Annotated in this window: 50 protein-coding genes, 2 tRNA genes and 1 riboswitch (1 of these 53 running past the window's edge); of the genes, 30 read left to right on the forward strand and 22 right to left on the reverse strand. The window is 60.8% G+C overall.

From position 1 onward, the window contains the following. Both B384_RS0104960 and pknB read left to right on the forward strand, forming a co-directional pair. Positions 1 to 687: PASTA domain-containing protein (locus tag B384_RS0104960; protein WP_019482034.1), on the forward strand; the 687-nt coding region annotated here is incomplete at its 5' end. Positions 688 to 729: 42 nt separating this feature from the next. Then, complete coding sequence (pknB, locus tag B384_RS0104965; protein WP_019482035.1) at positions 730 to 2598, forward strand: Stk1 family PASTA domain-containing Ser/Thr kinase; 1869 nt, start codon at positions 730 to 732, stop codon at positions 2596 to 2598. 58 nt (positions 2599 to 2656) lie between these two features. Here the strand turns inward: pknB and B384_RS0104970 are convergent, their stop codons facing one another. Beyond that, on the reverse strand, positions 2657 to 3301 hold the full coding sequence (locus B384_RS0104970) for an aminodeoxychorismate/anthranilate synthase component II (protein WP_019482036.1): 645 nt from the start codon (positions 3299 to 3301) through the stop codon (positions 2657 to 2659). A gap of 283 nt (positions 3302 to 3584) precedes the next feature. On the opposite strand from B384_RS0104970, the gene B384_RS0104975 reads away from it, so the two are divergent. Continuing rightward, positions 3585 to 3836, forward strand: a complete 252-nt coding sequence (locus tag B384_RS0104975; RefSeq protein WP_019482037.1) for a cell division protein CrgA — start codon at positions 3585 to 3587, stop codon at positions 3834 to 3836. A gap of 268 nt (positions 3837 to 4104) precedes the next feature. Here the strand turns inward: B384_RS0104975 and B384_RS0104980 are convergent, their stop codons facing one another. After that, complete coding sequence (locus B384_RS0104980) at positions 4105 to 4764, reverse strand: rhomboid family intramembrane serine protease (RefSeq protein WP_019482038.1); 660 nt, start codon at positions 4762 to 4764, stop codon at positions 4105 to 4107. 217 nt (positions 4765 to 4981) lie between these two features. Next, positions 4982 to 5524 (reverse strand): peptidylprolyl isomerase, encoded by a 543-nt coding sequence (locus B384_RS0104985; RefSeq protein WP_019482039.1) that lies wholly within the window; start codon positions 5522 to 5524, stop codon positions 4982 to 4984. Between the two features lie 171 nt (positions 5525 to 5695). Here B384_RS0104985 and B384_RS17800 point away from each other — a divergent pair, with 171 nt between their 5' ends. Further along, positions 5696 to 6544: a hypothetical protein gene (locus tag B384_RS17800; RefSeq protein ID WP_019482040.1), complete on the forward strand. Its 849-nt coding sequence runs from the start codon at positions 5696 to 5698 to the stop codon at positions 6542 to 6544. A 99-nt stretch (positions 6545 to 6643) separates the two neighbouring features. After that, positions 6644 to 7513 (forward strand): glycosyltransferase, encoded by an 870-nt coding sequence (locus tag B384_RS17805; protein WP_019482041.1) that lies wholly within the window; start codon positions 6644 to 6646, stop codon positions 7511 to 7513. Here B384_RS17805 and B384_RS0105000 read toward each other — a convergent pair. The 12 genes from B384_RS0105000 to dnaA form a co-directional block, all read right to left on the reverse strand. Continuing rightward, complete coding sequence (locus B384_RS0105000) at positions 7510 to 8421, reverse strand: DMT family transporter (RefSeq protein ID WP_019482042.1); 912 nt, start codon at positions 8419 to 8421, stop codon at positions 7510 to 7512. The two genes, B384_RS17805 and B384_RS0105000, sit on opposite strands and share 4 nt — an antisense overlap. A 78-nt stretch (positions 8422 to 8499) precedes the next feature. Continuing rightward, positions 8500 to 8572, reverse strand: a tRNA-Ala gene (locus B384_RS0105005). A 36-nt stretch (positions 8573 to 8608) separates the two neighbouring features. Then, positions 8609 to 8725, reverse strand: coding sequence for a DLW-39 family protein (locus B384_RS21000; protein ID WP_237715235.1), 117 nt, complete (start codon positions 8723 to 8725; stop codon positions 8609 to 8611). Between the two features lie 41 nt (positions 8726 to 8766). Further along, positions 8767 to 8840: transfer RNA gene (locus tag B384_RS0105010), tRNA-Ile, on the reverse strand. An 86-nt stretch (positions 8841 to 8926) separates the two neighbouring features. Continuing rightward, positions 8927 to 9463 (reverse strand): DUF3566 domain-containing protein, encoded by a 537-nt coding sequence (locus tag B384_RS0105015; RefSeq protein WP_019482043.1) that lies wholly within the window; start codon positions 9461 to 9463, stop codon positions 8927 to 8929. Continuing rightward, positions 9460 to 12081: a DNA gyrase subunit A gene (gene gyrA, locus B384_RS0105020; RefSeq protein WP_019482044.1), complete on the reverse strand. Its 2622-nt coding sequence runs from the start codon at positions 12079 to 12081 to the stop codon at positions 9460 to 9462. Before gyrA ends, B384_RS0105015 begins: the two co-directional genes overlap by 4 nt. A gap of 70 nt (positions 12082 to 12151) precedes the next feature. After that, on the reverse strand, positions 12152 to 14221 hold the full coding sequence (gene gyrB, locus B384_RS0105025) for a DNA topoisomerase (ATP-hydrolyzing) subunit B (protein ID WP_019482045.1): 2070 nt from the start codon (positions 14219 to 14221) through the stop codon (positions 12152 to 12154). A 294-nt stretch (positions 14222 to 14515) separates the two neighbouring features. Then, positions 14516 to 15055, reverse strand: coding sequence for a DUF721 domain-containing protein (locus tag B384_RS0105030; RefSeq protein WP_024475661.1), 540 nt, complete (start codon positions 15053 to 15055; stop codon positions 14516 to 14518). Between the two features lie 22 nt (positions 15056 to 15077). Beyond that, complete coding sequence (recF, locus tag B384_RS0105035) at positions 15078 to 16253, reverse strand: DNA replication/repair protein RecF (protein WP_019482047.1); 1176 nt, start codon at positions 16251 to 16253, stop codon at positions 15078 to 15080. Between the two features lie 10 nt (positions 16254 to 16263). Continuing rightward, entirely contained in the window at positions 16264 to 17229 is a 966-nt protein-coding gene (gene gnd, locus B384_RS0105040; RefSeq protein WP_337459689.1) for a phosphogluconate dehydrogenase (NAD(+)-dependent, decarboxylating), read from the reverse strand. After that, positions 17225 to 18346, reverse strand: coding sequence for a DNA polymerase III subunit beta (gene dnaN, locus B384_RS0105045; RefSeq protein ID WP_026040980.1), 1122 nt, complete (start codon positions 18344 to 18346; stop codon positions 17225 to 17227). Before dnaN ends, gnd begins: the two co-directional genes overlap by 5 nt. A 454-nt stretch (positions 18347 to 18800) precedes the next feature. Next, positions 18801 to 20246: a chromosomal replication initiator protein DnaA gene (gene dnaA / locus B384_RS0105050; protein ID WP_050994850.1), complete on the reverse strand. Its 1446-nt coding sequence runs from the start codon at positions 20244 to 20246 to the stop codon at positions 18801 to 18803. Positions 20247 to 20640: 394 nt separating this feature from the next. Between dnaA and rpmH the strand changes: the two genes are divergently transcribed. From rpmH to B384_RS0105080, 8 genes are all read left to right on the forward strand, one after another. After that, complete coding sequence (gene rpmH, locus B384_RS19975) at positions 20641 to 20778, forward strand: 50S ribosomal protein L34 (protein ID WP_022892375.1); 138 nt, start codon at positions 20641 to 20643, stop codon at positions 20776 to 20778. 82 nt (positions 20779 to 20860) lie between these two features. After that, on the forward strand, positions 20861 to 21214 hold the full coding sequence (gene rnpA / locus B384_RS19980) for a ribonuclease P protein component (protein ID WP_083850837.1): 354 nt from the start codon (positions 20861 to 20863) through the stop codon (positions 21212 to 21214). Next, entirely contained in the window at positions 21211 to 21558 is a 348-nt protein-coding gene (gene yidD, locus B384_RS0105055; protein WP_019482051.1) for a membrane protein insertion efficiency factor YidD, read from the forward strand. The genes rnpA and yidD overlap by 4 nt, the downstream gene beginning before the upstream one ends. Before the next feature lie 13 nt (positions 21559 to 21571). Then, positions 21572 to 22534 carry a membrane protein insertase YidC gene (yidC, locus tag B384_RS0105060; protein WP_019482052.1) on the forward strand — a complete coding sequence of 321 codons (963 nt, stop codon included), beginning with the start codon at positions 21572 to 21574 and terminating at the stop codon, positions 22532 to 22534. Continuing rightward, on the forward strand, positions 22531 to 23088 hold the full coding sequence (locus B384_RS0105065) for a Jag family protein (RefSeq protein WP_019482053.1): 558 nt from the start codon (positions 22531 to 22533) through the stop codon (positions 23086 to 23088). Before yidC ends, B384_RS0105065 begins: the two co-directional genes overlap by 4 nt. Positions 23089 to 23113: 25 nt before the next feature. Beyond that, positions 23114 to 23746 (forward strand): 16S rRNA (guanine(527)-N(7))-methyltransferase RsmG, encoded by a 633-nt coding sequence (gene rsmG / locus B384_RS0105070; protein WP_019482054.1) that lies wholly within the window; start codon positions 23114 to 23116, stop codon positions 23744 to 23746. 260 nt (positions 23747 to 24006) lie between these two features. Beyond that, positions 24007 to 24966: a ParA family protein gene (locus B384_RS0105075; RefSeq protein ID WP_192813065.1), complete on the forward strand. Its 960-nt coding sequence runs from the start codon at positions 24007 to 24009 to the stop codon at positions 24964 to 24966. A gap of 348 nt (positions 24967 to 25314) precedes the next feature. Beyond that, on the forward strand, positions 25315 to 26424 hold the full coding sequence (locus B384_RS0105080; protein WP_019482056.1) for a ParB/RepB/Spo0J family partition protein: 1110 nt from the start codon (positions 25315 to 25317) through the stop codon (positions 26422 to 26424). Positions 26425 to 28474: 2050 nt separating this feature from the next. Here B384_RS0105080 and trxA read toward each other — a convergent pair. The 5 genes from trxA to B384_RS0105105 form a co-directional block, all read right to left on the reverse strand. Continuing rightward, complete coding sequence (gene trxA, locus B384_RS0105085; RefSeq protein ID WP_019482057.1) at positions 28475 to 28798, reverse strand: thioredoxin; 324 nt, start codon at positions 28796 to 28798, stop codon at positions 28475 to 28477. Positions 28799 to 28800: 2 nt separating this feature from the next. Beyond that, entirely contained in the window at positions 28801 to 29865 is a 1065-nt protein-coding gene (trxB, locus tag B384_RS17810) for a thioredoxin-disulfide reductase (protein WP_019482058.1), read from the reverse strand. Between the two features lie 132 nt (positions 29866 to 29997). Beyond that, a complete protein-coding gene (locus B384_RS0105095) occupies positions 29998 to 31473 on the reverse strand; it encodes a hypothetical protein (RefSeq protein ID WP_035766502.1) in 1476 nt (491 codons plus the stop codon). A gap of 145 nt (positions 31474 to 31618) precedes the next feature. Further along, positions 31619 to 33397: a murein biosynthesis integral membrane protein MurJ gene (gene murJ, locus B384_RS0105100; protein WP_019482060.1), complete on the reverse strand. Its 1779-nt coding sequence runs from the start codon at positions 33395 to 33397 to the stop codon at positions 31619 to 31621. 45 nt (positions 33398 to 33442) lie between these two features. Then, positions 33443 to 33973, reverse strand: coding sequence for an NUDIX hydrolase (locus B384_RS0105105; protein ID WP_024475650.1), 531 nt, complete (start codon positions 33971 to 33973; stop codon positions 33443 to 33445). A gap of 149 nt (positions 33974 to 34122) precedes the next feature. Here B384_RS0105105 and B384_RS0105110 point away from each other — a divergent pair, with 149 nt between their 5' ends. After that, positions 34123 to 35562 carry a CCA tRNA nucleotidyltransferase gene (locus B384_RS0105110; RefSeq protein WP_019482062.1) on the forward strand — a complete coding sequence of 480 codons (1440 nt, stop codon included), beginning with the start codon at positions 34123 to 34125 and terminating at the stop codon, positions 35560 to 35562. Continuing rightward, positions 35559 to 36206: a histidine phosphatase family protein gene (locus B384_RS0105115; RefSeq protein ID WP_050994851.1), complete on the forward strand. Its 648-nt coding sequence runs from the start codon at positions 35559 to 35561 to the stop codon at positions 36204 to 36206. The genes B384_RS0105110 and B384_RS0105115 overlap by 4 nt, the downstream gene beginning before the upstream one ends. Before the next feature lie 33 nt (positions 36207 to 36239). Here the strand turns inward: B384_RS0105115 and B384_RS0105120 are convergent, their stop codons facing one another. Further along, entirely contained in the window at positions 36240 to 37394 is a 1155-nt protein-coding gene (locus B384_RS0105120; protein ID WP_162148010.1) for a DUF418 domain-containing protein, read from the reverse strand. A 495-nt stretch (positions 37395 to 37889) separates the two neighbouring features. Between B384_RS0105120 and B384_RS0105125 the strand changes: the two genes are divergently transcribed. The 4 genes from B384_RS0105125 (at position 37890) to B384_RS0105140 (ending at position 42323) form a co-directional block, all read left to right on the forward strand. Further along, positions 37890 to 38201 (forward strand): hypothetical protein, encoded by a 312-nt coding sequence (locus B384_RS0105125; protein ID WP_019482065.1) that lies wholly within the window; start codon positions 37890 to 37892, stop codon positions 38199 to 38201. A 271-nt stretch (positions 38202 to 38472) separates the two neighbouring features. Beyond that, positions 38473 to 39720, forward strand: coding sequence for a D-inositol-3-phosphate glycosyltransferase (gene mshA / locus B384_RS0105130; RefSeq protein ID WP_024475647.1), 1248 nt, complete (start codon positions 38473 to 38475; stop codon positions 39718 to 39720). Between the two features lie 48 nt (positions 39721 to 39768). After that, on the forward strand, positions 39769 to 40533 hold the full coding sequence (locus B384_RS0105135) for a phosphatase (RefSeq protein ID WP_019482067.1): 765 nt from the start codon (positions 39769 to 39771) through the stop codon (positions 40531 to 40533). A gap of 98 nt (positions 40534 to 40631) precedes the next feature. Beyond that, positions 40632 to 42323, forward strand: a complete 1692-nt coding sequence (locus B384_RS0105140) for a formate--tetrahydrofolate ligase (protein WP_019482068.1) — start codon at positions 40632 to 40634, stop codon at positions 42321 to 42323. A 158-nt stretch (positions 42324 to 42481) separates the two neighbouring features. Here the strand turns inward: B384_RS0105140 and B384_RS0105145 are convergent, their stop codons facing one another. Then, positions 42482 to 43567: an inositol-3-phosphate synthase gene (locus tag B384_RS0105145; RefSeq protein WP_024475646.1), complete on the reverse strand. Its 1086-nt coding sequence runs from the start codon at positions 43565 to 43567 to the stop codon at positions 42482 to 42484. Positions 43568 to 43744: 177 nt separating this feature from the next. Between B384_RS0105145 and B384_RS0105150 the strand changes: the two genes are divergently transcribed. The 11 genes from B384_RS0105150 to B384_RS17815 all read left to right on the forward strand — a co-directional run. Then, positions 43745 to 45190 (forward strand): glycosyltransferase family 87 protein, encoded by a 1446-nt coding sequence (locus tag B384_RS0105150; RefSeq protein WP_019482070.1) that lies wholly within the window; start codon positions 43745 to 43747, stop codon positions 45188 to 45190. After that, positions 45187 to 46275: a lipid II:glycine glycyltransferase FemX gene (locus B384_RS0105155; protein WP_019482071.1), complete on the forward strand. Its 1089-nt coding sequence runs from the start codon at positions 45187 to 45189 to the stop codon at positions 46273 to 46275. The genes B384_RS0105150 and B384_RS0105155 overlap by 4 nt, the downstream gene beginning before the upstream one ends. Then, entirely contained in the window at positions 46268 to 47734 is a 1467-nt protein-coding gene (locus B384_RS0105160; protein WP_019482072.1) for a phytoene desaturase family protein, read from the forward strand. The genes B384_RS0105155 and B384_RS0105160 overlap by 8 nt, the downstream gene beginning before the upstream one ends. Before the next feature lie 89 nt (positions 47735 to 47823). Continuing rightward, positions 47824 to 48003 (forward strand): CsbD family protein, encoded by a 180-nt coding sequence (locus B384_RS0105165; protein ID WP_019482073.1) that lies wholly within the window; start codon positions 47824 to 47826, stop codon positions 48001 to 48003. Between the two features lie 165 nt (positions 48004 to 48168). Further along, a riboswitch (glycine riboswitch) is annotated at positions 48169 to 48271 on the forward strand. Positions 48272 to 48430: 159 nt separating this feature from the next. Beyond that, positions 48431 to 51268: an aminomethyl-transferring glycine dehydrogenase gene (gcvP, locus tag B384_RS0105170; RefSeq protein WP_019482074.1), complete on the forward strand. Its 2838-nt coding sequence runs from the start codon at positions 48431 to 48433 to the stop codon at positions 51266 to 51268. Positions 51269 to 51332: 64 nt separating this feature from the next. Continuing rightward, positions 51333 to 52439: a glycine cleavage system aminomethyltransferase GcvT gene (gene gcvT, locus B384_RS0105175; protein WP_019482075.1), complete on the forward strand. Its 1107-nt coding sequence runs from the start codon at positions 51333 to 51335 to the stop codon at positions 52437 to 52439. Positions 52440 to 52474: 35 nt separating this feature from the next. Beyond that, on the forward strand, positions 52475 to 52858 hold the full coding sequence (gcvH, locus tag B384_RS0105180; protein ID WP_019482076.1) for a glycine cleavage system protein GcvH: 384 nt from the start codon (positions 52475 to 52477) through the stop codon (positions 52856 to 52858). Continuing rightward, positions 52855 to 54183, forward strand: a complete 1329-nt coding sequence (gene glyA, locus B384_RS0105185; protein ID WP_019482077.1) for a serine hydroxymethyltransferase — start codon at positions 52855 to 52857, stop codon at positions 54181 to 54183. The genes gcvH and glyA overlap by 4 nt, the downstream gene beginning before the upstream one ends. A gap of 8 nt (positions 54184 to 54191) precedes the next feature. After that, positions 54192 to 55565 carry an L-serine ammonia-lyase gene (locus B384_RS0105190; RefSeq protein ID WP_019482078.1) on the forward strand — a complete coding sequence of 458 codons (1374 nt, stop codon included), beginning with the start codon at positions 54192 to 54194 and terminating at the stop codon, positions 55563 to 55565. Between the two features lie 3 nt (positions 55566 to 55568). Beyond that, positions 55569 to 56381: a methylenetetrahydrofolate reductase gene (locus B384_RS0105195; protein WP_019482079.1), complete on the forward strand. Its 813-nt coding sequence runs from the start codon at positions 55569 to 55571 to the stop codon at positions 56379 to 56381. A 187-nt stretch (positions 56382 to 56568) separates the two neighbouring features. Continuing rightward, on the forward strand, positions 56569 to 57671 hold the 5' portion of the coding sequence (locus B384_RS17815; protein ID WP_024475644.1) for a glucoamylase family protein. Its footprint extends 541 nt past the window's final position; only the first 1103 of its 1644 coding nucleotides appear in the window; its start codon is at positions 56569 to 56571; the stop codon falls past the right edge of the window.

Below are 57671 nucleotides of genomic sequence, written 5' to 3' on the forward strand. Positions count from 1 at the left end.
GGCGGGAGCCCCTGGCTGATTCCGTTGATTCTCCTGTTTTTGTTGGTAGGACTTGGCGTCGGGCTGTTTTTCCTCTGGCCCGTTCTGACCGGGGCTGACGACGACCCCAGTACCCCCCCGGCCACCACTACGACCACAACCTCGCCTAGCGCGACACCGTCCGAGACGGAATCGGAAACCCCCTCCGAACCGCCCACAACCGAACCCGTTGAGACCGCAGAGCCTGAAATTGTCATTAGTGCCGCTCAGTTCGAAGGCCGCCCGGTCGATGAAGTGGTTGCCGAACTCGGTGCCCTCGGCCTGGCGGTCTCGACCGAGCAGGAAGAATCCGACATAGCAGAAGGCCTCGTCCTCAGTGTCAGCCCGGTGGGAACCCTTGCGCGTGGTGCAGCAGTGACGGTCACCTCCTCCTCTGGACCTGCGCCGGTTGAGGTGCCATCAGGTCTGGTGGGCTCCACTGAACAGGAAGTCCAGCAAGCCCTGCTCAATGCGGGCCTGCAACCAGCCAATGCTGGACAAGAGGAATCCGAGGAGCCTGCCGGAACTGTGCTGAGTGTGGACCCCAGCGAAGGTTCGGAAGTTGAACCCGGCAGCGCCGTCAACTACGTGGTGTCTTCCGGACCTCCGCAGACCACCCCGCCACCCGAAGAAACCACCAGCCCCCCACCCACCACCGAAGCGCCCTAACGCGCTTCCCTCACTATTCAGATGCAGGCGGAAGGCGGACAAGTGACCACTGACAGGGTCCTGAACGGGCGTTACGAAGTAGGTGAGCTCATTGGCCGTGGAGGGATGGCCGATGTGCACCTCGGTCGTGACATCCGGCTGGGCCGGTCCGTGGCAATCAAACTGTTGCGTCAGGACCTGGCCCGGGACCCTCTGTTCCAGTCCCGTTTCCGACGGGAAGCACAGGCAGTCGCCGCATTGAACCACCCCACCATCGTGTCCGTCTATGACACCGGCGAAGAAGAAATCGCCGGGCGTTCAGTAGACGACGTGAAGGTCCCGTTCATCGTGATGGAGTACGTTGCGGGACGGACACTTCGCGATCTCATTCGCGCGGGGGAGCTGACCCTCGACCAGTCAGCCGAGCACATGGTGGGCGTGCTGTCGGCACTGGAGTACAGCCACAAGGCGGGTATTGTGCATCGCGATATCAAACCCGCGAACGTGATGATCACGCCGGAGGGAAACGTCAAGGTGATGGACTTCGGTATTGCCCGGGCCATCGCCGACTCCGCTGCCACCATGACCCAAACCCAGGCCGTCATCGGCACCGCCCAGTATCTCTCGCCTGAACAGGCCAGGGGCGAGACCGTTGACGCGCGCAGTGACCTGTACTCGGCTGGATGCCTGATGTACGAACTGTTCACCGCTCGTCCGCCGTTCATCGGCGACAGCCCGGTTTCAGTGGCGTACCAGCACGTCCGGGAAGTACCCAAACCGGCCAGTCAGTTCAACCCCGAAGTCTCACCGGCACTCGATGCGGTATTGCACCGGGCCCTTGAAAAAGACCGTCAGGACCGTTACCAGGACGCTGTGGCCTTCCGGGTTGCATTGCAGCAGGCCCGCAAGGGTGTTGTTCCTACTACCCAGCCCCAGGAACGCGCCACCGAGGCACTATCGACCCTACCCGCGGCTGCCGTTTCGGCCGCCGGGGCTGAGGGCCCGCAGACCCGCGCCATGGCGAAGGTGCTGGCCGGCGGGTCGATGAGTTCGGGTCCCCTCACGGAAGATCAGCCTCCACTGTCGATTTCTCGGACGTTTAACGCCGACCGCGATGCCGACGAAGACCGCCGTCGTGCGGCCCGGCGGGCGTGGACCACAACATTTTTTATCATCGTGGCACTGGTTCTCGCCGGTGGGACGTTTGTGTTGTTGAACCTCCTTAACTCCGAGCCAGAGGGTCCGGTGCTGCAGGCGGTACCGACCGTCGAGGGCATGACTCAGGATGAGGCAGCCAATGCCATCTTCGCTGCCGACCTGCGCCCACAGTTTGACGAGGATTTCAGCGACTCCGTCGATCCCGGTTTGGTAATCGATTCGGACCCGGGGGCGGGGGAAGAGGTGGAACCCGGCTCAACAGTTAACGTCACCATTTCCGAGGGCCCCTCCGAGGCGATCATTCCCGAGAACATCATTGGCATGACCGAGTCGTCAGCCAGGGATGCGTTATCCTCAGCCGGCCTCAGCGGCGGCGCGGTGACCCAGGAGAACAGCGCAACGGTTCCGGCCGACCGTGTGATCTCCACCAGCCCCGGGGCAGGAGAGTCAGTGCCGATCGGATCCGATATCGACCTGGTGTTATCTACCGGGTTGGTCGAAGTGCCGCGTTTGATCGAATTGACTACGGAAGAAGCGATAGCGCAGTTGGAGGATCCGGCGAAGGGTTTGACCTACCGCATTGAAGAAGTAGAAAACGCCGTTGTGGACCCCGACACTGTCACCAAGCAGAGTGCAGAACCCGGTTCGGTGGTCGCGCCGGGCACGCAAATAGTGATTACCGTAGCCGTTGCTCCCGAACCCGAGGACGACCCGTCAGTAGACCCTGAGCCGACTCCTGCCCCGACGCCGCCGGAAGAGACTGCAGAGCCCTAGCTCAGGACTGTCAACCTTGGCTCTGGACTGCAAAGCCTAGCTTTCCGGGTCGCTGGACCTATTTGGAAATCAGCGGGCTCAGGGTTGACGACTTCTCAGCGGCCCCGACCAGACCCAGTGACTCAAGCCAGTTGCCGAGCATGCGATATCCGCCCTCGGTCAACACGGACTCTGGGTGAAACTGCACCCCACACAGCGGAGCAGTTCGGTGCTCCAACCCCATGATGATGCCGCTTGCCGTGCGCGCTGTGACCACCAGATCTGGTGGAACCACATCACTGACCGCGGCAAGCGAGTGGTAGCGGGTCGCGGTAAACGGCGACGGCAGCCCCGTAAAGATGCTCCCTGCCTCGTGTTCCACCAGGGATGTCTTGCCGTGCATCAGCTCTGGCGCATGGGTGACGGTGCCACCGAAGGCCTCCGCCAACGCCTGATGCCCCAGACAGACCCCGAGCATCGGTGTTGAACTGGTACCGCACCACTTGATCATCTCGACGCATATCCCGGCATCGGCGGGTGTCCCTGGGCCCGGCGAAATCAGCACACCGTCACGCACCTCCGCGAGAGCTATCGCCTCAGCCAGGGTGACGTCGTCGTTCCTCACCACAGTGGTTTCGGCGCCCAACTCCTGCAGGTAGCCGACCAGGGTATAAACAAAGCTGTCGTAGTTGTCGATGACCAGAATGCGGGTGGTTTTGCTCATAGCGCTCGTGAAATGCCCGTCGTTGAACTCTTGCGGCCTGTTGTACCTTGATCACCAGCAACGTGCTCCACTGGTATGTCCCGCACTGCGCGCAGGCTGCCAGTACCCCACCTGGGTGGGGTACTGCGCCCCAGCACCGGTTCAGTGGTTAGAATTGTGCGGAACCGTGCTGATGACATTGATCCTTTTTTCAGGATAGCTTGCGTCATCGCCGACTGCCGAGCCCTTGTGAGGGTAAACACTAAGGCGTTGCCACTGTGGCTTCGCCTCTCTAGGAGGACCAGTGCCCGAGTCGAAGTCCCGCAAGAACAGGAAACCGAGTCAGTCCAGCACCGCTGCCTCCGCCGAGCGGAAGCCCAATCCGGTCTGGTACAAACCCGTCATGTTCGGGTTGATGATTCTGGGGTTGCTGTGGATCATCGTCTACTACGTATCTGAGGCACGCTTCCCTATTCCCTCAATCGACTCGTGGAATATCATGATCGGATTCGGCCTGGCGATCATCGGGTTTCTGATGACGACGAAGTGGCACTGACCCACGCTTCCCCACAACCACTTCCCTGACGCGTCCGCACTGGTAGTGGGACAGAGCCAATTTCGGTCCCTGTCCCTTAGTTACTGCGGACGCGTTTGCCGTTAAGGCGGACTCGTACACACGTTGTGCACTAAGTTATCCACAGCTGTGGGTAACTTTGCTGGGATGAGGTCTGAAGGTGGACGTTTTCGGCCCCATGCTTATCCACAGCTGTGGAATTACATGTGTGTAAGTTATCCCCGCTGTTGATAAACCTTGTGGACAACTTCTAACCCAGCGGTAGTTGTACGAGTGCCGAGCCGAGAATCGTCAAGGCTACGAGCAGCACAGCCAGACCCGCCAGACCTCCCCAGTGGATCAGGGACCGGTTCTTCCCCTTGGGGGCGTAGGCGATGATTGCGGCGGCTGCGGTTCCGGTGAGTAGCCCACCAAGATGCGCCTGCCAGGAGATCCCAGGAACCACGAAGCCCAATACGCCGTTGATGGCGATCAGGACCACGAGTTGACGCACGTCGCCACCTCTGCGGCGCTGGACTATCAACATCGCGCCAAACAAGCCGAAGACGGCGCCTGATGCTCCCACCACGGATTGCAGGGGGTTGGAGAGCAGGAGTACTGCCACGGATCCGCCAAACGCGGACAACAGGTAGAGAGCGAGGAAACGGGTACGCCCCAGCAACGGTTCCAGTGCTTGCCCCATGATCCAGAGCGCGTACATGTTGAAAGCGATGTGGAGCAGGAACCCGGTGGAGTGCAGGAACGCGGCCGTCAGCATTCGCCAAGGTTCAGGTGACAGGTATTCGGAGGTATAGAGGGGGGCATAGGCCAGTGCTCCGGTCAGCCCGGGGATGACCATTTGCAGCAGGAAGAGCACCGCGCAGATGCCGATGATTGAAAAGGTGAGAATAGGCTTCCCTTGCCTGGCCACACCGCCGAATATGGTTCGCTGGGTGGGAACGTTCCGCGCACTTTCCCTCACACAGTCAACACACTGAATCCCGACGGCAGCCGGTCGGTGGCACTCCGGGCACGCAGGTCTGCCACACCGCTGGCAGCGGACGTAGCTGACACGGTCTGTGTGTCGGGGGCACACGGGGACTTCCTGCTGCGGCTGGTCCGCCGGGATTCCGTATGTCATTGGTGTTTTAGAGCTGTTCTACCGTGATCGAGTTGATGACAACATCTTCCAGTGGCTTGTCCCGTGCATCGGTGGGAATCGCGTTCAGCTGCTCGACGATGGTGCGCGAAGCTTCGTCGGTGACGTCACCGAAGATGGTGTGCTTCCCCTGGAGCCAGGTGGTTGGGACCGAGGTGATGAAGAACTGTGAACCGTTGGTACCGCGGCCACCCTGGATTCCTGCGTTCGCCATGGCCAGCTTGTAGGGCGCAGTGAAATCCAGATCTGGGTTGATCTCATCATCGAACTGGTAACCCGGTCCGCCGATACCCTGACCTAGTGGGTCTCCACCCTGAATCATGAAATCCTTGATGACCCGATGAAAAATCGTCCCGTCGTACAACGGCTTGGTGGATTCCTCGCCGCTCTGCGGGTGGGTCCAGGCCTTTTCACCCGTGGCGAGGCCCGTGAAGTTCTGCACGGTTTTCGGCGCGTGGTTCCCAAAGAGGTTCACCTTGATGTCGCCGAGGTTGGTGTGGATAGTTGCTTGTGCTGTTGCAATAGCTGTCATACCTCCATTCTTTCATGCGCCCTCTGGTAAACCACTGAGATTGAGCTGTTCCGCGCACAGTGAAAAATCGTCGGGGACACCGCGAACGAATAGCACGTCATTGCGATACCCCGTAGGCTGACAGTCAACAGTCACTATTCCCGGGAGGCAGATGTGAAGAAGAACAAACGTATGACCCGCGACCTCGAGAAGAGCGTCGTAACGAGTGCCGAAGCCGCACGGGACTGGGCAGCTCCACGCGTGGATGCCGCCTACAACTGGGTTGCACCACGGATCGAAAAGGGTTACGGATCTGCGTCGCCGATGATCCAGCACGGAGTACAGCGTGCCGCACACGGCATTTCCGACGGTATCTCCACCGTCACCCCACGTATTCAGGACGGCCTGGATAAGGTTGCTCCGCGTATTTCACAGGTGGTTGATACCACCACCCCGCACATCCAGAAGACCCTCGACCGCGCAGCTCCAGCGATCACCGGTGCTCGTGACAAGGTAGTTGGCGATTATTTGCCGACCCTGTCCCACAAACTGGGAGACGCCGCTGACAGCGTGTCCCGTTCCCTGTCCGGCGCAACGATCCCTGAACCGGTGAATCGGGCGGTTACCAAGGTCACCGGAGACAAGAAGACGGTGAAAAAGGCCCAGAAGGCTGCAGCAGCCGCCGCCATGAAAGCCTCGCGCGATCTTAAGAAGCGGCAGAAGAGCGGCAGCAAGGGCTGGCTGATCTTCGGTATCATCGCCGCAGCGATTACCGCTGGCGTTGCCGTCTGGCGGGCTTCCAAGCCGGTCGAGGACCCCTGGAAAACCCCCGTCAAGGTGGATACCAAGCCCGCAGGTGAGGCTGAGCGCGCTGAGGAGGCGAAGAAGGTTGTCGCTGACATCAAGGAGGCCGCCGATCGGGCGGCAGCCAAGGCTGGCAACGCTGCCGACGAGACGTCAGATGCAGCGAAGTCCGCTGGTACAGCAACGACCGGCAAGGTCGCTGATGCAGCAGAAGACGCGAAGGATGCGACCAAATAGTCATTTGGCCTAGCTTGAAAGGAAAGGCGGTTCTTCGGAGCCGCCTTTCCTTTTTTCATTCATGCCGTAACCGGGACCCACGGTGGTAGATTGACGGCCGTGCACCCTCTCCAGAACGCCGTCTCTATCGTCATTCCGGCGTATAACGAGGAAAGTGTCATCAGGCAGTGTTTGATCGCGGCCATCTACCAATCGGTACCAGCCGACGAAATCCTAGTGATCGACAACCGCTCCACCGATGGCACCTGCCGAATTGTGCGGCAGATGCAGTTGGAGTATCCCGAAAGCCCGATCAAGCTTCTTCAGCATTCAGCCGAACAGGGGTTGATACCAACCCGCAATTTCGGATTTGATAGCGCGTCTGGCAACATCATCGGGCGAATTGACGCTGACTCCGTGTTGGAGCCCGACTGGGTGGAGAAGGTCCTTGCGGGCTTCGCTGACTCCGATGTTGCCGCCGCGACTGGCCCAGTGGTCTATTACGACATGCCGATGCGGCGCTGGGGTTTGCTTGCCGATGACAAGATCCGCCAACTAATCCTCAAGTTGGCCCGTAATCAATACCACTTCCTCTTCGGCTCCAACATGGCTATCCGCCGGACAGCCTGGGAACAGATTCGTGAGTCCACCTGCCGGGACGAGGCGGACGAAATGCACGAGGATATCGACCTTTCGCTCCACCTGGCCGAACACGATCTGGTAATTCGCTACCTGCCGACCATGGTCAGCGGCATGTCGGCGCGTCGACTTGAGGATTCGCCGAAGGATTACCGCTACTACGTGACCCGATTCGATCGCACGTACAAGGCTCACCGCATCAACAAACGAATCCTCAAGGTACCCCCGCTGATTTTCATGTCTATCTACTATCCAGCGAAAATGATCCGTGCTGTTCACTCTGTGCGCGGCCCCAGCCTCCACCGGGGTGGAGCTCCCCAGGCCGCTGGTGAGGGCCCGCAGAGGGGCTAGGTGCCACCCAGCGCGGGCGGTGGAGAGGCCGCGGTTTCCAATGTAGTTCTCTGCCGCGGATTCATTTGCCCGCGGACTACGATAGCCAGGCCCACCAGGATCAGCAGTAACCCGCCATAGGTACCGGCCGGCAGTTGCTCCCCCAGAAAGATTGCCGCAAGCAAGGCTGCCCCAGGGATTTCAAGCAGGATGATCATCGAAACCACCAGCGGGCTCATTACCGCCAGCAAATGATTGAATACCGTGTGACCCATCAGTTGGGCGACCAGCGTGACGGCGAGGATCCCCACCCATGCTGCCGGTGAGAATCCCACTAGTGGCTGCCTGAAGATCAGGCACATAACGAGCAGGATGAGTGCGCACCCTCCGTAACACAGGGTGGTGTAGGTGCCCGTGGACATGGTCTTCCGGGCGCTCGCCCCGGCCATCTGATAAATACCAGCCAGGGCCCCGCCAGCCAGGGCCAAAAGGTCACCGATGATCGCATCCTGGGAGAGGGTCAGATCAAAACCAGTGATGACGACGACGCCGAGCAGCGCCACACTCAGACCCACAACCACCTTGGTAGCCGGCTTCGAACCCTGGATCGCGTTAAAGAGCGCGATCCAGGCCACTTGAAGGCAGACCAGCGCGGTGGCAGCCGCTACGGAGGTCAGTTTCAACGCGGTAATAAAGCAGGCAAAGTGGAGGGCCAAAGCGGTGGCGGCGATCGCGAGCCGCACGAAGTCGGATCGTCGCAGGGCCTTGAACTCATGCCGCTTGGAAAGTGCCGCGGGTCCGCCCATCACCAGCGCACCGATCGCGTTGCGCCAGAAGGCTATCGCCAGTGCCGGGGCCACCGTCGCCGCCATAATAGGTCCGGACGCCGCAACGCCCAACACACCCAGAATGGAGAGGAAGATAATCACCCAGTAACACTAATCCACCCGGTGCAGTTCAGTTAAAAAGAAAGGGTTCCGGCCACTGGCCGGAACCCTTTCCCTCGGTGGAGGCACGGGGACTCGAACCCCGAACCCCCTGCTTGCAAAGCAGGTGCGCTACCAATTGCGCCATGCCCCCGATCGGTTGCCTTGACGGCAACCTCACCAGTATAGCCTAGTCAACCGTGTCGGTTGCCTTACTCCATACCGCTCTGTCCCTTTCGGATTCCTGCCACCTTTTATAGGCGAACGCACTTGCTACAGCTGCTGCAATTACCAACAACTTCTTCACAGTGCTTCTCCTATCGCAGTTACCTGCGGGTGATAGGTCCGTGGGCGTACCAGGACTTGAACCTGGGACCTCTTCGTTATCAGCGAAGCGCTCTAACCGCCTGAGCTATACGCCCCGAAGCCTGTTCGGGCCGAAATACGACTTTACAGGAGTATCTCGGCAATCATCAAATCGTCCGGAAACAGGCGTCCCCCGGCAGGGTTAATCGTCGGTGAGGGTAACACCAATTCCGCCAACCAGGGTTGATGAAATGTTGTAAAGGACCGCCGAAAGCATCGCCAGAGCGGTCAAAAGCACCACGTTCACCACCGCGATGATTGTTGCGAAAGAGACCACTTGGCCCAGGGAGGCGAACTGGCGAAGGTCAAAACCGCCACTTTCGGTGCCGGCTATTTCGCGAAGCAGATCATTCACGCCATCGAAAATTCCGGTGAGATCCAAAACCGTCCAAATGACAATGGCCGCGACAACCGTGACAATACCCAGGGCTACGGACAGGAGGAATGACATCTTCAGCACAGACCAAGGGTCAACCTTACTGACCAGGAGTCTCGCCTTGCGGGCCTTGGCCTTGGGCGCTGGTTTCACCAGACCTGGCCGGGCGCCAGCCGGTTTGGATCCTGAAGTGGCACCCGCTGGACGCTGGGGTGGCCGTGCGGGAGCATTCACGCGGGGCCCGGTGCCGGTCTGTTTGACCGATCCTCCGGCTGCCCGTGGGTTTGAGTTAGGCGAACTCACTCGGTACCTCCATTATCTGGTGACTGTGCTTCCAGCTCAGCCGTCTCTTCTGAGGTCAACGGTACTTCATCGGTTGTTGCCCCTGCGGATTCGATGCTCTCCCCCGTCACGTCAACACCCCCGTCGTCGACAGTGAGTCCCCGTTCACTGTTGCGGGCGACGGCTATGATTCGATCCTTTTTGTCAGGCTTTGCGAAGATGACACCCATCGTGTCCCGGCCCTTGGCTGGCACCCCAGTCACCGCTGAGCGCACCACCTTGCCACCACCCATCACGACCAGGACTTCGTCTTCTTCCTGGACAATCAGGGCACCCACAAGGTCTCCGCGTTCCTCCGCGAGCTTGGCAACCTTGATCCCCAGGCCGCCACGACCCTGTACCCGATACTCCTCAACCTTGGTGCGCTTCGCGAACCCACCCTCGGTCACAATGAAAACGAAGGATTCGTCAGTGACCACGTTGGCGGCCAGTAGTTCATCTTCTTCGCGGAACTTCATTCCGGTGACACCCGAAGTTGCCCGACCCATGGGCCGCAAAGCGTCGTTCGTCGCGGTAAACCGGAGGGACTGACCCTTCCTGGAAACGAGCATCATATCGTCGCTCTCGGAGACCAGCTGCGCGGAGACCAGTTCGTCGCCGTCGCGCAGGTTGATCGCGATCACTCCGGCCGTCCGGTTGGTGTCGTAATCCTCAAGTCTGGTCTTCTTCGCGAGTCCGCGCTTGGTTGCCAACACCAGATAAGGGGACTGCTGGTAATCCCGGAGATCGAGCACCTGTGCAATCGATTCGTCGGGTTGGAACGCCAGCAGATTCGCGACATGCTGACCCTTCGCGTCGCGCCCAGCCTCAACCAACTCGTAAGCCTTCGCCCGATACACCCGTCCCAGGTTGGTGAAGAAAAGTAGCCAGTGGTGGGTGGTAGTGACGAAGAAGTGCTCGACTACGTCGTCGCCGCGTAGTTGTGCTCCCTTGATGCCCTTCCCGCCGCGGGCTTGCTGGCGGTAGTTGTCACTACGGGTCCGCTTCACATAGCCGCCGCGGGTGATGGTGACGACCATCTCCTCTTCAGGGATCAGATCTTCCATGCTCATATCCGAGTCGAAACCCATGAGGATCTCAGTGCGCCGGTCATCGCCATGCTTGTCGACTATTTCGCGGAGCTCAGTGGAGACAATATCCCGTTGCAGTTGCTTCGACGCGAGAATCTTCTGGTACTCGGTTATCTCGGCTTCGAGTTTGGCATGCTGGTCCTGGATCTTCTGACGTTCCAGGGCCGCCAGGCGACGCAGTTGCATATCCAGAATTGCCTGAGCCTGGATTTCATCGATCTCGAGCAAGCCCATGAGCCCGTTGCGGGCATCTTCGACCGTCGAGGATCGTCGGATCAGGGCGATTACCTCATCAAGTGCGTCGAGAGCCTTCAGCAGACCCCGCAGAATATGGGCCGCCTCTTCGGCCTTCCGCAACCGGTACTGGGTGCGCCGGACAATAACCTCAAGCTGGTGGGTCACCCAGTGACGAATGAAGGCATCCAGGCTCAGCGTGCGTGGCACATCGTCGACAATAGCCAGCATGTTCGCGCTGAAGTTGTCCTGCAGCTGGGTGTGTTTGTACAGGTTATTCAGGACCACCTTCGCGACGGCGTCCCGCTTGAGCACAACCACCAACCGCTGGCCGGTGCGGCCCGATGTCTCGTCACGAAGGTCGGCGATACCGTTGACCTTCCCGTCCTTGACCAGGTCGGCAATCTTGATCGCCAGATTGTCGGGGTTTGCCTGGTAGGGCAATTCGGTGACAACCAAACAGGTGCGACCCTGAATTTCCTCGACGTTGACGACAGCCCGCATGGTGATCGACCCACGGCCCGTGCGGTAGGCATCCTCGATGCCCTTATGGCCCAGGATTTGCGCTCCGGTGGGGAAATCCGGTCCTTTTATTCGCAGCAGAAGTTCTTCAAGGAGTTCTTCCTTGGTTGCCTCTGGGTTTTCGAGGTACCACTGGACGCCTGAGGCGACTTCGCGAAGGTTATGCGGTGGGATGTTGGTTGCCATGCCGACGGCGATACCCGACGATCCGTTGACCAGCAGGTTGGGGAACCGTGCCGGAAGGATGGTCGGTTCCTGGTTCTTGCCGTCATAGTTGTCCTGGAAATCGACGGTCTCCTCGTCAATATCCCGGACCATTTCCATGGCGAGCGGTGCCATCTTGGTTTCGGTGTAACGAGGCGCAGCAGCACCATCATTACCCGGCGAACCAAAGTTTCCCTGACCCAGGGCGAGCGGGTACCGCATGGTCCAGTCCTGGATGAGCCGGACCAACGCATCGTAGATGGCCGTATCACCATGCGGGTGGTACTGCCCCATGACCTCGCCCACCACGCGCGCACACTTGTTGAAGGATCGGTCCGGTCGGTAGCCGCCGTCGAACATCGCGTAGAGAACCCGCCGGTGGACGGGCTTCAGCCCGTCACGGACGTCGGGAAGCGCCCGCCCAACAATCACTGCCATCGCATAATCCAGGTACGACCGCTGCATTTCCGTCTGCAGGTCGACTTGCTCTATTCGATCGGAGAGGACCCGTCCTTCGAGGGGGAGATCGGGTGTTTCTTCGTCGCTCATACGTCAGTTCCGTTCAGTTCTAAGTGCCAAGGCGTTGGAGATGGCGATTACCGTCGATCGCCGAAACTCCCTAAATGTCGAGGAATCTAACGTCCTTCGCGTTCTGCTGGATGAAGTTCCGTCGTGATTCAACGTCTTCACCCATCAGGACCGAGAAAATCTGATCCGCTGCGGCCGCATCGTCGACCGTCACCTGAAGCAGGGTGCGATTGTCGGGGTCCATGGTGGTTTCCCAAAGCTCGGTGTAGTTCATCTCCCCGAGCCCCTTGTACCGCTGTACACCGTTGTCCTTGGGCAATCGCTGGTTGTTGGCCAAGCCCATTTTGATGACTTCATCCCTCTCACGGTCGCTGAACACGTAGGAGTGGGTCGCGTTGGACCATTTGATCCTGTAGAGCGGTGGCTGCGCCAGATAGACGTAGCCGTTCTCGATCAGGGGGCGCATATAGCGGAACAACAAGGTCAACAGCAGCGTGGTGATGTGCTGCCCATCAACGTCGGCGTCGGCCATGAGAACGATCTTGTGATAACGCGCCTTGGCGACGTCGAAATCCTCACCGATCCCGGCACCAAAGGCTGTGATCATGGCCTGGACTTCACTGTTCCCTAGCGCACGATCAAGCCTGGCTCGTTCAACGTTGAGGATCTTGCCGCGCAGCGGCAGGATGGCCTGGGTATCGGGGTTACGTCCACGGACGGCCGAACCGCCTGCAGAGTCGCCCTCGACGATGTAGATTTCAGACTTCGATGGGTCCTTCGATTGGCAGTCCTTGAGCTTTCCGGGCATCCCACCGGATTCGAGCAGACCTTTGCGTCGGGTGGATTCACGAGCCTTGCGCGCTGCGAGCCGTGCCTGCGCCGCTTGAATCGATTTGCGGATGACGTCTCTGGCAGGGCCGGGGTTCCGTTCCAACCAGTCGCCCAGCTGATCGGTGACTACGCGCTGGACAAAGCCTTTGGCTTCGGAATTCCCCAGCTTGGTCTTCGTCTGTCCTTCGAACTGTGGTTCGGAGAGCTTCACCGAGATGACCGCGGTCAGTCCTTCTCGAATATCATCACCGGTCAGGTTTTCGTCTTTTTCCTTGATGATGTTCTTGTCTCGCGCGTACCGGTTGATCAATGAAGTCATGGCCGCGCGGAAACCCTCTTCGTGGGTGCCACCCTCGTGCGTATTGATCGTGTTCGCGTAGGTGTGGACACTTTCCGAATAGGCGCTGGTCCACTGCATTGCTACTTCGACTGCGATCTTGCGGTCGGTGTCTTCGGTCTCGAATCCGATGACGTCCTCATGGATGACGTCCACACGCTTTGCCGAGTTCAGGTGATTGACGTAATCAAGCAGCCCGTTCTCGTACATGTAGTCAACCTGGCGGTGCTTCGGCGTATCCTCGCCGGAGGTCCCTGCATCCGACGTTTCAGCGATCTCCTCGGTTTCCACCTCGTCAACCCGTTCGTCGACCAGGATAATCCGAAGCCCCTTGTTGAGGAACGCCATTTGCTGGAAGCGGGCCCTTAGTGTTTCGAAGTCGAACTCCACCGTCTCAAAAATGGAGGCGTCCGGGTAGAACGTCTGGGTGGTTCCCGTTTCGGTGGTTTCAGCTCCACGGCGGAGCTCTCCTACCGGCTTTCCGCCATCAGCGAAGGACTGGTTCCAGACATACCCCTGACGCTTCACCTCGGTTTCCACCCGGGAGGACAAAGCATTGACTACGGAGATGCCTACCCCATGGAGACCGCCAGACACGGCATACCCACCACCACCGAACTTTCCGCCGGCATGCAGGATGGTCATGACGACCTCGACGGTGGGGCGCCCCTCAGTGGGGTGCATATCAACAGGGATGCCACGGCCGTTATCAACCACCCGGACACCGCCATCAGCCTGTAGCGTCACCCTGATGGTGTCGCAATACCCGGCAAGAGCCTCATCGACAGAGTTGTCGACCACCTCATTCACCAGATGATGGAGGCCTCGGGGGCCGGTCGAACCGATATACATGCCGGGTCGTTTACGAACCGCTTCAAGACCCTCGAGGACGCTGATATCGCTTGCGTCGTATCCGGTGGTCCCATTTTGGGCTCCTGCAGCGGACTGCGGATTGCCCTGGGTTTTGGCGTCCAGCTCGTTGTCATTAGCCACAGGCGCTGTCGGCTCCTCAAAGGTAGGAATCTGGGTCAAAAAAAGCTTCGCTGTTGACACCTGCGGAGCAGGTAACAGATCGAAGGCATCCCCTCAGGAATGCCATTTCCCATCATTCTACCTTGCCGTCGTGGACAATACCTCACTGAACAGGCCTCTAATGGCGAATAAAGCCGCATATAAGCCGTCGGGAGGGCGGCAGCTAAGGCCGGATACCTCCAGCGGGGAGTTCAGGGCCCTACACGGCGTTTACCGAACTGGCAATAGACCCATCCCTCGGAGTCCTACAGGGCCTTATCCATAGGTGTCGCGTGGCCCTCTTCCCTTGACGGACCGGCCACCTTTCCTCCAGTTGGGGGAAGCCGGCCCGAGTACCGAGATGCGGGTGACGACGCCGCTGCCCAACTCGGCATCAAACCTTTGAATTAGCATCGGGCTGATCAATCTGAGCTGTGTAGCCCAGGCAGTAGAGTCACAGCGAACGAGCACGGTACTCCCGTCAAAACTTTCGGGCCTGCAGTGCAATGCGATCTCCGGTCCGACGAGTTCATCCCACCGGGCAAGCACCGAGCCCACCGCCACTGGGGATTTCCACCCGCGTTCACTAAGCAGCCGACTAAAGACATTTCCCAACCCCTCGGGATCACGGCCCGTATAGGTGATGGACCCTGGCGCCCGCCGTTTGGGGCTTGCCACACCACGCCGTCCGGCGGGTAACCGGGTGTTTCCGCGGCTTCGTGAGGCATCGCGGACTCTGTTCAACAATGATTGCGGAGCATCCAGATAGGGTTCCCCGCCCCCAGCCTGATCGTCTTCGGGCGAGTCTTCCGGCACGGTTCCCTCCGGACGAGGGTTCCTAGGTTCCACTACTGACCAGGCCTCCCGGCACCACCTGGAACTGGTGTCCTACTAGGGATTCGGGAATATCATCGCTGACAGCAGCAGTAACCAGGACCTGTTCAGCTCCACCGACGATTGCCGCAAGTTTCTTCCGCCTACTGGCGTCCAACTCAGCGAACACATCGTCGAGAATGAGCACGGGGGTTGCTCCGGGGGTGTGGTCATCCTCAATCAAGAGATAATACGACCCCAGTCTGAGGGCGAGAGCCAGCGACCAGGTTTCACCATGTGAGGCATACCCCTTGGCAACGGTCCCACCGAGCACGAGGTCGACATCATCCCGATGGGGTCCAACGAGCGATATCCCGCGGTCAAGCTCCTTCTTCCGGTGGACCAGAAGCACTGCGATAAATTTCTCGGTCAGTTCTTCCACACTTAATGAACTCAAGGTGTCATCTTCGCTGGCACCCCCGCCGTCGTCGTCGGCTCCCGACAGGGACGACCGGTACGTCGCTACCGCAACCTTGGATCCGTCGGTGAGCTGGTGATATGCCCGCTCCAGATGCGGCTTTAGCTGACCCAGCACGACGAGTCGGGCATGCAATAACCTGGCGCCAGCTTCCGCGAGGTGCTGATCCCATACATCGAGCGTCGCTTCATGGGAGGCAGTGAACTTTCCGCTGGCCCGTGCCGATTTCAGCAATGCATTCCGCTGTTTGAGCACCCGCTCATAGTCGGCGCTGATTCCCGCCCGGTGTGGGAGCAGAGTCACCATCAGATCATCCAGAAATCGCCGCCGGTTGGAAGGATCACCTTTCACCAGTGCAAGGTCTTCCGGCGCAAAAAGTACAGTACGGAGGATGCCAGCCGCGTCGCTCGCCCTGACCGGGTTCGCACGATTTATCCGTGCGCGGTTACTCCGATCAGCGTTGATCTCAACCTCGACGCTGGTGGTTTGGGTTCCGCGAACCAGTCTTCCCCTGACCAGAGCACGCTCCGCGTTGAACGCGATCAGGGGTTTGTCTGAGCTCACCCGGTGCGAGGAAAGAGAAGCGAGATAGCCGATGGCCTCGACGATATTTGTCTTGCCCACGCCGTTGGGACCTACAAAGACTGTTACTCCCGCTTCCAGCGGCACTTCAACCTGGCTGTAGGTGCGGAAGTCCGTCAGGGACAGATGCTGAACGTACATGATGACCCACTCACGCGGATTCCTTGGGGGTGCGTACTGCATGTCCACCAAATTGGTTTCGGAGTGCAGCCACCATCTTCATCGCGGGGGCATCATCCTGGCGGGAGGAAAATCGTGCAAACAGCGCCGCAGTGATGGCGGGAACCGGAATTTCGCTGGCGATAGCTTCCTCTACAGTCCATCGTCCTTCGCCGGAGTCCTCAACATAACCGGCGATCTTACTCAGCTCCGGATCCTCGTCGAGCGCCTTGACCAGCAGGTCAAGCAACCACGATCGGACGACCGTTCCATGTTGCCAGGCCTGGAAGGTGCCATGAACATCCTTGATGATGTCTTTCGCTGCCAACAGTTCATAACCCTCCGCATAAGACTGCATCAGGCCGTATTCGATCCCGTTGTGAACCATTTTTGCGTAGTGCCCAGCGCCTAGGTCACCGACGTGCACAAAGCTTTCTTCCCGGAGGCCATCCGGACGTAAGGCGTCGAAGACAGGGAGAGCCCGCTGCACATCGGCGTCGGCTCCGCCCGCCATCAGCCCATAGCCATTTTCGAGGCCCCAAACGCCACCGGAAACACCACAGTCGACGAAAGCAATATTCTTTTTCGCAAGCAACGCCGCGTTCTCTTGGTCATCGGTGAAGCGTGAGTTGCCGCCATCAATCACCAGGTCCCCAGGTTCCAGCAGCTCGGCGAGATCGCGGATCACAGATTTGGTGATCTCTCCAGCGGGGACCATCACCCAGATCACGCGCGGTGTCTGGACCGCAGATACCAGACCGTCGAGAGAACCGACGTCTGAAAGATCTGGGTTTCTATCGAATCCGGTAACGGTCAGCCCTTTTCGGCGAAGCCTTTCCCGCATGTTGAAACCCATTTTGCCGAGTCCGATGAGGCCAATGTGCATTTCCGCTTCGCTTCCTGAGGTCGGGGACTGGGACCTAACCGACGTTTCTGTGTCGCTGGTGAACTTATCAATTGGCCATTCGGACCGGCATCAGCAGGTATCGGTAGTCCGTACGGTCTTCCCCGGTCGCGTCTTCCTGTGCGGTGATGACCACGGGCTTCGGGGGTGTGGTGAAGGAGAACCGAACAAATTTGCTGTTGAAGGCGCCCAGGCCCTCGCTGAGATAATGCGGGTTGAAAGCGACCGTGATGTCGTCCCCATCCAAGGTGGCCTCGATTGCTTCAGAGGCCTGGGCGTCTTCGCCCGTACCCGCATCGAGGGTCACCTGTCCTGCGCTGAAGGCCATGCGGACAGCGGTATTTCGTTCGGCAACCAGCGAGACCCTGCGAACTGCCTCGACCAGCACACCGGTCTCGACAGTAGCGTGGATGGGTGTGCTTTCCGGGAACAACGCACGAATCTTGGGGTAGTCGCCATCGACCAGGAGCGATGTAGTTCGGCGTCCCCCGCTTTCAAAGCCGATCAATTCCCGGTCGTTTGAAAGGGCAATGCTCAGATCGCCGGCACTTCCAAGGGTTTTCGCTACTTCGTTGAGTGTTTTGGCCTTTACCAGTGCGCTGGTGGAGATTCCGGGCGTTCTGGGTTTCCAGGACACTTCGCGCAGCGCGAGCCGGTATCGGTCTGTCGCAAGGAGGGTAATCAGGTCATCTTCAATTTCCATCCGCACACCCGTGAGGATGGGCAGTGTGTCATCCCGGCTTGCAGCGATGATGACCTGGGAGACGGCTTGTGAGAAAGCGTCTCCGTCGACAACTCCGCTTACTTCTGGCGGGGTCGGAAGTTCGGGATACTCACCCTCCGGCATTGTTGCCAGGTTGAATCGGCTATTGCGGCAAGTCAACGTCACCTTGGTGCCTTCAGTTTCCACCTCGACAGGGGCCGAAGGAAGGCTACGGCAGATGTCAGCCAAGAGACGCCCGGACACCAGAATGGTCCCCTCTTCAGCTACATCAGCTGGGATCTCGAGCCGCGCAGAAATTTCGTAGTCGAAACTGGCAAGGCTAAGTGTTCCACCGGCTGCCTTAATCAAGAGACCCGACAGCACCGGCACAGGCGGACGGGGGGACAAGGAACGCGCCGTCCAGGTTACGGCCTCAGCTAGAACATCCCGCTCGACTCTGAATTTCACTGAAGGGTGCCGCCTTTCTCAACATAATTCTCGGGAAGATTGCTTGGCCAACGGGGGAAAGGACTCAGCCGGAGGGCAAGGAACTACATTACTCACAGAAAGCTTAGCCTGACTGCCGCCGGGCGGTTTTCGGGAGCTCCGGGTTTGTTTGGCCGGGATTGGATCGTGGGTGGGTGAGCGGGAAAATGTTATTTGGAAGAACCCTTGGATTTAAGGTTCGTAGTCGTAGTAACACCTGTTGAAACTGTGGATAACTGCCTCACACTACGCAGGTACAGGCAACAGCCTGTTGAGAAGTTGTGTATAGAGAAGCCTTGGAGGCGCGGGGGGTTGTGGGGAAAATCCTTGAAAGTTAGCGGGTCCACAGGCTCTGGGGGGTTGTCCTCATTAACATCGCTGTTGTTCGACCAGTTATCCACAGTTCTATCCACACCTGTTAATACCACTGGTGTAGTTAGGCGTCTTTCCGGCGATGTTTGATCCTGTTGGTCAGTTCGGTGACCTGATTGAAGATTGCGCGGCGTTCGGCCATGAGCTCACGGATCTTCCGGTCGGCGTGGATCACTGTGGTGTGATCGCGACCTCCCAGCTCCTGGCCAATCTTTGGGAGTGACATGTCGGTGAGCTCCCTGCAGAGATACATTGCGATCTGCCGCGCGGTCACGAGAGTCCGGGTACGGGATTTACTGCAGAGCTCCTCCATGCTGATCTGAAAGTAGTCGGCAGTTTGGGCCATGATCACGGCGGAGGTGATCTCCTGAGCGCCGTCGTCGGTGATGAGATCTTTGAGAACCACCTCAGCGAGTGTCACGTCCACTGGTTGACGATTCAGGCTGGCGAAGGCCGTGACGCGAATAAGCGCCCCCTCAAGTTCCCGGATATTGGTGGAGATTTTTGATGCGATGTACTCGAGCACATCGTCTGGAGCGCTCATTCCCTCACTGATCGCCTTCTTTCGGAGAATGGCGATTCTGGTTTCCAACTCCGGTGGCTGAATGTCGGTCAACAGACCCCACTCAAACCGTGATCTCATCCGTTCCTCGAACCCTGAGAGCTGTTTTGGGGGTAGATCTGAGGTGATGACCACTTGCTTGTTGTGATTGTGGAGGGCATTGAAGGTGTGGAAGAACTCTTCCTGGGTGCGGTCCTTACCGGAGAGGAACTGGATGTCGTCAATAAGGAGGATGTCGACGTTCCGGTAAGTCTGTTTGAAGCTTGTGCCCTCGTCATCGCGGATCGAGTTGATGAAGTCGTTGGTGAACTCCTCCGAATTGACGTAGCGCACCCGAATTCCTGTGTAGAGATGCCGGGCGTAATGACCGATGGCATGCAGGAGATGGGTTTTACCGAGCCCTGAGTCGCCGTAGATGAACAAGGGGTTGTAGGCCTTGGCGGGCGCCTCTGCAACAGCTACCGCTGCTGCATGGGCAAACCGGTTGGACGAACCGATCACGAAGGTATCGAAGACATACTTCGGGTTGAGGCGACCGAACTCGTGAGAGTTGCTCGGCAGGGTTGGCGCGGGCTTAGCCTCTTCCCTGACTGGTTCTGCGGTTTGTACTGGCTCGCTCTCGTCAACCTCGACCGGTGTGAGTTCGGGGTCGATAACGAAAGCGCACTGCAAATCCTCACGGAACACTTCCCGCAGCGCCTCGTCCAGGGCAGCCTTCAGGTGGGTCTGGAGAACCTCACGGGTCAGTTCGTTCGGGACTGCGACCAGGAGGGTAGTCCCGATCAACCCTTGAGCCTGGGCCAATACAACGAATCCTCGCTGTCTGGGCGTGACCCTCTCATCGTGTTCCAGGGTGCGAATGACCTTGCGCCAGGAACTCCCTACATCATTAATCTCGTCCGGGCCCACAAATACCTCTCCACCATGTCCATCGAAAACGGCCCTCATCCACAGAGTTATGCACAGCTGGTGGATAAACGACCCTTGGGCAAGACTAGAGGATGGGTACTGGAGAAGATAGCTGGTCTACGGGGCTGAGCGGGTGTGCTTTAGGGCCCTCGCCGGACCGTGAGATGGGGCCTTAACCAAGGTTGTCCACAGATTTGTGGATTTAGCCCTCGACCTCTCCCTGCCGCTCGGTTTGACTGGCCTGTGTGCAGTCGCCTAACGTTATGTAGTCCTATATGTCTGCATTCTGCATGCCTGCGAATTGATCGACGATCAAACAAAGCCGCTGGCCTCTGCATCAGCCGCAGATATCAAAACGTCGAATCGCCAGTCTGTTCTTCCCCCTTGTAGCAACGGACCGGACGCATCCTAAGATTGTCTTGGAGTAAATACAGTGAGCAAGCGGACCTTTCAGCCGAATAACCGCCGCCGGGCTAAGAAGCACGGTTTTCGCCTTCGGATGCGCACACGCGCCGGCCGAGCCATCCTTTCAGCGCGCCGCGGCAAAGGCCGCACCGAGCTGTCAGCATAAGCAGCCCCAGCTAGCTTGAAGACGTGGGTTCGCCAGGCGACACATAACGCCACGGCAACCCGGCCGGTTCGGACACTTTGACATGTTGACTCGAATCAACAGGGTCCGAACGGCCTCCGACTTCACCTATACCGTACGTTCCGGCTCCCGCTCTGGGCGCCGGAACTTGGTGTTATATGCGGTAACTACCTCTGCAGATGAACCCAGCAGGTTCGGGTTCATCGTCTCAAAGGGCGTGGGGAACGCAGTGACACGAAACCTCGTTAAGAGGAGACTAAGACAAATGGCTGCGTCAGCCTTATCCCGGCATTCCAGTGGATTGGCGGTGGTGGTTCGAGCGCTGCCGCCTGCCGCTGATGCAACCTGGAGTCAGCTCGCTAGTGACTTCGACCGGGCACTTGATTCGGCATCCAGCAGGAAGAGAGGCAGCACATGACCACGGCTGCCTCTGGCGTTTCGCTGCTCCGTGAATTCCCCGGGAACGTGATGATCGCTGTTTTGAAGGCTTATCGGGTGGTTATTTCCCCGCTATATGGCCAGGTCTGTAGATTTTTCCCCTCCTGCTCCGCCTACGCGCTGGAAGCAGTGACGGTCCATGGAGCGGTCAAGGGCGGCAGTCTTGCCGTTCGTCGGATCTGCCGCTGCCATCCCTGGAACGACGGCGGGGTGGATCACGTGCCTGCCGGCGGAAGATCGTTCCCGGACGGAAAAATACCCAAAATTGTTGTGCTGAATCATCCTGTGATTCCCGCTGATGACGAAAGCCGCTCGGCGGCCTGAGGAGCAAATAGCTATGGACTTCTTCAATACGATCCTCTTCCCGTTCCAGTGGTTGGTGTCGTGGATCATGACGTTCTTCCACGACGGCTTCACCTTCCTCGGCATGGACGCGGCGTCTGGCTGGACCTGGACCCTGTCCATCGTGGGTCTCGTGGTGGTGATCCGTGCGGCCCTCATCCCAGTTTTCGTCAAACAGATTAAAGCTCAGCGCGGCATGCAGGCACTCCAGCCTGATCTGAGGAAACTGCAGAAGAAATACAAGGGTAAGACAGACCAGCTGTCGCGGCAGGCGATGACCCAAGAGCAGATGGCGCTGTATAAGAAGCATGGCACCAACCCGTTCGCGGCCTGTCTCCCCATCCTGATCCAGATGCCGTTCTTCTTTGCACTTTTCACGGTGCTCAACGGTGTGTCCAAGGCATCCGAGACTGGGGAGACAATCGGTGCCATGACCACCGAAGAAGTCCGGCAGTTCGATGACGCATCAATATTCGGCGCACCTCTTTCGTCCACGTTCCTGGGCAGCTTTGGGGACAACGCGAACGTCAGCGTGATCATTCTGTCGGTGATCATGATCCTGGCGATGACCGGGTCACAGTTCATAACGCAGAAACAGATCATGGCGAAGAACATGTCTGAAGAGGCAATGCAAAGCCCCTTTATGCGTCAGCAAAAGCTCATGCTGTACATCCTGCCTTTGGTGTTTGGTATTGGCGGTATCAACTTTCCGATTGGCGTGCTTATTTACTGGACCACGACCAACATCTGGACGATGGCTCAGCAGTTCTATGTGATCCGAAAAATGCCCACTCCAGGGTCGCCTGCGGCGAAGGCGCTTGCCGAACGACGTGCGAAGAAGGGGCTTCCGATGACCCCCCTGCTTGGCGAGAAGAACGCCGATCCAGCGTCTGAAGAGGTCATTGAGACCAAGGGTCAGCGCACACAGCCCCAGCGTAAGAACAGGAAGAAAAAATGACAGCTGAGAGTGCACCGGCGGACGGCGTGGAAGAAGTGGTCGACTCAGTTGGCGAGGCCGGTGATTCATCGGCAACTATCAGTCGGCTCGAGGATGAGGGTGATGTTGCAGCGGATTACCTGGAGGAGCTACTGGACATCGCCGATATCGACGGAGATATCGACATTGAGGTTCGGAACGGGCGTACCTACATCTCTATCGTCTCCGAGGATCCAGACGGTGGCGCACTAAGCGGTTTGGTTGGAAAAGATGGTGAGGTGTTGGAGGCTCTGCAGGAACTGGCTCGGCTCTCGGTTCTCACATCGACGGACAACCGGTCACGACTGGTGCTCGATATTGACGGGTTCCGTGAGGTGCGGGGCAAAGAGCTACGCACCATTGCGGTGGATGCGGTGAACAAGGCCAAGGAATCGGGCGAGGAGGTCGCCCTGGAGCCTATGTCTGCATATGAGCGCAAGATCGTTCATGATGTGGTCGCGGAGCTCGGCTCGATCAGCGAGTCGGAAGGTGAAGGGTCCGGGCGGCATATCGTTGTCTCACCGGCGGATTCCTAGGAATCCGGGAGTCGAGGCATACCTGATGGTGGAAATTAGTGAATCAGAACTTGCAGCTGCCCGATCAATCTTCGGTGACCGCCTCGGCTTGGCTGAGCGCTTCGTAGAGCATCTGGCGACGACCGGTATTGAACGTGGTCTGCTGGGACCGCGAGAGGTTCCACGGTTATGGAGCCGCCACGTCTTGAATTGCGCAGTGACTGCCGAACTGTTCCCAGCAGGGGCTGTGGTGGCAGATGTCGGCAGCGGTGCCGGATTGCCTGGCATAGCGTTGGCTATCGCCCGCCCCGACTTGTCCTTCACCCTTATCGAGCCACTCGAGCGTCGTGTCACCTGGCTCAATGAGGTAGTCGCCGATCTAGGTCTTGACAATGTCAAGGTGTTTCGCGGACGCGCGGAGGAGGCTGTAGGGAAGGTCTCGGCAACCGTCGTTACTGCTCGGGCCGTATCCGCGCTGGGGGGCCTTGCGACAATGACGATTCCCATTCTGGCTGGAAGCGGTCAGGTGTTGGCGATCAAGGGACAAAGTGCTGCTGAGGAAGTCAAAAAGGCCGCGAAACTGATCCGGAAGCTTGGTGGCCGGAATACCTCTGTAGTACAGGTCGGTGCCGGAGTATTGGACCAACCAACTACGGTCGTCCGTATCACCATTGGGTAGTCTGCTTACAGCCCCTTCGAATCTTCACCAATAGCGCTTGTCCCGAGGTTCGTTCGAGCCAGTGACCGGTACTCTAGAAGTAGGACCGACCCCGGAATGCTGAAAGCGAGTTATCCTGCGTGACAACAAAAGACGCTGCGAAGCGAAGTCAATCCTTGCTATCAGCAGGGTCGCAGTTAGCTGTCACTCTTGGCGAAATACAACCAGAAGTGTTTGCTGATCCGGCAAATATGGGAATTGTTTCACGTGAAACCACTTTTATGGTGTCCAGTTCCCAGGCGGCACCGGTTCCTGCCCAAACGATTACCCCTAGCGCATCACCAAGGAATGTTATGGACGCGATGGACGACAGCACACCCCTGGCACGGGAGTTGGCCAGCGAGAACCGTCGCAGGGAAAAACTGAGCGGGCGTAGCCTTCCCAAACCTAGTGCTACCCGCACGTTGACGGTGAGCAATCAAAAAGGTGGCGTGGGGAAAACCACGACCACTGTCAACATTGCCGCAGCACTCGCGGCAGCGGGCCTGAATGTGCTGGTCATCGATATCGACCCTCAGGGCAATGCATCCACGGCCCTGGGGATTCCGCACCATGCAGAAGTCGACAGTATCTATGACGTGCTCATCGATGACCTCCCCCTCGGGGAAGTCGTAGTCCCGTGTCCTGATGTTCCGAAGCTCCTTTGTGCTCCTGCAACCATCCATCTTGCCGGCGCGGAGATCGAACTGGTATCGCTGGTGGCCAGGGAGCAGCGCCTGCGGCGGGCCATTGACCTCTACTCTCAGGAGCGCGAAGACCGTGGTGACGAACGGTTGGACTATGTCTTTATTGACTGTCCCCCAAGTCTGGGCCTCCTCACGGTAAACGCCTTTGTGGCCGCGAAGGAGGTTCTGATACCAATCCAGTGCGAATATTATGCATTGGAGGGTCTCAGTCAACTGCTGAAGAATATTGAGATGATCCAAAAGCACCTCAATGCTGAGTTAGTGGTATCTACAATCCTGCTGACAATGTATGACGGTAGGACAAACCTTGCAGCGCAGGTGGCTGCGGAGGTGCGAGAGCACTTTCCCAAGCAGGTTTTGAAGGCCGTCGTACCGCGTTCGGTCAGGATCTCTGAGGCGCCGAGTTACCAACAGACGGTGATTACTTACGACCCGTCCTCGAGCGGTGCTCTGTCCTACCTTGAAGCAGCTTCGGAAATCGCCCTGCGCGGATAGCTAGCCTCAAGCCGTTTCACCACTTCCCGCAGTAGTGTGGGTATCAATAATCACCCGATGCGGATTGCTCTGCACTTTTGAAGGGACCTGGTCATGGCCGAAAAGCGACGCGGATTGGGACGTGGACTGGGAGCTCTCATTCCAAGCGCCCCGTCGAACGAAGAGACCTCGGGGATAGACTCTGTGACGCCACGCAGCGGGCGGCCGGCTGATCTGTTTTTCCCATCAGCACCGCCCAGGGAGGAGGCGGAGGATTCCGTCTCGGGGTCTGCGCGTTCACAGCGACCCGCTTCTGGAATCAACAAGGATGCGCTTACGGCCTCTACCCGGGGCTCCAAACGAACGCCTGTGAAGAAAGCCACGCGGGTTCCCAAAAGGGTTGCCAGCGAAAGCGCAGCCGAGGAATCCGGAGAAGATACAGCGGTTGAGGTGCCCCCCGCGGTCGTCGAGTCTACTCCCACCTCGTCTAATCTCAAGACCGAAAACATTCCCACTGTCGGTGAACCCTCCGGCCCGCTGGAAGATCAGGTGGTGGAGGTGGAGGACGCTAGCCCTTCTGTAGAGGCGGATTCAGACCGCACTCCGGAGAACGTTTCACGTGAAACAGCACCGCAGCCAGCAGACCCGAATTTGGTCGCGGTGCCTGGCGCGACATTTGCCGAGATCCCCGTGAACCTCATCCACGCGAATCGGAAACAGCCTCGAAGTGTCTTTGACGACGACGAGATGGCCGAACTTGTTAACTCAATTCGCGAAATCGGAGTGCTCCAGCCCATTGTTGTCCGCCCTTCGACGGAGGGTGGGGAACAGCCCTACGAGCTCGTCATGGGTGAACGGCGCTGGCGCGCAACCAGAGAAGCTGGCCTTGCAGTGGTGCCGGCAATCGTCCGCTCGACGACCGACGACGATCTCCTCAGGGATGCCCTCCTGGAGAACTTGCACCGTAGTCAACTTAATCCACTTGAGGAAGCCGCAGCATATCAGCAATTGCTGGACGATTTTGGTTGTTCTCATGACGAACTCGCAGAACGCATTGGTCGCTCGCGCCCGCAAATATCGAACACCCTCCGTCTGCTGAAGTTGCCACCGCTAGTTCAGAGGCGCCTTGCTGCTGGCGTTATCTCGGCCGGACATGCTCGGGCCTTGCTTGGATTAGGCGATCAGGTTGAGATGGAAAAGCTGGCTCAGAAGATCGTCGCTGAGGGATTGTCAGTGCGCACCACGGAAGAGCTCGTCTCAATGAACGATGGGCTGCGCCGCCCGGTGAAGCCGAACACGCCACGCGCCGGAGCTCGGCATGAACGGTTGGATTATCTAGCATCCTCCCTCTCAGACCGTCTTGACACCAGCGTCAAGATCACCCTGGGCGCCCGTAAGGGGAAGGTCAGCATCGAATTCGCCAGCGTCGACGACCTCAACCGCATTATGGGAGTTCTCGGTACCTCGGGGGCCTCCTAGGCCTAGATATCCGGGCTAGATATGCGCTGTTTCACGTGAAACATGTCAGCAAGGCGGTAAAGGTTGCCCAAAAGAGTTGGATGTTTCGGGTAGTGCCTGGGGAATTGGGTTAAAAAATCAAGAGATCTCCATCTGGGGGGCAAGACTCTGTGTGTTTCGGTGCCAATTTGCCCCCGGAATGTAGCCAGGACTTTCAGATATCAGGCGCGACAGGCCCCCTTTTGTGCAATGAACCTCATGGACGGGCTGGATACCTAGATCCGCAGGGCGGCAGGTTTCACGTGAAACAGGTCAGATTAGCCATGGTTGCCGTGTGCTGTCCATAACCTTGCCGAATCGGTAGCACTTTGCCCCTATTGTGAGCGCTGTTGTACAACGTTGCTGCTTCGGGGCAGGAATCTTCGGTTTCACGTGAAACAGCCGTCCTTTAGTCACCGATAGGCTGCACATTCGGCAGCCTCTCCCGGACTGAGACACAGAACATGAGGGTGTTCTTGTTGTGATCGAAGCTGCCCTAGTCCAATTCGATCCACAACCAGCCGAAGAGTGGGCAATGGCCGTCATACGACAACTTCACGCCTCATCTCTGGCCGCGTTCGCATTCGCCGACAGTTCTTCCGCCCTGATGCAGCGTCTAGCGTTTCTGAATTGACTCCCGGTCACTTCGCTTTGAGCGCTCTGGAGTACTAAGGCGCCGCACGGTGTCGTTTCACGTGAAACGACCGTCCCCTCCGACGTTTCACGTGGACGGCAGCTAGCGAGAAGTGAGGTCTAGACGAGAAGCCCTAGAGGGTCCTTCCCCAGGGGGGAAACACAACTGCCGTAAGGGTCCCTAATATTGCCCTGCGGTTCTCCCCACACCTGACGGGATTGTTGTACCTACCCGGTGCACTGGGTGCCGCGCAGGCCGAAAGTTGCCTATCAGCGACACCAGGGGTCGCCACGCTAGCGGGAGTTCCACCATGGCTAGGGTTTCTGGCGATTTCTGGCAGCTGGCGCCCCTTTGACTCCTATTTGGCCTGTAGCTGGCAGAGAAGATGTTTCACGTGGAACAAGTGTCTTCCGGCCTGGCATGCGCAGGCTGGGTCACAACTTCGAATACGAACCAACTCAGGGACGACTGGTAGCGAGTTTTCCATGGTCGGAGGTTCCCACCCCGCGTGGGAAGACATACTCGGATCTCATCGGTCCCTTCGTGATCTTTGCAGTCTTAGGAGAGCGGCGAACTCGACTTGAGCGTCCCCGCGTCAGTATCCATCCGTATTCCACCAAAAGACGGTTATTTAGCAATATTCAGTCCACTTGAGGGCGCCGCGCTAGCTATAAAGGTCGATCTACGGGTATCCGGTCGTTTGCTGCACTAGCAACGACGCTTTCCGGCGTCCCGTGTGGGCCCGCCTTTCCGATGCACGGGACCGGACTGGATCCTGGCAGCTGGCATCCACTTAGCCGGCATGACACGGGGCCTTCCACAGAACCGAACGTTTCACGTGGAACATTGTGGACGCCACCAAAGAATCCCGAGCCGTGACTAGTATCTGTGGTGACCTGAGTGAAGCTAGCAGTCAGCTGAAAGGTCACGGAGTCAGGTTGGAGATGTCACCCCGCGGGGCCGGAGATGTTGTGCAGAAGGCGGGGCCTGAGGTGTTTAGTTCCAGTGCCACGCGCGGGTCTAAGAGACCGGTCGATGCTGGCCCTGTTTGTCTCCTCGGGACGCGGAGTGAGATTTCGCGCGACGGCGCAGCACGGATCCGTTGATAGCATCTTTTGGCTACGAGAAGTCATGGGGTGGAAGGGTGCCGGTCTACTTCGCTGCTGCAAGTACATTTCCTACGGGCTGCACCATATTGATTATCACGCAGCGTCCTCCAGTGTCGGCCATGGCAGGCCGACCACGTAACCTGCCTCAGCTGAAAGTCCAGCCAAGATGAGGCTATGGCTCCGGGGTCCAATTCAGTTTCACGTGAAACAGTCAGCAGGCGTAAAAAAGGGCCACCACTTCGTACAGAAGTGATGGCCCCTGGAAAAAGGTGCAGGCTCGAAACGGTTCCTACTTCAGGAAGTCAGCGAATTCCTGCTCCAAAACCTGCTTTGGCTTAGCGCCGATGGATTGTGCTGCAACTACGCCGTCCTTGAACACATAGACGGCCGGGATCGAAGTGATTCCATACTTCGCAGCGGTAGCCGGATTATCATCGACGTTGAGTTTGACGACATCAACCTTTTCCGAATGTTCTCCGGCAATTTCGTCGAGAATAGGCGACAGCTTACGGCACGGTCCGCACCATTCGGCCCAGAAGTCGACGAGCACTGGCTTTGTTGATTTCAATACATCGGCGTCGAAGGACGCGTCGGTGACTTCTCTTGCAGTCATAGCTACTCTCCTTGGGTGGTGCTGGATACGTGGGCATCTTCAGAGACCTGTTCGGCTGGCGGTGTTGGTACTTCCGCCGCCGTCTCAACCGAGTCCCCGAGGTCAGCGAGGTAATGCTCTACGTCAATTGCCGCAACACATCCTGAACCGGAGGCAGTGATGGCTTGGCGGTAGGTAGGGTCGATCACGTCGCCCGCGGCAAATACCCCGGGTATGGAGGTCTTGGATGTGCGGCCCTGGACAGCGATGGTGCCTTCTGTCGTTAGCTCGAGCACTCCCCGTACCAGGTCCACCCTAGGGTCGTTGCCGATAGCAACGAAAACCCCGGTGACCGGGAGATGCTGGGTTGAGTCGTCTACAGTGCTAGCCAGGCGCAAACCCGTTACCTTGGAGTCGCCGTCGATCCCCACAACCTCGGAGTTCCAGATGAAGCGGATCTTCTCGTGGCTCAATGCCCGGTCCTGCATGATCTTGGATGCACGAAGCGAATCTCGCCTGTGGACCACTGTGACGGAGCGAGCAAATTTCGTCAGGAAAAGGGCTTCCTCCATTGCGGAGTCACCCCCGCCAATCACTGCAATGTCCTGGTCCCTGAAGAAGAACCCGTCACAGGTTGCACACCAGCTGACGCCGTGTCCTGAAAGACGCTTCTCGTCCTCAAGCCCGAGTTCACGATACTCGGAACCGGTAGACACAATGATGGATCGCGCGCTGAAAGTCTCACCTGTGCCGATGGTGACCGTCTTGACCGCGCCGGAGAGCTCAAGCGACGTCACATCTTCGAACAGTATCTCTGTGCCGAACCGTACGGCCTGCTTTTCGAACTGCTCCATCAGATCCGGTCCCATGACACCTTCAGGGAAGCCGGGATAGTTTTCCACATCCGTGGTGTTCATCAGTTCACCGCCGGCTTTGACGGAACTGGCAATCATCAGAGGCGCCAGATTCGCCCGGGCGGTGTACACGGCGGCTGTGTATCCGGCCGGTCCTGAGCCCACAATGATCACATCGTGGATCTTCTGTGGATCGGTGCTGCTGGTTCCGGTTGTGCCGGTTTCTATACTCACGGGTTTGGTAGACCTTCCTTTGTTGACACCACTACAGGAGCCTGGGGCCCGGCTGAGCGGTCATTTATAAGAACCGCGTCAGGGTCAAGCTTATTCCGTCCGCGAAGCGCACCGCTCAACAAAAGGTGAAGTTTAGGAGACGCTGATCTCCGCTATCCGGACGCCCCAGGGGAAGATGGCCTGAACGTTGGTCAAACGCGGAAGCTGGGTGAGGTTGACAATGACGTACTGAGCGGTGGCGGGCTCGCCCTCCGCGCCTGGTGGGACAGGGATGTTGATAGTCGGCCCGGTGAAGGAGCTCTGCGCAATCTGATCTGCGCCGTCGAGGGTCGGCTCATCATTGAGGAGGACAGTGAAACTGCCACCGGAGCCGTTGAGTTGCTCGATCTGGATCTGGCTGATTGTCGACTCCTCTTCGAGTTCGACGACAAGAGCCATGCTCTGGGCCAAGCCGCCAAAAGTCTCGTTCGCGAAGACGAGGGAGCCCCAGAAACTGCCAGGATTACCATCGATAATCAGGGGAAGGTCCGCGTCAGTTTCGGCGTTCAACTCTGCATTATCGGGGACGAGGCGTGTCACATTCGCGGGGACTGGCTCAACTGCTTCCACCGTTGGTTCTGGAGTTTCCTCAGGGCCTTCGGCAGGGGTGGTTGCGACGTCGTCGGTCGGTTCCTCTTCCACCTGGGCGGTGGTGGTCTCGGCGCCCGCTAGGGGATCAGGCGAAAAGTAGTTGCTGAGCTGGTTGACGGCCAGGGCAACGACGGTCACCAGGATGATCGCGAGCACCACTCCGACGAGGACCCGGGTGTACTTCGGGTTGTTACCCTCGTCATCGTCCTCAGCTGTGTCGTATTCGTCGTAATCTTCAGGTGCTCCGCCACCGGAGGCGGCTGCAGCAGGAAAGTGTGACGCGGCCCGGCCGGAATCGTCTGTCCGCTTTGGATCGGCGTCGTAGTCGCTTTCTGACCAGAGGGACACCTTGGGCTGGTCGCTGCCACGGGGCGCAGATGCCGGCGGCGGAGGAACCGCTGACGAAGCGGACGCCGGGTTGGCTGAGGCGGGGGTGGCAGCGTCAGCGCCGGAGGCTCCCGCAGTGACACCCGCAGCGCCAGCAGCCGCGGCACCCTTGCCGAACTTCGGCAGCCGGGCCTTCGGCAGGCGGGACTTCTTTTCGGGCTGGTCGTCGTCGTAGTAGTCGTAATCGTCGTCGTCATCGTAAGTCTCGGGTTCGGTGGAGCGGGGCCCGCCGAAGATTTCCGATCCAAGAGTATCGGTGAAAAATGGTTCGACAAACGGTGCATCCTGAGGGACAACGAGATCCAACAAGTCGGCTGGGGAGGCACGGTTGGTGACCAGATAGGTGCTCTCGTCGGTGACGCCCAGATCAAGGACCTGGATATTCCCCGCCCGTTCACCAGTGGCCACTTCACGGGCGGTAGCAGCTATTTGGCTGGCGTTGGAAGCTGAAGCGACCAGGATGCTGACTGGCCGATTCAATACCTGGTCCATACCGTCGAGCACGAGGTCCCGGTCAGCAGAAGCCAGTACGTAGGCGGTGACCTTGTAGCGGCCTCCCAATACTGATCCGACGTCTACTGGTTGTGGCACGTGTTCCTCCCGTGGAATGAATGGATTCTCGGGCGACGAACAGCATCCTGTTCAGCGCGTGAAGTCAATTGCAGATGATTCCCACCAATGCTACCGGTCAGTACCGTGGATCCGCGGGTTTTCGGCTCGCATGCCGGTGCCGAGTTCACTTGGTGCGAGTGAATCGGGACAAGAGGGGAGCCAGGAAGTCATCCAGCTCCCTAATGCGCAGAACCTTGAGCATGAGCAGGTAGACAAGCGCCATCAGCGTGCCACAAACGGCGAGCACGCTGAAGGCGGCCAGGACCGATTGCCAGACAAAGCCTTCGATGCTGTAGCCACCGAAAAGCCAGAGCGCCCCGGTACCAACTGCAGCGGACGCCATCCCGGCGAGGACAAGCCGAACATGGACATCGTAGACGCGGCCCGCACCGTAAGAGCCGATCTTGCGCACCAGGAACGTGTGGCTGACGACGACGGCGATGATGTTGCCCAGCGAGTAGCTGACAGCCAGCAGTGGGACAATGTATTCCGGCGCAAAAGTCCCGGATATCAGTGCCAACGCCACCCCGATTACAGAGAGGATGAGCTGGATGCGTAGCGGAGTCACGGCGTCCTCGGCCGCGTAGAAGACCCGGTTCAGGAAGAAGTTGGCACTGAGGAAAGGTGCCCCGATGGCCAGCAGGGAAATGAGCACGGCGTTGAGTGCTCCGTCCGGTCGGATCCCACCCGAGAACAGCATCCCCAGTGGTACTGCCAGCGCCAGGAGAACTGCCGCACCGAAAACTGTTGCTACCCCCATAATGCGAAGGCCACGTGACAGTGTCTCCTTGATTAAGGCCAAATCGTTGCGACTGTGGGCCGCCGCCAGCTGATTGAACATCACCGTGGCGATAGAGAGGGCGATCACGGAATGGGGCAGGACGTACACCATTGTTCCGATGTCAAGGTTGAAGGGTCCCGCAATCTGCTGCGGCGGCACCCTGGCGAGATAGTCCGGCCGTGCTTCGGCGGCAATTGAGGCAACACGGATGTTGACCAGGTACAAGCCGTTGCCTACCAGCATGGTGATGATGGTGATGGAAGCCAGTTTGCCGGTGCGACCCAATCCCACCCCCCGCCACCCGAATGTTGGCTTGAGGCCCAGCCCGAGCCTCTTCAGCGGCCAGAAGAGAACCAATGCCTGAATGATGATCCCGAGAGTGGTACCTCCCGCGAGCAGCAGTGTCTGGGACGAGGTCCACGAGTCCGGTGTGTGCGAGCTGTCGAGTTGCGAGCCCATCAAAACAATGAAAGACACCAGCGCAGCAATTGACACGATATTGTTTGCGACCGGCGCCCACATATAGGGGCCAAAGGAGCCATTGGCGTTGAGGACCTGACCGATAATCGCGTAGAGGCCATAGAAAAAAATCTGTGGGAGGCACCAATACGCAAAAATGGTGGCTAGCGCCAGACGCTCACCCGAAAAGTCGGTGACCAGGGTCATGATCAGGGGTGCGGCGAGAGTGACCAAAGCAGTCAGGACCAGGAGGACTATGACAGCGAGGGTAATGAGGCGACTGATGAAGTCGGCTCCCCGATCAGGGTTTTGCGTAGCTTTAATAATCTGCGGCACCAGGACGGCGTTGAACACCCCGCCGGCAACCATGAGATAGATGAAATTCGGCAGGCTATTGGCTATGGAGAATGCATCCACCACCCCGCCGGAGGCGCCGAGCGCCGTCGCAAGGAGGGCCACCCGGACCAGTCCGAGCACTCGGGACACAAGGGTTCCCGCCGCCATGATGGCGCTTGAGCGCGCTGTTGTATCCGGGGCTTCAGTGGAAGAGTGCGCGCCGTCGTCGGCTGAGGTGGCAGCAGTGTCGCCAGATTGAATTGCGCGGCGGCTGGGCAGTACCCCAGCGTCCTGCACGGGGAGGGAGGCTGTGTTTGAGTCCGACATCGTTGTCTATCGTCTCACCACTGGCCCCGTGGCGATAACGCGGACTTACAGGTAGTCCGGGAGGACTTCCCGGGCCAGGTCAGCGATGCGGCGCTCATTGGGGAAGGACAGCTTCTTTCCCAGCTCAGCCAGGGGAACCCACGCCACATCGACTGCTTCGTGGTCCGGGTCATTCTCGATGGTGAGCCGGCCACCAGTGGAGATCAGGAGATAGTGGTGAACTGTTTTATGAACGCGGTGCCCACTGACGGTGAACCAGTAATCGATACTGCCCAAGGCAGTAAGAATGCGGCCCTTGATGCCGGTTTCTTCCTCGATTTCCCGCACCGCAGCTTCGGAATTGTTTTCTCTACCTTCGGGATGACCTTTCGGAAGGCACCACTCGAGTCGGCCGCCACGGTTCAGCCGGGCAATGATCGCTACGTTGAGCTGGTCATCGGAGGTATCGACCACTATGCCGCCTGCTGACACTTCCTCGACGGTCGGCAGCGACTGGTGGACCTGGGGCGCGCCAGCACTGCCCATTGACACTGTCAACGGGGTCCGCTTGGGTGCGCTTGGAACAGGACGGTCCATGCAGTCCACTCTAACGATCTTTCGCTTCGGTTGATGACGATCCATAAGCTCCGCCGTCCTGCTGGGCCGGTACCCGCGTGTCGGCCGTCCCCGGCCCCGGCCGCCCCCATAGTGGAATTTGCCGTGGCATCTGGCACCCTTTAAGCACTATGGTGCACCTGTTAGACAACTCAACCCTTACCGCTCCGCTCCCCCCGGTTGTTACCGAATTGGGACGGCTCTTCGTTGCCGCCGGACATGAACTGTCGCTGGTGGGCGGGCCTGTCCGCGACCTCTTCCTGCACCGCACCTCCCCGGATCTCGACTTCACCAGTAACGCCACACCGGACCAGACCCTGAATGTCATCCGCGGGTGGGCCGATTCCTACTGGGAGATCGGCAGAGATTTCGGCACTATCGGACTCCGTAAGGGCGGCTTCATGATCGAGGTGACCACCTATCGGGCGGAGGCTTACGACCCCGCGTCCCGTAAACCGGTTGTCGCTTTCGGGGACACTCTGGAGGATGATCTGCTGCGCCGTGACTTCACCATCAACTCCATGGCGCTCCGGCTTCCATCGATGGAGCTGGTGGATCCCTATGGGGGCCTCCGGGACCTGAAGGCGGGGGTGCTGCGGACCCCCGGGGCAGCGTCGTCGTCGTTCTCGGATGACCCCCTGCGCATGATGCGGGCCGCACGCTTCGCCTCCCAACTGGGGGTCGAGGTGGCCCCTGAAGTGTCCGAGGCGATGGCTTCCATGGCCCAACGCATCACCATCATCTCCGCCGAGCGGGTCCGCGACGAACTGGTGAAACTGGTCCTGGGGGACGCACCTCAACGGGGCATTGACCTGATGGTGGAAAGCGGGTTGGCCGACTACGTGCTTCCCGAGGTGGCGGCGTTGCGTCTGGAAATCGATGAGCATCACCGTCACAAGGATGTCTACCAGCACTCGTTGACTGTGCTCGAGCAAGCCTGCCGCCTGGAGACGGGCGCCGACGGGGCCGTCCCCGGGCCTGACTTCGTGCTGCGGTTTGCTGCGTTGATGCACGACGTCGGCAAACCCGCCACCCGTAAATTTGAGCCCTCCGGGGCGGTCAGCTTCCGGCACCATGACATGGTGGGATCCAAGCTCACCGCAAAACGGATGAAAGCCCTGCGTTTCGACAACGACTCGATCAAGGCTGTGTCGCGGCTGGTGGAGCTGCACATGCGGTTCTACGGCTACGGGGAGGCCGGTTGGTCCGACTCCGCGGTGCGCCGGTACGTCAACGATGCGGGGAGTCTGCTGGAACGGCTGCACCGGCTGACGCGTTCGGACGTCACCACCCGGAATCAGCGTAAGGCAGAGCGGTTGGCCTTCGCCTACGACGACCTGGAAGCGCGAATCGAGGCGCTGGCCGAACAGGAGGAACTGGAATCCATTCGCCCGGACCTCGACGGAGCGCAGATCATGGGACTACTGAACATCAAACCCGGCCCGGTGGTTGGCCGGGCGTACCGATTCCTGTTGGAGGAACGAATGGAACATGGACCTCAGTCGGCCGAAGAAGCCGAGGCGTTGCTCCGCACCTGGTGGGCGTCACAACCAGAGTCGGCGACACCATGAGCCTCTCCGGCGCAGCCTCACCAGACCTGACACCAGCAGGAACTCCACTACCGCACCTCTGGCTGATGCGGCACGGGGAAACCGAGTGGTCCCGGGACGGCAACTACACGGGCCTCACCGACCTTCCCTTGACCGCCAGCGGGGAAAAGCAGGCGGTCGACGCTGCACGGCACCTCAAAGGGATCACGTTCGACGCTGTTTTGTCCTCACCGTTGCAGCGCGCGGTCCGGACCGCGCATTTGGCGGGCTTTCCTGATCCGGAGATTCTTCCGCATGCGCACGAGTGGGATTACGGCGACAACGAAGGACGCAACAGCGCCACGGTTCGCGCGGAGAATCCCGGGTACCTGATCTGGAATGACGGAGTGCCGAACGGTGAAACCCTCGCCCAGGTTGCTGGGCGCGCTGACCGGATCATCTCAACGGTCCAGGCCGGCTGCGGCACCCCAGCAGACCAGGATCCTTCCGCGCACCCGGCCCGTAACGTTTTGCTTGTCGCGCACGGGCACTTCCTGCGGGTGGTCGCCGCGCGGTGGCTGGAGATGGATCCCGGCCAGGGCCGACGGTTCGTCCTCGGTACTGCGGCGGTGTGCGCACTGGGATGGGATAAGCGGACACCCGCCATTGTGCACTGGAATCTCTGACACCCGACTCAAGCCGTCCGGTGGGTGAACCTGTCAGGCTGGAGGGTGCCGTTCCTGCGGCGAATAGGTAACGCGTCTCAGCAGCGCCTCCATTGGGCCGATGCCAAACCGCGATAACCAAAGTCGGCTCAGCACCACCTGGGCACCAAACAGGACGACGACGACCATCATCACCCAGGCGGGCGGCAAGACATTGGTCAGCCCCAGCCCAACACCGGTGAACACGATCACGAGCACCAGCGACTGGCCCAGATAGTTGGTCAACGCCATTCGTCCCGCCGGAGCCAGCGCGCCCAGGACGTTTTGTCCTGGCGGGGAACGAAAAGCCAACAACAACAAACACACGTACCCGGCCGTCTGGAGGGGCGCGGTCAACGTGGTGATGCCGGTCGATACAAGAGAAAAGCGGTCGTGGTCGGCGTAATACAGCAAGGCGGACTGGGCCCCAGCGGCGAGCAGCCCAATCGGCAGACAGACGATGGCAATCCGGCGCAGCGTTGAACTGCTCAGGGGTCGCTCAAGTATCCCTTTCCGGGCGGCGGCGAGACCCAGAAGGAACATCGCCAGGGACAGGGGCCCCTGGAAAAGCATCACTGAGGGAAGGGCGATGAGATAGTTTTCCACATTCGCTGCCAGGGCTGATCCCGGACTTTCCGTGAGGGCCGCAACGCTCGGGGCGGGGATCACGCCGTCGTCGACTGGATTGTTGACAGTAGCGACGAAGGCTCCCACCAGGGTCAACAGCAGTGACATGCCCACGGTAATACCGGCCGCGATCAGGACGGACATCCGCGCTCGGATGGTCCGCAAACTGAACAGCACCACCCCCATCACTGCATAGGTCAACAGGATGTCGCCGAAAAACAGCAGGAAGCCATGAGCCAGCCCGAGCATCGCGAGCCCCGCCAAACGGCGCAGCATGCGAGGCCCCAATGGCACTCCCGCCCGGGCGGCGGCCCGCTCCTGCAGGGCGAAGCCGTACCCGAAGAGAAACGCGAACAGTATGTAGAACTTGCCTTCAAACAGCATCGTCACGAGGAACCGGACTGCAATGTCCGCCGGCGACGAATGGTCGGGGCTGATGTCTCCGGCGAACGCCCAGGGGTCGGCGAAGAACCAGATATTCACTGTCAGTATGCCGAAAAGCGCGAAGGCACGCAGACCGTCGAGCTCTCGGAGCCTATCCACGACTGCCCCCATCTCACTGGTCAGGACCTGCAGTCGCAGGATGCTGTCAGCCTAGCCCGGGACGCGCCCACCGGGCTGAAGACGGGGCTGGCTCCCTGAAAGTTCCGGGGTGGGCAAAACATTTGAGAATTGTCAGTCAAAAGCCTAGGCGATCACCGTCCCGTGCGGTACTTTTGATTTGTGCCATTGGGAGTTCTCAATCGAGTGATCGCTTGATGAATTTCGGCACTGTCTCTATTGGCGCACTAGATGAAAGGGAGGTGGGAACTGTGAATACAAAGCTACGCCGATCGTTTACCGCGTACACCAGTCCGGCCTCCGTTGCTGCGCATTAGCTAGCTGCTGATTCGGTCGCCCTCCCACCTGGCGGGAGGCGACCCATTTTCGGTATCCCTTTTGATGCTCAGGCGGTTTCCGCCGCCCTGCTGCGTGCGCTGTTTGCCCGCCCTCCTCGATTGAGGATTCCCTTTGCACCATCAAATTCAGGAGACCCCTGTGTCCACTTTGCTGACCAGTTCCACTTCCCCTGCCGTCTCACCAGTTACCCCCGGCAACCCCATCCGGGCGCATGGCGAATTCATCATGGCTGGCAATTTCACCGCCACCGGGGATCCGGAAACTGGTATACCCGATTCGCCAATCACAGTCATGCCCAACTATGCCTCTCGAGAGGAGGTGCAAATCATGTTGAAGAAGCTCAGGGACAGTGTGTCCCTGTGGAAACGAATACCCGAGCCACCCCCGCCTGTCGCGAGGGACACGGTTGACCGTCTTGTCCTGCCGCAGCACACCATGTACGTCAAGTAGCTGGTTCATCCACGCTGCGAATGGCCCGGTTCTGACCTTGTTGACCACCCGCGAAGGAGGATCTGATGCAAGTCATTAGTCCCACCAATCGAGAAGCCCGCGCTTCCCAGCGCGGGCTTCCGCCTTTAACGCGCGCGAATATTCGGCACTCTGCAGCATGACACGGAATGTGCAGCCTGCACGGCACGTTATATGGTCAGTAGCGGCGGCAAAACGTCAGACAATTCAAGCGCTCGACAAGTTCGAGAGCAATCAGGGGAGAGGAGATCTTATGCCTCCGGTAAAGCGTGTGGCGATGCTCTCCCTGCACACCTCCCCGCTGGATCAGCCGGGGGCTGGCGACGCCGGTGGAATGAATGTTTATGTGCGTTCCCTGGCCCTGGAATTGGCTCGTGTCGGAATTGACGTCGAAATCTTCACCCGTGCAGCCTCCGAAGGGCAACCGCACTCCGAGGAATTCGCGCCGGGGGTCATCGTCAGACACCTTCGGGCGGGACCGCAGCGTAAGGTTCCCAAGGAACAACTGCCGGGCCTGTCCGAATCGTTCACCGATGCTATCGCCGAGGTGACCGACCTCCTGGCGGATGGCCACTTCGACGTCATCCACTCCCACTACTGGGTTTCCGGAAGTGTCGGTCTTACCGTCGGGGCCAGTCTCAACCTTCCCCTGGTGCACTCGATGCACACCATGGCACGCGTCAAGAACATTCGCCTGCACGCTGGTGGTACACCGGAGCCGGATGTCCGGGTTGCCGGGGAACAGGCAATTGTCGATGGCGCCTCCCGCCTGATCGCCAACACTTCCACCGAGGCAGCCGAGCTGGAATCCCTGTACGGTGCTGCACCCGAAAGAGTGGACATCGTGGCGCCCGGCGTTGATCTTGAGACGTTCAACCCCGAGTCACGCACCGAATCCCGGGCATCCCTCAATTTCGCGCCTGACGCTTTTCACGTGGTATTCGCGGGACGAATCCAGAAACTGAAGGGACCGCAGGTGCTGGTCGCGGCCGCCGCCGACCTCGCGGCACGTCGCCCGGACATCCCGTTGCAGCTCAGCATTCTGGGCTCGGGCAGCGGCGCGGAGGCACTGCGGTTGCAGCCCCTCATTGACGACGTCGGGCTCCAGGACAGGGTGAGACTCTACCCGCCAGTCCAGGCGAACCAGCTGGCCCATTGGTTCCGAGCGGCGGACCTCGTGGCGATGCCCTCCTTCACTGAATCATTCGGGCTGGTGGCGCTCGAGGCGCAGGCGTGCGGCACCCCGGTGCTAGCCGCCAATGTGGGAGGCCTGCCGCAGGCCATCAGCGACGGCCGGACCGGCACCCTGGTCAACGGTCACACCCCTGAGCTGTGGTCAGCTGCACTTGAAACCATGTACGACGACGCCGCGACCCGCGCGTCACTTGGCAGGGGCGCCGCTATTCACGCCCTTGCTTTCGGGTGGCAGCGTACCGCGCTCCTGACAGCGCAAAGCTACCGCACCGCCGTCGAGCGGTTCGAAGAAGCCGCAGCGCGCTGATAGTCCCGGCGGCGTTCGCCCGCAAACGAGTTCACCTAGGATGGTTCTGTGAACTCCACCGAACTTGCTGCCTACCTTGACTCTGTCCAAATCACTGGAGCGGTAGCCACCCCGCGTGAAGACAATCTGCGGCACATGCAGCTATTCCTCGAGGGCAGCGAACACCTCGAGTTTGGTGTCCGCACCACCCGCCCATGGAACTTCGATGAGGTTTTCGACCTGATGAGTGACCGGGTAGGGATCAGCCCGAACCGTAACCACGTGACGGGGCAGGACACCATCGACTCGGCCCGGTGCGTGGCCGCGCTGGACCGGTTTGGGTCCGTTTTCGGAGCCGCTGTGGCGGCCAGGCATCGCATCCTCTTCGCAACCGGGCACCCTGCAGGCCTGCTCCCGGTGCATGCGGCCCTGGCCGCTGCGGCCCGCCGGGCCGGGGCAACGGTGGTCGAGGTACCCGAGGGGCAACAGTTCAGGCAGGGTGACATCCGGCAACTTTTCGGGGTCCTGGTCTGGCATCAGCACGGCGGGCTGGCGCACACTCACTCGCCGGAACCAATGCAGCTTAGCCTCGAACTGCTCGCGGAACTCGGCGAGCCAACCCCTGACCTGGTGGTGGCCGACCACGGCTGGGCTGGGTTCGCCGCCAGCGCAGGAATCCCAGCGGTGGGGTTCGCCGACTGCAACGACCCGGGATTGTTCGTCTCCGAGGCAGAGGGGCAACTCAAGGTAGCGGTTCCCCTTGACGACAACGTGTCCCCAGGGCTCTACGAACCCATGATCGCCTACCTGTTGCGGCGGTCCGGGCTCAGCTGAATCGCGGATGCCGCTGGTAGATTTGACGCTGTGCCCAGACCCGCGGCACCTTATGGGACTCACTCCCGACGCGCCACAAGCCCAGAGGACTGTTGACAATGAAGTCTTTGCCCACCCCAACGAGCGACCTGGAAGTCGCCCGTAACGCAGCCATCCAACCCATAGACGACATTGCTGCCAAAGCTGGCATACCGGCCGCAGCACTCGAACACTACGGTCGGTACAAGGCCAAGATCGATACGGCAAAGCTGCTTCCAAACCCCGGGAAGCCCGCCGGCAAAGTGGTTCTGGTGACCGCAATGAGCCCCACGCCCGCCGGTGAAGGAAAGTCGACCTGCACGGTTGGCCTGGCGGACTCTTTGGCACGAAGCGGACGTAATGTCATGATCGCTTTGCGGGAACCATCCCTCGGGCCGATCCTGGGCATGAAGGGCGGCGCCACCGGGGGCGGCTATTCGCAGGTCCTACCGATGGAGGACATCAACCTGCACTTCACTGGTGACTTCCACGCGGTCACCAGCGCCAACAACGCATTGATGGCGCTGGTGGACAACCATATTTACCAGGGCAACCAGCTGAACATCGACCCGCGACGGATCACCTTCAAGCGGGTCCTGGACATGAATGACAGGGCCCTGCGCGAGGTGGTGATTGGATTGGGTGGGCCAACACAGGGCACCCCCCGACAGGACGGCTTCGACATCACGGTTGCGTCAGAGATTATGGCGGTGTTCTGTCTCGCCTCGGATCTGCAGGACCTCAAGCACCGGCTGGCGAAAATCACGTTCGGTTACACCTTCGACCGTAAACCAGTGACGGTGGGGGATCTGGGCGTGGAGGGCGCGTTGACCCTGCTCCTGCGGGATGCGATTAAACCGAACCTCGTCCAGAGCATTGCCGGTACGCCCGCCCTCGTCCACGGTGGCCCGTTCGCCAACATCGCACACGGCTGCAACTCGGTCATCGCCACGAGCACTGCCCGCCAACTTGCCGACATCGTGGTCACTGAGGCTGGGTTTGGAGCCGATCTGGGTGCCGAGAAGTTCATGGACATCAAGGCGCGGTACGCGGACGTGGCGCCGGCCGCCGTCGTCATCGTCGCCACCATCCGTGCCCTGAAGATGCACGGCGGTGTGGCCAAGACCGATCTGCGGAAGCCTGATCCGGCCGCACTGGAGTCGGGGGTCGCCAACCTGCGCCGCCATGTCCACAACGTGGAGAAGTTCGGTATTACCCCGGTGGTGGCAATCAACCGGTTCGCAACCGACCCCGAAGAAGAGTTGGACTGGCTACTCGAGTGGTGCGCTGCTGAAGGAATCGAAGCCGCTGTGGCTGATGTCTGGGGACAGGGCGGCGGTGGATCCGGCGGGGACGAACTCGCGGCGAAGGTGCTGACCGCTTTGGCAGGGCCGCAGAGCTTCCGTCACCTGTACCCGCTTGAGCTTTCGGTGGAGGAAAAAATCAGGACCATCGTGCAGGAAATCTATGGGGCTGACGGCGTCGACTTCTCAGTGCCGGCGCTGCGGAGGCTGGCAGAGATCGAAGCCAACGGTTGGGGTGGGCTGCCGGTCTGCATGGCGAAGACCCAGTACTCCTTCTCCGATGATCCTGCGATGCTCGGAGCCCCGAAGGGATTCACGGTGCACGTCCGCGATCTGATCACCAAGACCGGTGCCGGATTCATTGTGGCGCTGACCGGCACGGTCATGACGATGCCGGGGCTGCCGAAGGAACCGGCCGCGATGCGCATGGACGTCGACGACGACGGCGGCGCGGTCGGCCTGTTCTAGGTCACGGGCCCTCGCGGCGCCCATCTTGTGGTGTGCCCTGGCGGCGCGCAGCCACCGGACGCCCGTGGGCGCGGTGGGCATGGGGCGGAAAATTACCACCCCACAGGTCCACCGCGCCCACGCAGGCGGTCGAAGGCTGCGGTAGCTAGACCCGCAGGCTAGCGGTCAAGCTCTCCACGGATGAAGGCTTCAACCTTCTCGTGGGCGATATCGTCGGCGTACTGTTCCGGTGGCGACTTCATGAAGTAGCTCGACGCCGAAAGCAGTGGACCACCAATCCCGCGATCGAGGGCGATCTTCGCCGCACGGATGGCGTCGATGATCACACCGGCAGAGTTCGGCGAATCCCATACCTCGAGCTTGTACTCCAGGGAGACGGGCGCGTCGCCAAAGTTGCGTCCTTCGAGACGGACGAACGCCCATTTGCGGTCATCCAGCCAGGCTACGTAGTCGGACGGACCGATGTGGACGTTCCGCTCGCCCAGATCAGCCTGCACATTGGACGTGACAGCCTGTGTCTTGGAAACTTTCTTGGACTCCAACCGGTCGCGTTCCAGCATGTTCTTGAAGTCCATGTTGCCGCCGACATTGAGCTGGTACGTGCGGTCCAGGGTGACGCCCCGGTCCTCGAAGAGCTTTGCCATCACACGGTGGGTGATCGTTGCACCGATCTGGCTCTTGATGTCGTCGCCAACGATGGGAACACCGGCGGCAGTGAACTTGTCAGCCCACTCCTTGGTGCCGGCAATGAAGACGGGCAGCGCGTTGACAAAGGCCACCTTCGCGTCGATGGCGCACTGTGCGTAGAACCGTGCCGCGTCTTCGGACCCGACGGGCAGGTAGCAAACCATGACGTCGACCTTGTTGGCCTTGAGCTCGGCGACGATGTCGACTGGCTCCGCGTCGGATTCCACGATGGTCTCGCGGTAGTACTTGCCCAGACCATCGAGGGTGTGGCCCCGCTGTACCTTGATGCCGGTCGTCGGTACATCGGCGATCTTGATGGTGTTGTTCTCGCTGGCACCGATGGCGTCGGCGAGGTCCAGCCCCACCTTCTTGCCATCGACGTCGAATGCGGCAACGAACTCAACGTCATTGACGTGGTACTTACCGAATTCGACGTGCATCAGGCCTGGTATCGACGCCGTAGCGTCCGCATCCTGGTAATAACGTACGCCCTGCACCAGTGACGCCGCGCAGTTGCCGACACCAACGATTGCCACCCTAATGGGGTTAGTTCCCACTGTTCTCCTCTTGAATCACTTCTTATGCCGACCCGCCGGATTTCTCCCGTAACAGATCGAACAGCTAATCCAGTCTACTTCTTATTCCTAACACCCGATCTTCCCGAAGCATTCCAGCATCCTGATAGATAGGCCAAATTCGCTGTGAATGACGTACTTGATCGGTAGGCTTCAGGCATGGGAACCGGTCAGTCCCGGCGGCGGCCGGTGCGCATCTCGGCGCCGTCGCGTGCCGATGCACTGTTGCGGGAATTCACTGAACTGATCGGTGGCCCGCTGGGCCGGAAGACCAGCCCGGGCACGATTGATCCCGGGACATTCACGGTGGAACGCGTGCTGATCCTGCTGACGACGACGGCGGCGGTGCTTGCCGCTCTGATTAGGAACCCCTGCCGGGTCGAGGGATGGTTGGGCCCGGACCGCTATTACATGGCCTGCCATTCGCAGTGGCCCGACGCCTTTGCGGATCTCGGTGATGGGGCATCCTTCCTGCAGCTGGGTCACTCCGCGCTGACGGGAGCCTTTGCGGGAGTGACCGCTCACCTCGTTCCCGCAGGAAGCACGTTGAGGTATTACGACCTGCATTCGGTGCTGGCGGTTGCAGCGTGGCTGGTCACCGTCTACGCGACCGTGCGAATGACCAACCGGCGGCCGTGGGATGCGGCGATGGTCGCCGTCGCACCAATGATTGTGTTGACCGGGTTCCTCGGCTGGGATCTCTGGGCGGTGATGTTTACCGCGCTGGGAATGTTGGGTTTTGCGCGTGGGAGCTTCGTCCTGGCCGGAATCTTCCTCGGTCTCGGCACGGCCGCTGCAGGCTACCCGTTGCTGATCTTCGCCGCAGTCTCACTGCTGGCGTGGCGCACCCGCCTCTTCAGGGGCGCTGCACTGACGGGAATCGTGCTGGCTGCAACCTGGTTGGCGGCCAATCTTCCCTTTGCTTTGTACGACCCGCGGGGGTGGACAACCCACGTCGCGGAGGCGTTGACCGCGGAGGCCGGACCTTCATCAGTCTGGTTTGCCTACAATTCGATGATCGCCCGTGTGGGTGGCTGGGAAATGAGTGCTGCCACAACCACGGTGCTGGCGGCCGTGGCGTTCACCCTCCTCGGGGTCGGTATCGCTGCGCTTGCGCTGATGGCGCCCCGGCGGCCACGACTGGCCCAGCTGGCGCTGCTCCTGGTGGGAGCGCTGATTCTGACCGGCAAGGAATACTCGCCCCAGTACGCGCTCTGGCTGGTACCACTGGTGGCGCTTGCCTATCCGAAGTGGCGGACCTTTCTGACCTGGCAACTCTTTGAAGCGGCCCACTGGTGGGCTCTGATGATGTACCTCGCGCGGGAGGCCAGCGGCGGCGACCAGCAGAACAACATTGATTTGCCGTACTACCTACTGGCCGTCATCGGACATATGCTGGCAACGGCATATATTATGTACCGCGTGATTGAGGGCATTATCGACCCCCGTCAGGATCCCGTACGGCGCCTCGACATTGACGATCCCCAGGGTGGCCCTTTCGATCACGCACCTGACCATCGGCGATCCGGCCGTCGCCACGTCGCATCAATCGGCACTCGGGTACGCTTGAGCCGACCCGCCCCTGAACCGAAAGATCATCCGTGACCGCAGTTGCCCTTCGCTTTGAGAAACTCAGCACGGAAGGCTTCGAAGCCCTGTCGTCGGCCCACCCGGCAGTGCTGATCCCGCTCGAACAGACCCCCCAGTGGGCGGCATTCGAATCCAGCCGCGGGCGCACTCCCTATGGCATCTGGGCCTACTACGACGGCGTCACCCTGGTCGCCGTCGCCAGCTACCTCTGGAGCAGCAGGCGGTTCAGGAAGTCGCTGGTCGCGGTGAATGGGCCAGTCTGGTTCACCGAGCGCACATCTGACACCGAAGCACGCCTGCTGCAGACCGTCAGGGCGCAGTTCGGGGCGGACCCGGCCGTCAAGCCCCTCTATGTTCGGCTCCAGGTCCAGCATCTGCAGGATCCGGCGACCGGACCAATCGAGCATGGCTGGTACGAGCGGGAGATCGTCGTTGACCTCACCCCCAGCGAAGCCGAAATCTACAAGGCGTTCAAACCAAATGCACGCAACAGCATCCGTCGGGCTGAACGGGCCAGCGTCGAGATCCGCAGCATCGAGCGAGCCGACTGGTCGGCTGTCTTCAGCTCCGAACTGTTCCCCATCTTGGAAGAGACCGCCGCCCGCGATGGCTTCACCAGTTTCGAGTCAGCCTATTACGAGCAACTCCTGGAGCAACTCGGTGATCATCTCCGCCTCATGGTCGCCTACCTCGACGGTCAGGCGATCAGCTGGCTCATCACCACCGAGTACCGTGGCTATTCGGTGTACTACTTCGCGGCGAGTACCCAGGCGGCCCGGAAGTTATTCGCCCCCTATCTCCTCCTGTGGCACGCTTTCAAGGAGCTCAAAGCGGCAGGCAATCGTAGCTGTGGGTTGACTGGCATCGTCAGCGAGAACTACCCACAGCTCAGCAACGTAACCACCTTTAAACGGAACTTCTCCAAGAACATCGTCGAGGTTCCGACCACCTACGATGTGCCCCTGGACCCGCTTCGCTACCGCGCGGTTGCCCTAGCGCTCAAGGCGCGGCGCACGTTGCCGTTAGCCGTACGATCGCTCACCGCATCAGCCAAGACCCGCACCGGGTCCCTGTTGCGACGGCGGCCCAGCGATGACTGACGCAGCAGTAGTCGGGTCGGGCCCCAACGGGCTTGCTGCAGCAGTTGTCCTTGCCCGCGCGGGCCTCAGCGTCACGGTTTACGAGGCAGCGACGACGATTGGCGGCGGAGCCCGCACCGGTGAACTTGAGCCGGGCCACCTGCACGATCTCTGTTCGGCCGTGCATCCAATGGCTCTTGCCTCCCCGTTCTTCTCCCAATTCGAACTGCAGCGGCGAATCGACTTCGCTGTGCCGGATATTTCCTACGCTCACCCACTCGACGGCGGTCGGGCCGGGGTTGCGTTCCGCGACCTTGCGCGTACCACCGACGGGCTGGGGCGCGACGGCCCCGCCTACCGCAGGCTCATGGAGCCCCTCGTACGGAACATCGAAGGCACCCTCGATGTAGCGCTGAATCACCTGCTGCGGGTGCCACGCCACCCCATTGCGGCGGTGCGGTTTGGCCTGGCCGCCCTCGATCAAGGGACACCGCTCTGGAACCGGCGGTTCAGCACTGACGCAGCCGCAGCACTGTTCACCGGAGTCGCGGCCCACCCGGTGGGCACCCTGCCGTCCCTCCCCGCTGCCGGAGCCGGACTGACTCTGGGCGCGCTGGCACATGCCGGCGGCTGGCCAATCCCACTGGGTGGGTCCCAGTCAATCGCCAACGCCATGGCCGATGACATTCGGGCGCACGGCGGGAACATTGTTGCCGACCACGCAGTGCAGTCCCTGTCCGAACTGAGGGGCGTTCCGCTGGTCCTGCTGGATGTTGCCCCGCCCGGGCTGCTCGAGCTAGCGGACGGCAGGCTTCCCCGCAGCTACGAACGAGCCCTCGAACGATTCCGGTTCGGTGATGGCGCCTGCAAGGTGGAATACATCCTGTCCGGTCCAGTGCCGTGGAGCAACGAGGATGTTGCACACGCCGGAACCGTTCATCTGGGCGGTACCCGCGACGAAATTGTCGCCTCCGAAGCCCAGGTGGCCGCCGGTAAACACGCCGATAACCCGTACGTTCTGCTCTCCCAGCCGTCGCTGTTTGACCCGTCCCGTGCCCCCAAGGGCCGACATGTCCTGTGGACCTACTGCCACGTCCCCAGTGGTTCCACCCATGACATGGCCGATGCCATTACCGCGCAGATCGAACGCTTCGCACCGGGCTTCCGCGACGTCGTCGTCAGTTCGTTCACGACGACGGCGGCCGAGCTGGCTACGTCAAACGCCAACTATGTGGGGGGCGACTTCGGGGGAGGAGCAGTGACCCTTTCGCAGATGCTGGCGCGGCCGGTGTTGTCTCCCGCTCCCTGGCGGACGCCGCTGGATGGTGTGTTCCTGTGTTCGGCGTCGACACCGCCCGGGCCGGGAGTCCACGGAATGGGCGGCTACCATGCGGCACGGCTGGCCCTGAAGCAGGTGTTCGGGCTGGCGGTTCCGCCGCTCGGCGTGGGTCTCCAAGCGGATCGGCGAACTTTACCGTGAGGATTCTCGGAGCGGCACGTCCTACTCCTGTAGGTACTTTGTGAGAGCTGACCTATCGAGCTATCACCTACCAAGAGAGAAGGATGTCCATGAGCTTCATTGATAAGGCGAAAAACAAGGCCGAAGAACTTACCGGCAAGGCAAAGGAAGCCGTCGGTGATGCCACTGACAACCAGGACCTGTCGCGTGACGGCCAGGTCGATCAGGGGTCGGCCCACACCAAGCAGGCCGGTGAAAACATCAAGGACGTCTTTAAGGGTGACAAGTAGCCTCTTTGGCGCCTAGAACCGTCGGTGGGGTCAATCAGGACATAGGGGGTCAAGATTTCCACCCCCAATCTCCAGATTGACCACCGATTCACCTGACCGGAGTTTTTGGCACTCCTGTCCGAGGCCTAGTAAGCTAGATCACGATTCTCATAATTTCATAGCCCTTGATCTGCAGCGGGAGAGTACTTCCGTAGACACACACTCCGGCAGGCGCCGTAGGAGCAAATCCTCCCCAGGAATCTCTCAGGCCCAGTACCGCTGCGGCTAGGCAACTCTGGAAAGCAGGCGGACGGATCCACGTCCACCTCACCGACGGTGCAAGCAGGCGTGTAGTTCTGCGGAATCTCTCAGGTCCCATACAGAGCGGGGAGGAACTCACCATAATCCGGGCAGACGCCGACGCCCGGACCTCATCAAGGGAGTTCCCATGACCGCTCAGCCCCTCACCGAATCAACCTTCGCCGATCGCCATATCGGCCCACGCTCCACCGACGCCGCCCAGATGCTCAGCCTGCTCGGCTACCCCAGTCTCGACAAACTGGTGGAGGTTGCGGTCCCCGCCAATATCCGCTCGGCCGAGCCGCTGAACCTCCCAGCCGCGCTGAGTGAGTCCCAGGTTCTGGCGCAGCTGCGCGACATCGCCGGTCAGAACACGACTGCCGTCCAGATGATCGGCCAGGGCTACTTCGACACCGTGACGCCACCGGTCATCCGCCGGAACGTCCTCGAGGCCCCCGCCTGGTACACCGCGTACACCCCGTACCAGCCGGAGATTTCCCAGGGCCGGTTGGAAGCCCTGCTGAACTTCCAGACCATGGTGCAGGACCTCACCGCCCTGCCCATCGCCAACGCTTCACTCCTCGACGAAGCCTCAGCCGTCGCTGAAGCTGCGCTCCTGATGCGCCGGTCCGGCAAAAACAAGGGCAAGACGGTGCTCGACGCCGACTGCCTGCCGCAGACGATCGCCGTCGTCCGCGGCCGCGCCGAAGCACTCGGCTTCGAGGTGGAGGTGGCGGATCTCAGCCAGGGACTGCCCGACGGTGATATCAACGGCGTCATCCTGCAGCAGCCCGGCGCCTCGGGTGCCCTCCGTGACCACCGGTCAGTGATCGCCGCAGCGCACGACGGCGGCGCCCTCGTCACCGTGGCGGCCGACCTGCTGGCGCTGACCCTGATCACACCTCCGGGCGAGCAGGACGCCGACATCGCCGTCGGGTCGGCCCAGCGATTCGGTGTACCCCTCTTCTTCGGCGGCCCCCACGCCGCGTACATGGCGGTCCGTAAGGGCCTTGAGCGGATGCTTCCCGGGCGGCTGGTCGGGGTGTCGAAGGACGCCGACGGCGCACCCGCCTACCGCCTCGCGCTGCAGACCCGTGAGCAGCACATCAGGCGGGAGAAGGCGACGTCGAACATCTGTACCGCTCAGGCGCTGCTGGCTATCGTCGCCAGCATGTACGCGGTCTATCACGGCCCCGATGGACTGAAGGCGATTGCCGCGCGCGTGCACTCACACGCCGCCCGGTTGGCTGCGACGCTCGCCGATACCGTCACAGTTGTCCACGCCGACTTCTTCGACACCATCCTGATCAACGTCCCTGGCAGGGCCAAGGAGTTCCAGGTCAAAGCCGAGGCTGCGGGCATCAACCTTCGCCTGGTAGACGAGGATCACCTCGGCGTCTCCTGCGACGAGACCACCACCGACGAGCACCTCGCAACCCTTGCGGGCGTGTTCGGCGTCGAACAACTTGCCGAGATCCACGGGCACGCCGGGGTCCCAGCCGACCTGGTCCGCACCTCGACCTATCTGACGCACCCGGTCTTCTCCAGCCACCGCTCGGAAACCCAGCTACTGCGGTACCTGCGCCGCCTCTCCGACAAGGACCTGGCGCTGGACCGCACCATGATTCCACTGGGTTCATGCACCATGAAGCTCAACGCCACAGTGGAGATGGAGCCGATCTCCTGGCCTGAATTCGCCACCATCCACCCGTTCGCCCCCGCGCACCAGACCGAAGGCTGGCGGTGGCTGATCGAGGATCTTGAGGACAAGCTCGCCGAAATCACCGGCTACGCCAAGGTGTCCATCCAACCCAACGCCGGCTCGCAGGGCGAACTGGCGGGGCTGCTTGCCATCCGTGGCTACCACCTCTCGCGCGGGGACCAGGATCGCAACGTTTGCCTGATCCCTTCCTCCGCCCACGGCACCAACGCGGCCTCGGCAGTGCTGTCCGGGATGAAGGTTGTGGTGGTCAAGACAGCCAACAACGGCAATATCGACCACGACGACCTCAAGGCGAAGATCGCCCAGCACGCCGAGCAGCTCTCGGCCATCATGATCACCTACCCCTCCACGCACGGTGTGTTTGAGGAAGACGTCAGGTGGGTCTGCTCGCAGGTGCACGACGCCGGCGGCCAGGTCTACATCGACGGCGCCAACCTCAACGCCCTGGTGGGCCTCGCGAAGCCCGGTGAGTTCGGCGGCGACGTGTCGCACCTGAACCTGCACAAGACCTTCTGCATCCCCCACGGTGGCGGCGGACCGGGCGTGGGCCCGGTGGCTGTTGCCGAGCACCTGGCACCGTTCCTGCCCGGCGACGCCGCAGCACCCGAGAGCGGGGATGCGGGGGTTCCGATCTCCGCCTCACGGTACGGTTCCGCCGGGGTGCTGCCGATTTCCTGGGCCTATGTGGCTCTGATGGGAGCCGAGGGCCTCACCTCAGCGACCGGGCATGCGCTGCTGGCCGCCAACTATGTTGCGGCTCGCCTGACTGAACACTTCCCCGTGCTTTACTCGGGCGAGAAGGGTCTGGTCGCGCACGAATGCATCCTGGACCTGCGGCCCCTGACCGCTGCCACCGGAGTGACCGCCGAAGACGTCGCCAAGCGGCTCATCGACTACGGATTCCACGCTCCGACCCTGAGCTTCCCCGTGGCCGGAACCCTGATGGTCGAGCCCACGGAGTCCGAGGACATTGGCGAACTGGACCGGTTCATCGACGCCATGATCGCGATCAAGGGTGAGATCGACCAGGTGCAGGCGGGCAAGTACTCGCTGGAGCAGAGCCCGCTCCGGCAGGCACCGCATACGGCATTCGCCCTGATCAGCGACACCTGGGACCAGGCGTACCCCCGGGAGTTGGCCGCGTACCCGGTCCGCGCGCTGAAGCACAACAAGTACTTCCCGCCGGTCCGACGCATTGACGGCGCGCACGGCGACCGCAATCTGGTGTGCTCCTGCCCGCCCATCGAGGACTTCGAAGACTGAAGCTAGTCCCCGCGCAGCCGCCGGCTGTCCGGGTTGACCCACACGCTCGATTGGAAGGATCACCATGACCAAGCAGACAGCCCTGTACGCCGAACATGAATTGCTCGGAGCCAGTTTCACCGACTTCGGTGGCTGGCAGATGCCCCTGAAGTACCGCAGCGAGCTCGAGGAACACCACACGGTCCGGCGCGCCGCAGGACTTTTCGACCTCTCCCACATGGGCGAAATCTGGGTCTCGGGAGCACAGGCCGCCGAGTTCCTGAACTATGCGCTGGTGGGCAACTTCGCCGCCATCGCCGTCGGCAAAGCCAAGTACTCGCTGATCTGCACCGAGGATGGTGGCGTGATCGATGACCTGATCGTCTACCGTCGGGCAGACGACCGGTACCTCGTGGTTCCCAACGCCAGCAACGCCGACACGGTCGCTGCCGCCCTGCAGGAACGGGCCGCCACCTTCGATGTGACAGTGGAGGACGTTTCCGAGAGCACGGCACTGATTGCCGTTCAGGGTCCCGCAGCCGAAGCAATCCTGCTGGAGATCGCCGCTACTGGGTCACGTCAACTGATCACTGACCTGTTGTATTACGCGGCCGTCGAGGTGGAGCTGGCGGGTCTGCAGGTCCTCCTGGCCCGCACCGGATACACCGGCGAAGACGGCTTCGAACTATTCATCGGCAACCCCGAGGCAGTACAGCTGTGGAAAGCGGTCGCCGCGGCCGGAGCCCAGCATCAGCTGGCACCCTGCGGTCTCGCCTCACGGGATTCGCTACGCCTGGAAGCGGGCATGCCGCTCTACGGCAACGAGCTCGGCCTGGACACCAACCCGTTCGAAGCAGGACTCGGCGGAGTGGTCAGCCTCAAAAAGACCGAGGACTTCGTCGGGAGGTCGGTGCTGGAGCCTCTTAAAGAAGCCACGCTGGAACGGAAACTGGTCGGTCTGCAGGGCGCCGGACGCCGGTCGGCCCGCGCCGGGTACGACGTCGTCGTCGACGGCTCGGTCGTGGGGACCGTGACGTCGGGCCTGCCCAGCCCCACCCTTGGCTACCCTGTGGCGATGGCTTATGTGAAGACCGAACTGGCCGAGCCGGGCACCGAGGTACAGGTTGATCTCCGAGGGAAGCCAGAACCGTTCACGGTGGTTGCCACGCCGTTCTACCGCCGCCAAAAATAGCCAGACTTTACATACCCTGAAAGGTATATACCCACGTGAGCATCATTAAATCAGGTCTCCGCTACTCAGCCGAGCACGAATGGATCCACACCCCAGCAGACGGCGCGGCCACCGTCGGCGTGTCAGCCATCGCCGCCGACGCGCTCGGCGACGTTGTCTATGTCAGCCTCCCCGAGGTGGGCGACACGGTGACCGCTGGCGAAAGTTGCGGCGAAGTTGAGTCGACCAAATCCGTCTCCGACCTTTACGCTCCCGTGACGGGAGAGGTCACCGAGATCAACCAGGACGCCGTCGACAACCCGGGCATTCTGAACGAGGATCCCTACGGAGCTGGCTGGTTGTTCAAGGTCACCGTCGCCAGCGAGGGCCCCCTGCTGTCCGCCGAGGAATACGCCACGAAGAACGGGATAGACGCATGAGCACCCTGACCGAGCTGGACACCATTGGCCACCTGAACGCGAATCTCGCCGATCTGGATCCGGAGGTGGCGCGCAGCATCGACGCTGAGCTCACCCGGCAGCGCAACGGACTGGAGATGATCGCCTCCGAAAACCACACCTCGGTCGCGGTGATGCAGGCGCAGGGCTCGGTGCTGACCAACAAGTACGCCGAGGGCTACCCGGGCCGTCGCTATTACGGTGGCTGCGAGCACGTCGACGTGCTCGAGCAGCTTGCCATCGACCGGGCAAAGGCCCTCTTCGGCGCGGCATTCGCCAACGTCCAGCCCCACTCCGGAGCACAGGCGAATGCCGCCGTCATGCACGCCCTGATCAAGCCCGGCGACACCATCATGGGCCTGAACCTGGCCCACGGCGGCCACCTGACCCACGGCATGCGGATCAATTTCTCCGGCCGGCTCTACAACGTGGTCCCGTACCAGGTGCGGGCCGATGACTACCGGGTGGACATGGACGACGTCGAACGCCTGGCCCGCGAGCACAAGCCGCAGCTCATTGTGGCCGGCTGGTCCGCCTACGCACGGCAGCTCGACTTTGAACGGTTCAGGAGCATCGCCGACGAGGTGGGCGCCTACCTCATGGTCGACATGGCGCATTTCGCCGGTCTGGTCGCGGCGGGACTCCACCCCAGCCCCGTGCAGCACGCCCACGTCACCACCTCGACCACGCACAAGACCCTCGCTGGCCCGCGCGGTGGAATCATCCTCAGCAACGATGCTGATATTGCGAAGAAGATCAACTCAGCGGTCTTCCCGGGACAGCAGGGCGGACCCCTCGAGCATGTCATCGCGGGTAAGGCCGTCGCCTTCAAGATCGCGGCATCAGCCGAGTTCAAGGAACGCCAGCAGCGCATCCTGGACGGCGCCCGGATCCTTGCCGACCGGCTCACTCAGCCGGACGTCGCCGCGCACGGCATCTCAGTGGTCAGCGGAGGTACCGACGTACACCTGGTGCTCGTGGACCTGCGTGACTGCGAGCTCGACGGCCAGCAGGCCGAAGACCGGTTGGCGCAGATCGACATCACCGTGAACCGCAATGCGGTGCCCTTCGATCCCCGCCCACCCATGGTCACGTCGGGGCTGCGCATCGGCACGCCAGCACTCGCGAGCCGCGGATTTGAGGCCGCAGCGTTCACCGAGGTGGCCAACATCATTGCTGAGGCCCTCATCGCTCCCGCCGATGCCGACCTCACGTCACTCACCCAGCGGGTTCAGGCGCTGGCCGCCCAACACCCGCTGTATGCCGACGTCGTGCCTTTCGGTGCGGGCACTCAGAATCACAGCTAAGGAACCCCATGCCTATTAGCGCCTTTGACTTGTTCAAAATTGGAATCGGCCCCTCCAGCTCCCACACCGGGGGGCCGATGACGGCTGCATTCCTTTACACGGAGCTGGTGGAGCAGCGGGGTATGGTGGATGCGGTGCAGCGGGTCGAGGTGGAACTGTTCGGGTCGCTGGGGGTAACCGGTCACGGGCACGGCACCGTCAAGGCGGTAATCCTGGGCCTGGAGGGTGAGCAGCCGCAACTGGTTGACCCCATCACGGCCGGTCCACGCGTGGATGAGGTGGGTGAGACCCGCCGGCTGCGGTTCGCTGGGCGGCGTGAGATTGACTTCGATCCGGAAGTCGACCTGATCATGCATCGCCGGAAGCGGCTGGACTTCCACACCAATGGCATGCGGTTCCACGCCTACGGAGCCGATGGGTCGGAACTGCTGGTCCGGGACTACTTCTCGGTGGGCGGCGGGTTTGTGCTGGACGAGGACCAGATCGGCGCGGACCCCGCCGCCGAGGCGACCGCCCCGGTGCAGCACCCCTTTGATACCGGCGAACAGCTCCTTGAGGTCTGCGCCGCGACCGGCAAATCGTTCTCCGAGATCGTGATGGCCAACGAGTTGTCCTGGCGCACCGAAGCCGAGGTGCGTGCCGGCCTGCTCGAAATCTGGGACGTCATGCAGGACACCATCCGCCGCGGATCCACCACCGACGGAATCCTGCCCGGCGGGTTGAACGTCCGACGTCGGGCAGCCACCCAGCTCAGGCTGCAGCAAAAAGCCGAGGATCCCAACGACAAGTTGAGCACCATGGAGTGGGTCACGCTCTTTGCACTCGCCGTCAATGAGGAAAACGCGGCTGGTGGCCGTGTGGTCACGGCACCGACCAACGGTGCCGCGGGGATCATCCCTGCGGTCCTGAAATATTATGTGGACTTCGTTCCGGGAGCCAACGACGACGGCGTCGTCCGGTTCCTGCTCGCGGCGACAGCCGTTGGTGCCCTGTTCAAGCGGAACGCCTCCATTTCCGGTGCCGAGGTCGGCTGTCAGGGCGAAGTGGGGTCGGCTTGCGCGATGGCTGCCGGCGCACTGGCTGAGGCGCTCGGCGGGACCCCTGAGCAGGTGGAGAACGCTGCCGAGATTGGCATCGAACACAACCTGGGCCTGACCTGCGACCCGGTGGGCGGTCTGGTGCAGATCCCGTGCATTGAACGCAATGCGGTCGGCGCCATGAAGGCCATCACTGCGGCCCGGATGGCGGTCCGGGGCGATGGCAAGCACCACGTTTCGCTCGACGTCGCGATCAAGACGATGCGGGACACCGGCGCCGACATGATGGACAAGTACAAGGAAACAGCCCGCGGGGGCCTGGCGCTGAACGTGGTGGAGTGCTGAACCATGGTTGACCACCCTGGGGGTCTTCCGCTCCGGGTGGAAATCATCCCGGGTAGCGGGGTCGTCGAGGCGCTCAAGGAACACCTGCCGCCGCCCGCGGTGGTGACGATCACCTGCCTCCCGCACCACGGAGCCGAGGAAACTGTAGATCTTGCCGTGCGCCTGGCCGGCCTCGGGTATCAGGCCGTCCCGCACCTGGCGGCCCGATCCATCGCGTCGCGCGGGCAGCTCACTGGCTTCCTGAGCCGGCTGCAGGCGGCCGGCGTTTCTGACATCTTCGTGATAGCGGGCGACGGCGGCTCGGCCGCGGGCCCCTATGCCTGGAGCGGGGCCCTGATGGAGGACATCGCCTCGATCGGCGGCGGGTCCTTCGTCCTGGGAGCTGCCGCCTACCCGGAGGGCAGGCCGGGAGCATCGGCCGGGGAGCTCACCGATTTGCTGCTGGCCAAACAGGAGCTATGTTCCTGGGCGGTCACTCAGCTTTGCTTCTCCGGACCAGTACTCGCAGCCTATGTGGCCGAGCTGCGCACCGCTGGAATTACCCTGCCTCTCTGGGCTGGGGTGCCGGGCGCCGTTGGCCGTGCCAGGCTGATCTCACTCGCCGCACGCATCGGTGTAGGTCCATCGCTGAAGTTTGCCAGGCGGTCCCTGACCGGCACCGGGGGTGGGTCGCTCGTGCGCAGCGTGCTGGCGCCGTCGTCGTACGACCCCTCGCCGCTGGTCCGGTCAGTCCTCGACTCGGGTGGTTTCGCGGGCCTCCACGTTTACAGCTTCAACAACCTTGCGCCGATCAGTCGGATCTTCACCGTCGGCTGACCACTGCCTATCCCACCGGGAGGCGGTCCGCCAGCGACCTGACCCACGGCTGATCACCGGTGACCCGATCCAGAAAAGGCCCTCGGCGTCAGGTTGGCCGATTGCAACCGGCCAACCTGACCCGCGCGGCCGTTCCTGACCGGAAAACGGCAGAGCCACGCAGAAACCTTGCGCGTGTAAGGTTTCTATGGAACCCTGTTCCTCATCGGATGAACGAAGGAGTTCCCATGCCAATGCCCATGCAGCCCAGCACCGCAACCAGCTTGACCCCAGTCCCAAAGTCAGACGTAGGGCGGCACTCGCGGCGGGAGTAACCGCAGCGGTCCTGTCCCTCGTTGTTCCCTCGGCCGCTGTCGCCGGCCCTGCAGGTGGACCCGATGTGGGCAAAAAAGCCGACCCGTTGAATCAGTACGCCGCCGACACCTGGCTGTCACTCGCAGCGATGACCGATGATGCGACCGGACTGCCCGCCGACAATATCGAGGGCGATCTCACCACGCCAAGCGAGTACACGAGCCCCACGAACATTGGTGGCTATCTGTGGTCGACCATTGCGGCCCGGGATCTCAAGATCATTGATCGGAAGGAGGCGAGTGCCCGGCTGGCAACCACCCTCGACACCCTTGAAACCCTCGAAGTGCACGAGCCTAGCGGGATGTACTACAACTGGTACTCACCCACCGACGGCAGCAAGCTGACGACCTGGCCGGATAGCGGCGACGTCGTTCACCCATTCCTGAGCACCGTTGATAACGGCTGGCTCGCCGCAGCACTCAGGGTGGTGGCCGAGGCCGAACCACGCCTCGCCAGGCAGGCCGATGCACTTTATGACAGCATGGATTTCGGCTTTTATCACGACCTCAATGCCCGGGAGGGCGTCAGCCTCAACCGCGGTGGGTTTTGGGATGCGCCGCCCGGGGACGGGTGTGCGGTTCCCGACAACTACGGTGACGAGGGTCCCGACGTCTATTACACGTGCCACTGGTACGACACATCGGTGAGTGAGGCGCGCATAGCCACCTATCTCGGTATTGCCAACGGCCAGATTCCGCCGTCCGCCTACTATGGGACCTATCGCACCATGCCGGATCGGGGCTGCGACTTCGGTTGGCAGGAGCAGAAGCCGACCGGTGAGACCCGTGAATACCTTGGCGTGAGTGTCTTTGAGGGGGTATATTCCTACCGCGGCATGCAACTTGTCCCGGCGTGGGGCGGAAGTATGTTCGAAGCCCTGATGCCCGACCTCTTCGTCCCCGAGGCGGACTGGGGCGAGCGTTCCTGGGCGCCGAA

The organism is Arthrobacter sp. TB 23, assembly GCF_000294595.1.
Classification (GTDB): domain Bacteria; phylum Actinomycetota; class Actinomycetes; order Actinomycetales; family Micrococcaceae; genus Arthrobacter_D.

Excerpts from the sequence above, each read along its gene's own strand:
- rnpA (WP_083850837.1), top strand. The coding sequence starts at position 20,861 with ATGTTGACTCGAATCAACAGGGTCCGAACGGCCTCCGACTTCACCTAT.
- B384_RS0104970 (WP_019482036.1), bottom strand. The coding sequence starts at position 3,301 with ATGAGCAAAACCACCCGCATTCTGGTCATCGACAACTACGACAGCTTT.
- B384_RS0105190 (WP_019482078.1), top strand. The coding sequence starts at position 54,192 with ATGCCTATTAGCGCCTTTGACTTGTTCAAAATTGGAATCGGCCCCTCC.
- B384_RS0105105 (WP_024475650.1), bottom strand. The coding sequence starts at position 33,973 with ATGGACCGTCCTGTTCCAAGCGCACCCAAGCGGACCCCGTTGACAGTG.
- B384_RS0105115 (WP_050994851.1), top strand. The coding sequence starts at position 35,559 with ATGAGCCTCTCCGGCGCAGCCTCACCAGACCTGACACCAGCAGGAACT.
- murJ (WP_019482060.1), bottom strand. The coding sequence starts at position 33,397 with ATGTCGGACTCAAACACAGCCTCCCTCCCCGTGCAGGACGCTGGGGTA.
- glyA (WP_019482077.1), top strand. The coding sequence starts at position 52,855 with ATGAGCACCCTGACCGAGCTGGACACCATTGGCCACCTGAACGCGAAT.
- mshA (WP_024475647.1), top strand. The coding sequence starts at position 38,473 with ATGCCTCCGGTAAAGCGTGTGGCGATGCTCTCCCTGCACACCTCCCCG.
- B384_RS0105195 (WP_019482079.1), top strand. The coding sequence starts at position 55,569 with ATGGTTGACCACCCTGGGGGTCTTCCGCTCCGGGTGGAAATCATCCCG.
- B384_RS17800 (WP_019482040.1), top strand. The coding sequence starts at position 5,696 with ATGACCCGCGACCTCGAGAAGAGCGTCGTAACGAGTGCCGAAGCCGCA.
- B384_RS0105140 (WP_019482068.1), top strand. The coding sequence starts at position 40,632 with ATGAAGTCTTTGCCCACCCCAACGAGCGACCTGGAAGTCGCCCGTAAC.
- B384_RS0105110 (WP_019482062.1), top strand. The coding sequence starts at position 34,123 with ATGGTGCACCTGTTAGACAACTCAACCCTTACCGCTCCGCTCCCCCCG.
- yidC (WP_019482052.1), top strand. The coding sequence starts at position 21,572 with ATGGACTTCTTCAATACGATCCTCTTCCCGTTCCAGTGGTTGGTGTCG.
- rsmG (WP_019482054.1), top strand. The coding sequence starts at position 23,114 with ATGGTGGAAATTAGTGAATCAGAACTTGCAGCTGCCCGATCAATCTTC.
- B384_RS0105065 (WP_019482053.1), top strand. The coding sequence starts at position 22,531 with ATGACAGCTGAGAGTGCACCGGCGGACGGCGTGGAAGAAGTGGTCGAC.
- trxA (WP_019482057.1), bottom strand. The coding sequence starts at position 28,798 with ATGACTGCAAGAGAAGTCACCGACGCGTCCTTCGACGCCGATGTATTG.
- yidD (WP_019482051.1), top strand. The coding sequence starts at position 21,211 with ATGACCACGGCTGCCTCTGGCGTTTCGCTGCTCCGTGAATTCCCCGGG.
- gcvT (WP_019482075.1), top strand. The coding sequence starts at position 51,333 with ATGACCAAGCAGACAGCCCTGTACGCCGAACATGAATTGCTCGGAGCC.
- B384_RS0105165 (WP_019482073.1), top strand. The coding sequence starts at position 47,824 with ATGAGCTTCATTGATAAGGCGAAAAACAAGGCCGAAGAACTTACCGGC.
- B384_RS0105075 (WP_192813065.1), top strand. The coding sequence starts at position 24,007 with ATGGTGTCCAGTTCCCAGGCGGCACCGGTTCCTGCCCAAACGATTACC.
- recF (WP_019482047.1), bottom strand. The coding sequence starts at position 16,253 with ATGTACGTTCAGCATCTGTCCCTGACGGACTTCCGCACCTACAGCCAG.
- dnaA (WP_050994850.1), bottom strand. The coding sequence starts at position 20,246 with ATGAGGGCCGTTTTCGATGGACATGGTGGAGAGGTATTTGTGGGCCCG.
- gyrA (WP_019482044.1), bottom strand. The coding sequence starts at position 12,081 with ATGAGCGACGAAGAAACACCCGATCTCCCCCTCGAAGGACGGGTCCTC.
- B384_RS0104985 (WP_019482039.1), bottom strand. The coding sequence starts at position 5,524 with ATGACAGCTATTGCAACAGCACAAGCAACTATCCACACCAACCTCGGC.
- B384_RS0105150 (WP_019482070.1), top strand. The coding sequence starts at position 43,745 with ATGGGAACCGGTCAGTCCCGGCGGCGGCCGGTGCGCATCTCGGCGCCG.
- B384_RS0105160 (WP_019482072.1), top strand. The coding sequence starts at position 46,268 with ATGACTGACGCAGCAGTAGTCGGGTCGGGCCCCAACGGGCTTGCTGCA.
- gcvP (WP_019482074.1), top strand. The coding sequence starts at position 48,431 with ATGACCGCTCAGCCCCTCACCGAATCAACCTTCGCCGATCGCCATATC.